This window comes from Ralstonia sp. TCR112 (genome assembly GCF_007997035.1).
GTDB classification, from domain to species: domain Bacteria; phylum Pseudomonadota; class Gammaproteobacteria; order Burkholderiales; family Burkholderiaceae; genus Ralstonia; species Ralstonia edaphi.
The window spans coordinates 55,273-109,740 of sequence record NZ_VOSS01000022.1 but is presented as its reverse complement, the minus strand read 5'-3'; the positions used below and the strand labels follow the sequence as shown (position 1 = coordinate 109,740).

Below are 54,468 nucleotides of genomic sequence, written 5' to 3'. Positions count from 1 at the left end.
TGTAGTCGCCGATGTCCGGCACCTTCACTTCGATCGTGCCGCCACCAGCGGCAGCCGGAGCAGGGGTCGGGGCTTGCGCGGCCGGTGCGGGTGCCGGTGCAGCAGCGGCCGGAGTCGGTGCGGGCGCAGCTTGGGGTGCCGGGGCCGGTGCAGCGGCAGCGCCCTGCTCTTCGAGCAGCAGCACCAGCGAGCCTTCCGACACGGTGTCACCCACCTTGATCTTCACTTCCTTGACGACGCCGCTCTTGGGCGAAGGCACGTCCATGGTCGCCTTGTCCGACTCCAGCGTGACCAGCGAATCTTCGGCGTTGACGGTATCGCCCGCCTTGACCAGCACTTCGATCACCGGGACGTCTTTGTAGTCGCCGATGTCCGGCACCTTGATTTCTACGACTTGACTCATTCTTCTGTCTCCAGAGGGTCTGGCGGCGAGAGCATCCGGCCGTGGACACGCGTTGCCCCGCAGGCTACCGCATCGTGCAGGCAAATGCACGTTGCGGGAAGTCTGTCGGGGCGGTGCCCGGCCGGGACGCAACCCGCGCGCCCGGCGGCTCCGTTATACGGTCATCGGGTTGGGCTTGTTCGGATCGAGGTTGTACTTCTTCAGTGCCTCGGCCACCTTTTCGCGCGGCAGCACGCCTTCGTCGGCGAGCGCCTTGAGCGACGCGACCGTCACCCAGTAGCGATCCACCTCGAAGAAGTGACGCAGCTTCTCACGGGTATCCGAGCGGCCGAAACCGTCGGTGCCCAGCACCACGTAGCGACGCGGCACGAAGGCGCGGATCTGCTCGGCGAACGTACGAACGTAGTCGGTCGATGCGATGACCGGGCCGCGTGCGTTCTTGAGCAGCTTCTCGACGTGCGACTCGCGTTGCGGCTCGGTCGGGTTGAGCAGGTTCCAGCGTGCGGTAGCGTTGCCTTCACGGGCCAGCTCGGTAAAGCTCGGGCAGCCCCACAGGTCGGATTCCACGCCCCAGTCCTTCTTCAACAGATCGGCGGCGGCGATCACTTCACGGAAGATCGTGCCCGAACCCAGCAGTTGCACGCGCGGTGCGTTGCTGTTTTCGACGCCCTTCTTGAACTGGTACATCCCCTTGATGATGTCGGCCTCGACACCCGCCGGCATTTCCGGGTGCTCGTAGTTCTCGTTCATCACCGTCAGGTAGTAGTAGACGTCTTCCTGCTCGACATACATGCGACGCAGGCCGTCTTGCATGATCACCGCCAGTTCGTACTGGAAGGTCGGGTCATACGAGATGCAGTTCGGGATGGCAGCGTGGTACACGTGCGAGTGACCATCTTCGTGCTGCAGGCCTTCGCCGTTCAGCGTGGTCCGGCCTGCGGTGCCGCCTAGCAGGAAGCCGCGCGAACGCATGTCGCCGGCGGCCCAGCAGAGGTCGCCGATACGCTGGATGCCGAACATCGAGTAGTAGATGTAGAACGGGATCATCGCCACGCCATGCGTCGAATACGACGTGGCGGCCGCGATCCAGTCGCACATGGCGCCGGCTTCGTTGATGCCTTCCTGCAGCACCTGACCCGTCTGCGATTCCTTGTAGAACATCAGCTGGTCGTGATCCTGCGGCACGTACTTCTGGCCTTCCTGGTTCCAGATGCCGACCTGGCGGAACAGACCTTCCATGCCGAACGTGCGCGACTCATCCGGCACGATGGGTACAACGTGCTTACCGATGTTCTTGTCCTTCAGCAGGATGTTCAGAATGCGCACGAAGGCCATCGTCGTGGACACCTCGCGGCCTTCACCGGTGGCCTTGAGCAACGCGTCGAACGCAGACAGCGCCGGAACTTGCAGCGGGTCGGCCTTCTGGCGACGGGCCGGCAGGTAGCCGCCGAGGTCCATGCGCGCCTTGCGCATGTATTCGAGTTCCTTCGAGCCCTCTTCAAACTTGACGTACGGAACGTGCTCGAGCTGGTCGTCGGCGACCGGAATATTGAAGCGATCGCGCAGCTTGCGGATGGCATCCACCGGCATCTTCTTCTGCTGGTGGGCGATGTTCATCGCTTCACCGGCTTCGCCCATGCCGTAGCCCTTGATGGTCTTGGCGAGGATGACGGTCGGCTGGCCCTTGTGGTCCGTTGCCGCCTTGAACGCTGCGTAGATCTTGTGCGGATCATGGCCGCCGCGGTTCAGCGCCCAGATGTCGTCGTCGGACCAGTCGGCCACCATGGCCTTGAGTTCGGGCGTGTTGAAGAAGTGCTCGCGCACATAGGCGCCGCTCTTGGACTTGAAGGTCTGGTACTCGCCGTCGACGCATTCCATCATGCGGCTCATCAGCAGGCCCTTGGTGTCGCGGGCAAGCAGCTGATCCCAACGGCTGCCCCAGATGACCTTGATGACGTTCCAGCCGGCGCCGCGGAATTCCGATTCCAGCTCTTGAATGATCTTGCCGTTGCCGCGCACCGGACCATCCAGGCGCTGCAGGTTGCAGTTGATCACGAAGACGAGGTTGTCCAGCTTTTCGCGGCCGGCCATGCCGATCGCGCCCAGCGATTCCGGCTCATCGGTTTCACCATCGCCCAGGAACGCCCAGACCTTGCGGTTTTCCCAGTTCTGGATCAGGCCGCGGCTGGCCAGGTACTTGGTGAAGCGCGCCTGGTAGATCGCCATGATCGGGCCCAGGCCCATCGACACTGTCGGGAATTGCCAGAAATCCGGCATCAGCCACGGGTGCGGGTACGACGAGATGCCCTTGCCGTCGACTTCCTGACGGAAGCTGTCGAGTTGCTCTTCGCTCAGACGGCCCAGCAGGAATGCGCGCGAGTAAACGCCCGGTGCCGAGTGGCCCTGCACGAACACCATATCGCCGCCGTGCTTGTCCGACGGGGCATGCCAGAAATGGTTGTAGCCGACGTCATACAGCGTGGCCGCCGAAGCGAACGACGAGATGTGGCCGCCGACGTTGGTGTCCTTGTTCGCACGCAGCACCATCGCCATGGCATTCCAGCGCGTGTACGAGCGAATGCGGTGCTCGATTTCCTGGTCGCCCGGAATGCGCTCCTGATTCTCGACCGGGATCGTATTGATATAGGGGGTTTCTGCATGCAGCGGAGACGTCACGCCGTTGATGCGCGCGTACTCGATCTGCTTATCGAGGAGGAACGCCGCGCGTTGCGGGCCTTCCGCGCCGATGACGCCTTGCAGCGCCTCCAGCCACTCCTTGGTTTCCTGGGGATCAACGTCGCTGGCGCTCGTGGCACCCAGGACTTGTTCTGGTACGGCCGACATGGCGGTCTCCTTGGTAGCAGTAACGGTAGTTGCGTCTCTTGTGAGGCGCCCACTGGCACGCGCGTTCGCACGCACGCAAGAGGCCACCCCGACTTTTGCGCTGATTCTATGGGCACCCGCAAACGCAGCACAAGCGGAATTTTCAAATTGCGATATGGTTTTTTATAATGCGGAATATTGCCGCAACGCAAAACAAATCACTTTTGACATTGCAGCGCAGCATTTTTTAAGCGAACAAGACACCTCACCAAGCGGTTTCCCCAAGCGACCTGCAAGTTGATTGCCGTTACACTAAGTTTTGCGCAGTTGCACAGATGCCCACTCCTCTACCTCCGCAGAATTCCGGCGTTCGTCCGCCCATCATGCTTGCCCCCTCCCACGCTTCGCAGGACCCGGCCGCCAAGTCCGAGCCGCCAACGCCTGCTGCGCCTGCGCCGATTTCCGTGAACGCATCCGAACTGCCGTCGGACGAAGTCGTCCGGCCGAACATGCCCCGCCGCCTGTGGCTGACGCGCCTGGCCCGGCTATGGACGACCAACTGGTTCATGTTCATCCCGCTGGTAGCGATCGTCCTGTTCGCCGGCGCGATGATTTTCATCCTGTACCAGTTGCACGCCACCGAGGTGCAGCAGCAGCGCGACGCTCTTTACCGCGATGCTGCCTGGGCCGAGCAGAAGGTGCGCCTGTCCCTGCAGAGCAACCAGGACCAGGTTGCCGCCCTGGCGCGCGATATCGGAGCCGCACAGCTCGACCCGAGCGCCTATCGCGATGCCGCCCGCCAGCTCCTGCGTGAGAACCCGGAGCTGGTCTTCATCAACTGGCTGGATGCCACGCGGCGCCCGCGCTGGGCGTTCCCGTCCACCTCCGAATTCACTGCGCGCGTGCGCGAAACGCGCGACCATCCGCTCGAACCTGAAATTCAATCCGCCTACGACGCGGCCCGGGAGACGCAGCGCGCCGTCTATTCACGGCCCATCCAGAACGAACGCGGCGAGAGCTTCATGCTCATGGAAGTCCCGATCGTGCGGGACAACGAATTCCTGGGCACGGTGGGCGCCATGTATTCGGTCACCGGCATCCTCACGCAACTGCTGCCGGGCGAGCTGACAGACCGCTACCGCTTCTCGCTGGTCGACAAGAACAACGTGGTTCGCGCGAGCACGTCGTTGCGGCCGGTGCCCAAGGCCGCCGCGTCGTATGAAGTGCTACTGGATCCGCCTGGCCATTCGTTGTCGCTGCGGGCCGAGGCGTATCCCGCACCGTCCAACCTGCCCAACAACATGCTGATGTGGCTGGTGGCCGGCCTGTCGTGCTTCGTGATCTGGAGCTTGTGGAGCGTGTGGCGCCACACCAGCCGCCGTTCGGAAGCCCAACGCGCGCTCCTGGCAGAGACCTCGTTCCGGCGCGCCATGGAAAACTCCATGGTGATCGGCATGCGTTCGCTCGACCTCAACGGTCGCATCACCTACGTGAACCCGGCGTTCTGCCGCATGATCGGCTGGACGGAGGCCGAACTGGTCGGCCGCATGCCGCCGTTCCCGTATTGGCCGCCCAACGAGATCGGCGAGATGCAGAAGCACATCGAGCTGACCCTGCGCGGCAAGGCCCCCGCCAACGGCATGGAGCTGCGCATGATGCGCCGCGACGGCACGAGTTTCTATGCGCGGATGTACGTCTCGCCGCTGATCGACGCACGCGGCCGGCATACGGGGTGGATGAGTTCCATCACCGACATCACCGAGCCCAAGCGCGCCCGCGAAGACCTGGCCGCCGCGCACGACCGCTTCACTACGGTGCTGGAAAGCCTGGACGCAGCGGTGTCGGTGCTCTCGACCGACAAGGCCGAGTTGCTGTTCGCCAACCGCTATTACCGTCAGCTTTTCGGCTGGGAAGCGTTCGGCCATCTGCAGCTCTCCGGCAACGACGTCAATACCGAAGACGTGTCCAGCGATGCGCTCGACCTGGTCGACGCCTACGCCGGCCTGCCGGCCTCCGAACTGACGCCGCACGCGGCGGACGCACGGGAAATCTACGTGCCGTCGATGCAGAAATGGTTTGAAGTGCGGCGCCGCTACATCCAGTGGGTGGACGGCCACCTCGCGCAGATGCAGATCGCCACCGATATCACCGTGCGCAAGGCCGCTGAAGAGATGACGCGCCAGCACGAAGAACGCCTGCAGTTCACCAGCCGCCTGACGACGATGGGCGAGATGGCCTCGTCGCTGGCCCATGAGCTGAACCAGCCGCTGGCCGCCATCAACAACTACTGCATGGGTGCGGTCGGCCGCCTGAAGTCGGGGCGGAGCACGCCGGAGGAACTGATTCCGGTGCTGGAAAAGACCTCCGCCCAGGCCGTGCGTGCCGGCACGATCATCCAGCGCATTCGCGGTTTCGTGAAACGCAGCCAGCCGCAGCGGCGCGAATCCGACCTGCGCGACATCGTCGCCGACGCCGTCGGCCTGGCCGAGCTGGAGGCCACGCGGCGCGGCATCACCATCCTGACGCGCCTGCCGGGCGACCTGCCGCATCTGTATGTTGATCCGGTGCTGATCGAGCAGGTGCTCGTCAATCTGCTCAAGAACGCCGCCGAAGCCATGGCCGCCCACCCGCGCCTGCGCGCCGCCAGCGTCCTGCGCCTACACGCCAACCTGATCAACGATCCGGAAAATTCCGTGCTGATCGAGGTGATCGACCAGGGCCCGGGCGTGGACGACAGCACCAAGGAGCGGCTGTTCGAGCCGTTCTTCAGTACAAAATCCGATGGCATGGGCATGGGGCTGAATATCTGCCGCTCCATCATAGAATCCCACCTCGGCAGGCTCTGGGTAGAAAACAACGCCGATGGCATCGGCTGTACGTTTAAAATCATCCTGCCGCTGAATCCGCTGTAGATCGTTTTTAAAACATAGAACGTAGACCGAGGACTCCTCCATGAGCACAACGCCCGCCGCAGTTGCGCCGCGCAACGAAACCGTGTTCGTCGTCGATGACGATGAAGCCATGCGTGACTCGTTGACGTGGCTGCTCGAAGGCAACGGCTACACCGTTCGCACGTACCGCAGCGCCGAAGAATTCCTGGTCGACGACAAACGCGGCGAAGGCGTCGGCTGCCTGATCCTCGACGTGCGCATGCAAGGCATGAGCGGCCCCGAGCTGCAAGACCGCCTGCTGGCCGAAAACAGCCGCATGCCGATCGTTTTCGTCACGGGCCACGGCGACGTGCCGATGGCGGTCTCGACCATGAAGAAAGGCGCGGTCGACTTCATCGAAAAGCCCTTCGACGAATCCGAACTGCGCGAACTGGTTGAGCGCATGCTCAGCAAGGCCCGCAGCGAAGACTCGGTCGCCCGCGAGCAAAAGGCCGCCAAGGACCTGCTGGGCCGCCTGACCACGCGCGAGCAGCAAGTCCTGGAGCGCATCGTGGCCGGCCGCCTGAACAAGCAGATCGCCGACGATCTGGGCATTTCCATCAAGACGGTGGAAGCGCACCGCGCCAACATCATGGAAAAGCTCAACGTGAACACCGTGGCGGACCTGCTGCGCCTGGCCCTGTCGCGCAACGCCTGATTCGGCTGCAGGAAAACCCAAGCGATCATCCGGGCGGCCGGAAGGGAGGCGGCGATTTATAATCGCGGTTTGCCCTCTCCCTCCTCCGCCCAGCCATGACCGCCCAACTCATTGACGGCAACGCGCTTGCCAAACAACTCCGCGCCGAGGCCGCACAACGCGCCGCCGCCCTGACCGCGCGCGGCCACCAGCCCGGCCTCGCCGTCATCCTCGTCGGCGAAGACCCGGCCAGCCAGGTCTACGTGCGCAACAAGATCAAGGCATGCGAAGACAACGGCTTCCTGTCCAGCTTCGACCGCTACCCCGCTGACCTGTCCGAAGCCGACCTGCTCGGCCGCATCGACGCACTGAACCGCGACCCGCGCATCCACGGCATCCTGGTCCAACTGCCGCTGCCCAAGCACATCGACAGCCACAAGGTGCTCGAAGCCATCGCGCCCGAGAAGGACGTCGACGGTTTCCACGTGGCCAATGCCGGCGCCTTGATGACCGGCGCCCCGCTGTTCCGCCCGTGCACGCCGTATGGCTGCATGAAGATGCTGGAATCGATCAACTACCCCGTGCGCGGCGCCAATGCGGTGGTGGTCGGCGCTTCGAACATCGTCGGCAAGCCCATGGCGATGCTGCTGCTGCAAGCCGGCGCCACCATCACCATCTGCAACAGCAAGACGCGCGATCTGGCCGCGCACACGCGAGAGGCCGACATCATCGTTGCCGCCGTGGGCCGCCGCAACATCATCACCGCCGACATGGTCAAGCCGGGCGCAGTCGTCATCGACGTGGGCATGAACCGCGACGATGCCGGCAAGCTGTGCGGCGACGTCGACTTTGCCGGCGTCAAGGAAGTTGCCGGCTATATCACGCCGGTGCCGGGTGGCGTCGGCCCGATGACGATCACCATGCTGCTCATCAACACCCTGGAAGCCGCCGAGCGCGCTGCTGAAGGAGCCGCCCTGGCGGCGTAAGCTTCACCCTGATCCAGTTGGAAACGGAAAAAGCGTCCCCACCTGTTGGATCGGACGCTTTTTTTGTCCCCCGAATTTCTCTACCGAGCCCGCCATGACCGACATTTCGCCCAAGGTTGCCACCCCGGCCAACAATCCGCTGCTCGATTTTTCTGGTCTGCCGCGCTTTGCGGACATCCGCCCCGAACACATCACGCCGGCCGTCGACGTGCTGCTCGAGCGCGCCGCATCGGCGGTGGCGCAGGTCAAGGACCCGGCCACGCCCGTCAGCTGGAACACCGTCGTCACCGCACTCGAAGACGCCACCGAACCGCTGGGCCGCGCCTGGGGCATCGTCAGCCACCTGAGCGCCGTCGCCGACACGCCGGAGCTGCGCGAAGCGCATGCCGCCAATCTGCCGCGCGTGACCGAATTCTGGTCGGGCCTGGGTCAGGATCTGGAACTGTTCGAAAAGTACAAGGCGATTGCCAACAGCGCCGAATACGCCACGCTGTCGCCCGCGCGAAAGAAGCTTCTTGAGAACGAACTGCGCGGGTTCCGCCTGGGCGGCGCAGAGCTGCCCGAAGACCAGAAGCCGCGCTTTGCGGCGATTCAGGAACAGCAGGCACAGTTGACCAAGGCCTTCAGCGACCACGTTTTGGACGCGACCAACGCCTACGCGCTCGTCATCGACGACGAAGCGCGCCTGGCCGGCCTGCCCGAAGACGCCAAGCAGGCCGCCCAGGAAGCTGCGCGCCGCGATAATCCCGAGGCGACCGGCTGGAAGTTCTCGCTGCACTTCCCCTCGTATTTCCCGGTGCTGCAGTACGCGGACGACCGCGCGCTACGCCGCACGCTGTACGAAGCCAACGTCACGCGTGCGTCCGAACTGGGCACGCAATACGGCGGCGGCAAGGCCGAGTGGGACAACACTGCCAACATGGCCGAACAGCTCGCGCTGCGCGCCGAAGAAGCGCACATGCTGGGCTATCGCAATTTCGGCGAGGTGTCGCTCGTGCCGAAAATGGCCGATTCGCCTGAAGACGTGCTGCGCTTCCTGGAGGAACTGGCCGACCGCGCCCGTCCGTTCGCCGAGAAGGATTGGGAAGAACTGCAGGCGTTCGCCAAGACCACCCTCGGCATCGACAAGCTCGAACCATGGGACATGGCCTACGCGTCGGAAAAGCTGCGCGAAGCGCGCTACGCGTTTTCCGAGCAGGAGGTGAAGCAGTACTTCCCGGAACCTGCCGTGCTGGACGGCCTGTTCAACGTCGTGCAGACGCTGTTCTCGGTGAAGATTCAGCCGGAGGCGGCCGAGGTATGGCACCCGGACGTCCGATTCTTCCGCGTCGAATCGGCACAGGGCGAGTTGCTGGCGCAGTTCTACATCGACCTGTATGCGCGCGAAGGCAAGCGCGGCGGTGCATGGATGGACGACGCACGCGGTCGCAAGCTGCTGGGCGATGCCGGCGTGCAGACCCCGGTGGCTTACCTCACCTGCAACTTCTCCGGCCCGGTCGGCAACAAGCCGGCGCTGTTCACGCACGACGAGGTCATCACCCTCTTCCACGAATTCGGCCACGGCCTGCACCACATGCTCACGCAGGTGGATGAACTAGGCGTATCGGGCATCAACGGCGTGGAATGGGACGCGGTGGAGCTGCCGTCGCAGTTCATGGAAAACTTCTGCTGGGAATGGGAAGTGCTCTCGCGCATGACGCGCCATGTAAATTCCGGCGAACCGCTGCCGCGCAAGCTGTACGACAGCATGCTGGCCGCGAAGAACTTCCAGAACGGCATGGCGACGCTGCGCCAGATCGTGTTCTCGACGTTCGACATGCACCTGCACACCGACTTCGACCCGAAGGGCGCGACATCGGTGCTGGAGCTGTCGCGCCAGATCAACAATCGCTTCCACGTGGTGCCGCAGGCCGAGCTGTCGCGTTGGCCGAACACGTTCAGCCACATCTTTGCCGGTGGCTATGCGGCGGGCTACTACAGCTACAAGTGGGCCGAAGTGCTGTCGGCAGATGCCTATGCCGCGTTTGAGGAAGCCAGCAAGCTGGGCGGCTCGGTGCTCGATGCGGAAACTGGCGCGCGCTATCGCCGTGAGGTGCTGGCAGTCGGTGGCAGCCGCCCGGCCATTGAATCGTTCACGGCCTTCCGCGGCCGCGCGCCGAGCATCGATGCGCTGCTGCGCCATGGCGGCATGGTGGCGGAAACCGCCTGACGGTCTGCTTGGCCAGGCGTGACAGCGCCGCTTCGTGCCCCCGTGCCGAAGCGGCGTTTTCATTCGAGCCCGCAGCGCTTGATGGCACAATATCGCACCCCTGAACGGCGCCAAATTGTGCGCCGTCGCCATTTGCAAGGACCGAGCCCCCATGCGTGTCGCAACCTGGAACGTTAACTCTTTGAAGGTGCGCCTACCGCACGTGCTGCAATGGCTGGCCGAGCGCGAAGCCGACGCCACGCCCATCGACCTGCTCTGCCTGCAGGAACTCAAGCTGCCCGATGACCGCTATCCGCTCGCCGAGCTCGACGCCGCGGGCTACGCCTCGTTGTTCACCGGTCAGAAGACATACAACGGTGTTGCCATCCTCGCGCGCAAGGCGTCGGTGCCTGAAGGCCGCGATGTGGTGAAGAACATCCCGGGCTTTGACGACGAGCAGCAGCGCATCGTGGCTGCCACGTACGACGTGGACGGTGGCCCGGTGCGCGTGATTTCTGCCTACATTCCGAACGGGCAGGCGCTCGATTCCGACAAGTTCGTCTACAAGCTGCGCTGGCTGGAGGCGCTGCAGGCCTGGCTGACAAGCGAGTTGGCAGCAAACCCGCGCCTCATGCTGCTGGGCGATTTCAACATCGCCCCTGAAGACCGCGATGTGCACGATCCGAAAAAGTGGGAAGGCCAGAACCTCGTGTCGCCGGAAGAGCGGGCAGCGTTTCGAGCGATGCAAAACGCCGGGCTTGTCGATGCCTTCCGCATGTTCGAGCAGGAAGACAAGCTGTTCTCGTGGTGGGACTACCGCATGTTCGGCTTCAAGCGCAACGCCGGGCTGCGGATCGACCACATCATGCTGTCGCCTGAGCTCGCCAAGCTGTGCGAGTCGTGCCATATCGACCGCGTGCCACGCACGTGGGACCAGCCTTCCGACCACACCCCCGTCGTCGCCGCCTTGCGCCGCGCATAAGGAGCGCCTCGCATGGCTTCCGCCTTCAAGCACCGCAATCTGCCGCATTTGCTGCTGCGCGCGCGTGAGACGTTCATGGCACGCTTTCGGCCGATCCTGCGCGAGCACGGCATCACCGAGCAGCAATGGCGCGTGCTGCGTACGCTCAACGATACCGGCGACATGGAGCCCAACCAGCTCGCCGATGCATGCCTGATCCTGAGCCCGAGCCTCACGCGCATGCTGGCGGCGATGGAACAATCCGAGATGATCGTGCGCACGAAGTCGTCGGTGGATCAGCGTCGGCAAGTGATTTCGCTCACGCCCAAGAGCCGCCAGTTCCTGGCGGACGTCGAACCGCAGGTCGATGCCGAATACGCGCGCATCGAGGCGCAGCTGGGTCGTGCGCGGCTGGACGCGCTCTACGCCGCCATCGACGAATCGATCCACGTCATGGAAACGCACACGCCGATGGGGCGCTTCACCGGCGACGAGTAATACCCGTCAATACACGCTGCCGGCAGGCTTCGGCTGAGCTCCGCCCTCTTCCTTAAACGCCTGCGCCAGCTGTTCGGCGCTGCGCGCCAGCAGCGTGACATCCGTCCCTACGGCAACGAAGGTCGCACCGAGCGACAGGTAGTGCTTCGCCTGCGCCTGATCCGCCGACAGAATCCCCGCCGCCTTGCCGGATGCGACGATACGTTGAATGGCGCCATCGATCGCGTTGCGCACTTCCGGATGCCCCGGCGCGCCGAGGTGCCCCATTGAGGCTGCCAGGTCGCCAGGACCAATGAATACGCCGTCTACGCCTTGCACGGCGAGAATCGCATCGAGATGTTCAAGCGATTCCGCGGTTTCGACTTGGACAAGCGTGCACATCTGCGCATCGGCCTGGTGGAGGTAATCGTCCACGCGGTTCCAACGCGATGCGCGAGCCAGCGCACTGCCGACGCCGCGAATACCGTTTGGCGGATAGCGCATCGCCTCCACGGCGGCTCGTGCCTCGTCGGCGTTCTGGACCATCGGCACCAGCAGTGTCTGCGCGCCGATATCCAGCAGGCGCTTGATCTCGACCGGATCGTTCCAAGCAGGCCGCACGATGGGATGCGACGCATAGGGCGCAACGGCCTGCAATTGCGCGAGCGTCGATTGCAGTTGATTCGGCGCGTGCTCGTTGTCGATCAGCAGCCAGTCGAAGCCGGCGCCGGCAACAATCTCGGCCGGGTACGGATGCGTCATTGCAAGCCACAGGCCAATCTGCGGCCGGCGCTCGGCCAGCGCGCGCTTGAAGCTGTTCACCGGAAGTTGCATGGCGAGGCCATCCTTTGAGCGTGAGACGGGTAGACGGGTAGACGGGTAGACGGTTAAACGAAATGGCACGCGATGCTGCCAAGCGGACCGTAGTCGCAATGGAATGTATCACCGGGCCGGGCAGGCACCGGCCGCGTGAACGATCCGCCAAGGATCACCTGCCCGGGCTCCAGCGCAACGCCGTGCGGCGCCAGCTTGTTGGCCAGCCAGACGACACCGTTGGCCGGGTGGTTCAGCACGCCGGCGGCCACGCCCGTCTCTTCGATGACGGCGTTGCGGGAAAAGATGGCGCTCACCCAGCGCAGGTCCACATCACGCATGCGGATGGGACGGCCGCCCATCACGACGCCGGCGTTCGCGGCGTTGTCCGCAATCGTGTCGAACACCTTGCGTGGACGCCCGCTGTCCGGGTCGATCGATTGAGACCGCGCATCGATGATCTCCAGCGCGGGGATCACGTGATCCACCGCGTCGTACACATCGAACAGCGTCACCTCCGGCCCCTCCAAGCGCTTGCCCAGTACGAAGGCGAGTTCCACTTCCACACGCGGCACGATGAAGCGGCTGGCAGGAATCTCGCTCCCGTCGGCGAAGAACATGTCGTCGAGCAGTGCCCCGTAGTCTGGTTCGTCAATCTGCGAAGACTGCTGCATCGCGCGCGACGTCAAGCCGATCTTGTGGCCCTTCAGGCGCCGCCCCCCCGCCAGCTTCATCGCAACCCATTCGCGCTGGATAGCGTAGGCGTCTTCGATCGTGATGTCGGGGTGGTCAAGCGAAACCTGGCGGATTTGCCTGCGGTCGATCTCGGCCTGATGCAGGCGGCGTGCGATGGTCTGGATGGTCGTGGTGTCGAGCATGCGTCAAGCCTTGCGAAAACGCGCGTGGATGTTGTTGTGCTTGTAGCTGCCGCCCTCGTCAAACTCGGTCAGCTCCATCGACAGCGCCAGATAACGGCGCGCGAAGGTCTCGGCGAAATGTGCCTTGATTGCCTCAAACAGCGCGTCGCAGGCGGCTTTCTTGGTCTCAGGCGTACGGCCCGCTGCGATCTTGAGCGTGACATGGACGAAGGCGTCGTCTTCTTTGCCGTCGGCCACGCGGTAGTCGGTCAGCTTGATGGCGCGCGAACGGATCCCGCCGGTCGGAAACACGCCGTTCTGCGCCATCAGCGTCTCGTTCATCGCGCGCAGCAATTCCGGAATGCGGGCGTCGTCTCCCAGATTGTCGGTGTATTCGACGATGACATGCGGCATGTCGCTCTCCTCAAGCTTCAACATGTTCACGTTCGGGCAACGGAAAGACCGCGTTGATCTGGCCCGTGCCGGAGCTGGCGAAATATTCGGTGATGACCTCGACGCCCTTGTCATAGGCATCCCAACCAAGCAGGCCAAGCAGCATGGCCGTGTCGTGCATGCCGCCCTCGCCTTCGCACAGCGATGCGTAGTCGGGCAGCATTGCGCAGAAGGTCTTCCAGTCGCCCTGCTTCCACAGCTCGACCACGCGCAGGTCGACCTGCCTGAAGAACTCACGGCTGATCTGGTGAATGGATTCTTCGGGGCTGCCGTTGTCGTTGAAACGGTGCGAGAGCGATCCGCTGGCGAGGAACGCGACGGTGCTGTCGCTCGCCTCGATGGCTTCGAGCAACGCGGCGCCGAAGCGGCGGCTTTCATCCAGCGTGTGCCACGCGCACCAGCCGGCAATCGACACGACCTTGAAGTTCTGGTCGCTGTTCATGTATCGCATCGGCACCAGCGTGCCGTATTCGAGTTCCAGGCTGTTGATCTCGTGCGCGCGGGTGAACACGCCGCGCTCGGTCGCCGTCTCTGCAATCAATCGGCCCAGCGTCGGGTTGCCGGGATACGCATACCGCATGTCCTTGATGAAATGCGGCAGCTCGTTGCTCGTGTAGACGCCTTCGAAGCGCGCGTTGCAATTGACGTGGTAGCCGGCGTTGACGAGCCAGTGCACGTCGGACACGACGATAGTGTCCACGCCCAGATCGCGGCAGCGCTGTCCGATGATGCGATGGCCCTCGATAGCTGCCTCGCGGCATCCATGATGCTTGCCCGGCAACTCCGACAGGTACATCGACGGCACGTGGGTAATCTTCGCGGCCAAGGCCAGCTTGCCCATGGTGTCTCCTTCCGCCCTTGTTGTGGTGTGTCCGGCGGCGCGTCAAACGCCCCAGCGCGGGATATGGTGGCTGCCCATCGAGATGCAGACGTTCTTGATTTCGGCAAACACCTCCAGACTGTACTCGCCGCCCTCCCGCCCCGTGCCGGACGCTTTGACACCGCCGAAGGGCTGGCGCAGGTCGCGCACATTCTGGCTGTTGACGAACACCATGCCGGCTTCGATGCCGCGCGCCACGCGGTGCACCTTGCCCACATCCTGCGTCCAGATGTACGAGGCCAGACCGTATTCCACGTCATTGGCAAGCCTCAGGCCATCGGCCTCATCCTTGAACGGGATCAGGCAAGCCACGGGGCCAAAGATCTCTTCCTGCGCCACCCGCATGCGGTTGTCGACGTTGGCCAGCACCGTGGGCGCGACGAAGTTGCCGTTCTGCAGATGGCCGGGCAGCCCCGCAGGCTTCTCCGCGCCGCCGGCCAGAATCTTCGCGCCTTCCTGTTCGCCCAGGCGGATGTAGCCCGTGACCTTCTCCCAATGCGCGCGCGTGATCATCGAGCCGACATGGGTTGTCTCATCCGCCGGATCGCCCACCACAAGCCGCTTGGCACGTTCGGCAAACTTGCGTACGAACTCGTCGTAGACGCTCTCTTGCACGAAGATGCGCGAGCCGGCCGTGCAGCGCTCGCCGTTGATCGAGAAGATGGTGAAGAGCGACGCATCCAGCGCGCGATCCAGGTCTGCATCGTCGAAGACCAGCACCGGCGATTTGCCGCCCAGCTCCATCGAGAATTTCTTCAAGCCCGCACGCTCCATGATGCGCTTGCCGGTGGCCGTGCCGCCGGTGAACGACACCACCCGCACATCCGGATGGCGCACCAGCGCGTCGCCCGCCGTCGCGCCATAGCCTTGCACGACGTTCAGCACGCCGGGCGGAATGCCGGCCTCCAGCGCAAGCCGGCCGAGCTGGTCCGCTGTCAGCGGCGACAGCTCCGACATCTTCAGCACCGCCGTATTACCCAGCGCCAAGCACGGTGCGACCTTCCAGGTGGCCGTCATGAACGGCACGTTCCAGGGCGAGATCAACGCGCAAACGCCCACCGGCTGATACAGCGTGTAGTTCAGCATCTGGTCATCGACGGGGTACGTGCGGCCATTGACTTGCGTGCACACCTCGGCGAAGAAATGGAAGTTCTCCGAAGCGCGCGGAATGAGCTGTTTGCTCGTCTGCGCGATGGGCAGGCCGGTGTCCATGGTTTCCAGCGCTGCGAGGTGCGGCACGTTCTGCTCGATCAGCTCGCCCAGTCGGCGCATCAGCTTGGCGCGCTGCTTGGCCGGCGTGTTGGCCCAGGCGGGAAATGCCGCCTTGGCGGCCGCCACCGCCGCGTTGATCTCGGCTTCCCCGCCCGACGCCACCTCAGCGATGGCCTCGCCCGTGGCCGGATTGGTCGTGACGAAACGCTCGACGCTGTCGACCTGACGACCGTCGATCCAATGCTTGACAGGGTCCATGTTGACGCGGCTCATGCGGGCTCCTTGTTCGGTTCTTCGGCAACGATGGTGCTCACCAGCCTGCCGATGCCTTCAATTTCGGTGATGACTTCGTCGCCGGGTTGCGTGTCGGCCAAACCCTCGGGCGTGCCGGTCAGGATCATGTCGCCGGGGCTGAGCGTCATGAAGCTGGAGAACCACGCGATCAACGCGGGGATGTCGAAGATCATGTCGCGCGTGCTGCCTTCTTGCGTGACACGGCCGTTGACGGTCGTGCGCAGCGCGAGGCGCATCGGATCGGGCACATCGTCGCGGTCAACGAGCCATGGCCCGATGGGCGTACACGTATCGCGGCTTTTCACAAGCAGGTTCGGGCGGTAGTAGTTCTCGAGGTAATCGCGGATGGCGTAATCGTTGGCCACCGTATAGCCGGCTACAAATTCGTAGGCATGTTCGCGCGGCACATTGCGCGCGGTCTTGCCAATCACCACGACCAGCTCGCATTCGTAGTGCATGAACGTCACGCCATCCGGGCGGACGGTGTGGGCACGATGTCCGATCAGCGTATTGGGCCCTTTCAGGAACGCAAGCGGCTCCTCGGGCGCCTTGAAGGCCAGCTCCTTGGCGTGGTCGGCGTAGTTCAGGCCCAGCGCGAAAACGGTGCGCGGTTCGACCGGCGGTAACCAGACGACCTCGGTTTCATGCAGGACGCGGCCGTCGGCCAGTCGCAGGTGGGTGTCGTCGCCCGGCATGGCCGTGGCGCGATGGATGGCGCCGTCATAGGCAATACGCGCGTGCTTCATTGCGAGGCCTCCTGCGCGTGGCGAACCAGGGCTGTCGTCAGCGTGCCGATGTGGGCGATGTCGATATCGATGCGGTCACCGGCCCGCGCCAGCGGCGGATTCTCCGGCATGCCGACGAGCAGCACGTCGCCCGCTTCCAGCGTCATGAAGGCCGTCACGTCGGCAAGCAGTTGCGCGATCGGCCGCACCAGCGTCGATGTGTTGGCGCGCTGCTTGATCTCTCCGTTGATGCGCACGGCGATATCGAGTGCATCGGCATCGGGCACATCGTCGCGGTCAACCGTCCAGGGCCCCATCGGGCAGAAACCATCGCGGCACTTGTGGCGGATCGCCGGGCGGTAGTAGCTCGCATGCGGCACGGTCAGGTCATTGACAATGGTGTAGCCGGCGATGAAATCTACGGCATGCCGCGCAAGCACACGCGCGGCAGAATGACCGATCACCACGCCCACGCAAGCACCGACCCAAACGCCGTCGACGTCTGCCGGCAGCACAACATCGTGGTTATGACCAATGCGCGTGTTGGCCGGCTTGAGATACAGGATGGGCGCCTTAGGCGGTGCCTGGTATAGCGGCGCAGATAGCGCGTCGCCCAGCGCATCCAGTTCGCCGCGGTAGTTCAGCAACGCGCCGACGACGGTGCCTTCAAGCGGCGGCAACCAACGCCAAGAACCCGCAGCCTGTGCTGCGGATGCGAACACCCGCTTCACGACTTGACCTTCCGGCAATACCACTCTGCCTCGCAGCATGGTGTCTCCCGCTTTTTCATATAATTAACATGTTAATCATCTGATCGGATTGCGGTCATGTCAAGTCGGCAAACTTCGGCGCAATGAAAAAGCCGGCCACGCGGACCGGCTTTTCAGGCGGCGGACGATGTATCCGCCATGCAGAGGCATCGGGCAGGCCGATGTCTACGGGGGCAATCGATCAGACTCAGGCCACGGCAATATGCGCGCGCTTGACCACGACCGGTTGCGGCAAATCATCCAATCCGTGAGATCGCTGCACGCCGTCTGCAATCAGCACGCGCGCGGCATCCTGGATTCTCTCTTGGCCAGCCTCGAAGGCTGCCTGAAGCGACAACACCTGATCACCTTCCAGGCCTTCCCAAAGCGCCTCACGCGTTGCCACGCAAGTCACCTTTTCACCGTCGACCAAGGCGTCGAACAGCAGGCCCTCGTTGTTGATGTCGTACGCCTCTTTCTTTTCGAACTTGATTTCCATCGTCAAAGCCCTCCGATTGCAATGGACAACAACGCACACGCTGTTGCGTGGAAACTTTGCGGGGGGGCCGGCAAGGTTTCGTCAGACATGTGTCTGGCTGCGAAGATCATTTTAACCACAGCTTGCGATGCACGTGCGAGCGTCATATGCGGCATCGCAGCCGTTGAACGGTGCCTGGCAGCCGCCATCCCAGGCGGCATCAGGCTCCGCGCGCCCCTCGTCGCAGCTATGCTTTTTTGTCAGGGTCGCGCGCTGGACCGCCCGAGCAAAGCGAACGCCACACGCAAGGCGCGTGCCGGACACGCAGCCGCGGTGTGCCTGCTAATGCAACCACAGGGTTCGCGACACGTTGATGTCAGCGCCGCATGCGTTTGAGCCATCGCCAAAAAAGCGTGGTGCTTGCACGCAATACATCGGCGTTGTAATAGTTGCGCGCCGGCTGAGAGAAATCCGCTCAGCCGGCGGCCTGAACGACCGTGTCGCGCCGCGTGGCTGCCATGTCGTCAGGGAATGGACGCGCCTTCCTGATATCAGTGCACCGTCTCGGAAACAGGCGCAGCGCCATGTTCAGACGTGTGCAGCAGCGAACGGCGGCGCGCATAACCGAAGTACACCAGCAAGCCGATCGCGACCCACACCACAAAGGCTACCCACGTGACGGCCTGCAGGTGGCTCATCAGGAACAGACACATGCCGATGGCCAGCAGCGGCACGACCGGCACGCCCGGACAGCGGAAGCCGCGATGCAGGTCCGGACGCGTACGGCGCAGCACCAGCACGGCAACGGCAATCAACGAGAACGCGGCCAGCGTACCGATGTTGATCAGTTCAGCCAGCACGTTCAGCGGCACGAATGCGGCAATCACCGCGAAGACGATGCCGACGACCCACGTGTTCAGGAACGGGGTCGCATAACGCGGATGAATGTGCGACAGACGCTTGGGTAGCAGACCGTCGCGCGACATGGCGAAGATGATGCGGGTCTGGCCGTACGCCATCACCAGGATCACGGTCGTCATGCCGATGATGGCGCCCAGGTCGACAAAGCCCGCCACCCAGCTTTCACCGGCCACTTGCAGCGCCAGTGACACGGGGTGGTCGACGCCCGCAAACTTCGCGAACGGCACGATGCCCGTCATGATGGCCGCCACCAGCACGTACAGAATCGTGCAGACCGCCAGCGAACCGATGATGCCGATCGGCAAATCGCGTTTGGGATTGCGCACCTCTTCCGCCGCAGACGTCACCGCATCGAAGCCGATGAACGCGAAGAACACGATGGCGGCGGCGCCGAACACGCCTTCCATGCCGAACGGCATGAACGGCTGCCAGTTGGCCGGCTGCACATGGCGCACACCCACGGCGATGAACAGCAGCACCACCGTCACCTTGATCGCCACCATGATGTTGTTGGCGCGCGCGGATTCGCGAATGCCGAACGACAGCAGCGTCGTGATCAGCAGCATGATCACCAGCGCCGGCAGGTTGAACAGCGTCTGCACACCCGGAATCGCGCCCGGTGCGGCAGTGAGCGCCACCGGCAGATGCACGCCGAAGCCTGACAGCAGCGACTGGAAATAGCCTGACCAGCCCACCGAAACAGCGGATGTGGCCAGGCCGTATTCGAGCATCAGGTCCCAGCCGATGATCCAGGCGACCAGCTCGCCCATCGTGGCGTAGGCGTACGTATAGATGGAGCCCGACACGGGAATGGTCGAGGCGAATTCGGCGTAGCACAGCGCGGCAAACCCGCAGGCGAGCGCTGCGACGATGAAGGACAGCGTAAGCGCCGGCCCGGCCGTCAGCGCGCCGGTGCCGGTCAGCACGAAGATGCCGGTTCCGATGATGGCGCCGACACCCAGGAAGGTCAGGTCGAGGGGTCCGAGGACTTTCTTCAGGCCGGTGTCACTGTGGCCCGTGCGGATCATGTGATCCACGTTCTTGGTACGAAACAAACTCATTACTGCGTCTCCTGTCTGCGTGCGGCCGAATGTGACGGCATGCACTGTCGCGCACGTGTGGTGCGCGGCGGCGGATTATGCAAAAAAGCGGGCATTTTACCCGCAGGCGATATTCCGCCCTTCTATCGCCGGGATGCAGACAGGAAAATAGGACAATTCTCAACCGATTGCCGCGCCAAGCGGTGCCGTCACTCGGTAGCGACTGGATCTTCGGCAAACAGCGGCTGCTGCCGCGCATGCGCGTCCGACTCATACAGGCGCACGCCCACGCCGAGCAACCGCACGGGAATGCCGCGGCGCTCAAACCCCTGCGCGAGCAACTTGGAGAACACCGCCAAGGACACTTGCGGCGAAATGCACTCCACCGTCGTGCCGCGAAAATCGGCAAAACGCAGCTTGACGTAGGTCTTGTGGATCATGTTGCCGGCGCGAGCACGTTCGACGCGGGCGGCAAGTTGCTCGACGAGAATGGTCAATTCGCGCTGGCAGTCTTCGAGCGTGCGCAGATCGGTGGCGTAGGTTTCTTCCACGCTGACCGACTTGCGAATCTGCGAAGGCTGCACCTGCCGATGATCGATGCCGCGGCAAAGGTCGTGCAGCCGGAAACCGAACACGCCGAAATGCTGCTGCAAGCGGTCGGTGCCCCAGGCGCGCAGGTCGCCGCACGTTTCCGCCCCGAGGCGACGCAGCTTGGCGGCCGTCACCTTGCCCACGCCGAACAGGCGGTCGACGGGCAGTTCGGCAACAAACGCGTCGACCTGCTCCGGCCGCACGACGAACAGGCCATCGGGCTTGTTCCAGTCGCTGGCGATCTTGGCGATGAACTTGTTGGGCGCAACACCCGCCGACACGGTAATGCCGATCTCTTCGCGCACGCGGCGGCGGATGTCTTCAGCGATGCGGGTGCCGCTGCCCGCGAGCATCGGGCTGTCGGTCACGTCCAGATACGCCTCGTCCAGCGAGAGCGGTTCCACCAGCGGCGTGTAGCTGTGATAAATGGCGAAGATCTGACGCGCAACCTGGCGGTACTTCTCCATGGACGGCGGCACGATCAGCAAATCGGGGCAACGCTTGACGGCCTGCGCCATGGGCATCGCCGAATGGATGCCGAACTTGCGCGCTTCGTAATTGCAAGTCGCGACCACGCCGCGCCGCTCCGGCCGGCCACCGACGGCCAGCGGCTTGCCAACGAGGCGCGGATCGTCGCGCATTTCGATGGCAGCGTAGAAACAATCGCAGTCGCAGTGGATGATCTTTCGCACGGCACAAGGCCAGAACTGGCTGCGGGAAGCAGCAGCGGCGTCGGGCTTGCTCGTTCAGGAGGAACGCAAGCGTATCAGCTTCCGCGGGCTGCGCACGCAACGCGGCGCAACAATGCATTTCGCCGATATTGCGGCGCAACATCGGCGGATGAAGGGATCGGGAAAGCGGCTTAGCGGCCGATATCGTGCGCCACGGCGCCGAGTTCGTCGTTCAGGGCGCGCTGCTCGTCCCCGGACAAGCCGCCGCGATGCTGGCTGGCCATGTCGTTGGCTTCCTGGCGGATGCGGCGCAGGCGGTCGCGCAGGCCATCCGCGCGATACGGATCGATGTAGCCCTGCGATTGGCGAACGTCGATACGGTGGAATTCTTCGGCGAGACGGCCCTGCACTTGATCAAAGCGGGCGCGCGGGTCCACAGGCGCAGGCACCGCGACCGGCACCGGCTCACGCACCACCACCGTACGCGTGGGCTGGGGCGGTGCCACGACACAGCCGGCCACGGAGGCCGCCAGTACAGCGCACAGGGTCAGACGCGGAAGAATCGACATGATTGGGCTCGTATTGTCGTTGTAGAAACGCGCAGTCGCGCGAGAACTGGCGCTTATCTTACGAACCGCTTCACGCAAAGCTGTGACGATTGGTAACAGTAGATTACTTCCCCGACAGCTCCGGCGGCTCGACCGGCGGCGGCTCATCGGGCGAAGGCAGATCGGGCGGAATTCCCGGCGGCGAAGGCTCGTCGGGTGGCGGAACGGTATGTGCGGGCAGCACGCAATTGACAGACATGGTTTCCCTCAAGGCAAAACGCATTGACAATCTAGTACGCGATTCCCATGCCAACAAGTCACCCCCCCAGCCCATGCACGACCTGCCCACCGCCCGCTTCCAGGACCGCACACTGATCCGTATCGGCGAGCCTCACGCTGATGGCTCCATGCTGCTGCTCGCGCCCGAAGCCGGCGGCCGACTGGTGCGTTGGCGCCATCGTGGCGAAGACATTCTCTTTTGGCCGGAGCCGGCCGATTGGTCCAATCCAGCGAAGGTCCGCGGCGGCAATCCGCTGCTGTTTCCCTTCATCGGCCGGCATTTCGTCGAAGGTGAAGTCGGTCGCTGGCGCGATGCGCGCGGGCAGCTTCACGCCCTGCCGCAACACGGCTTCGCCCGCGACATGCCGTTCGAGGTGGAAGACGCGAGCGAGGCGCACATCGTCCTGCTGCTGCGCGACAGTCCCGAGACGCGTCAAGGCTATCCGTTCGCCTTCGAGTTTCGCGTGACGTACCGGCTGATTGACGACGGGCTGGAGGCGACCTTCTCGGTCAAGCATCTTGACGAAGGCGACGCGCATGCGCCGATGCCGTTCTACGCGGGTCATCATTTCTACCTGGCGCTGCCGCATGCATTGCGCGGCGCGACCGAACTGTTGATGCCGACGGCACGGCTGTCACGCCAACTGCCCGATGGCAGTCTCGACAGACCCGAGCCAGGCCGCAGGACCTATCAGCTCGACGACCCGGCGCTGCAAGACCGCTATCACCTGCTCGATGACGCCGGTGCTGCAACGCTGGTCATTCCGCCGCACCCGGAAGCACCGCTCGGCCGCCGCATTCGTTTCGAAGTCGACGGCGCGCCGGTGCCCTGGCACGCCATCACCACGTGGACGGAAAACGCCACGTCGGACTTCTACTGTGTCGAACCGTGGATGGGTCTGCCGAATGCGATCCACCACGGCGAAGGCCTGCATCTGCTCGCTCCAGGCGGGACCCGACAGGCAACGTGCCGTCTGCGGATCGCACGGTAGGTGGCGCGGTCAGGTCGTCTCGTAGGCCTGCACCGCATCCATCACGCGCGCCGAATACACCAAGGCCGCCCCGGCATTGAGCGAAATCGCCACGCTCAGCGCATCTGCAATCTCCTCATGCGTTGCCCCATGCTTGATCGCCTCGGCGGTGTGCACGGTGATACAGCCATCGCAACGCGCGGTCACCGCCACGGCCAGCGCAATCAGCTCACGCGTCTTCGCGTCAAGGCTACCCGTCGTGGCAGCCGACAGCGTCTTGTAGCCCTTGACGGTATCCGGCGTGATCCGACCGATCTCGCCAATGCGACCCAGCAATTCCTTCCGATACTCGACCCAGTTCAGCATGATGTGCTCCGGTGGTGTGGCGCTGACCCGATGCCGGCGCCGTTGGAAAGAGTATTGTCTGGATGCGTGATCCGTTGAATACTTGACCAACGCAATTTCTGTCGAAATCGTCTCAATGGACGCGCTCAGTCAATTCATTCAGCTCACACGCCCGCAGGCCAGCCTCGATTTGCGCTGTCTGTTCCAAGGTCCGTTCTCGATCCCGCACGATCCGGAGCCGAATGGCCAGGTACTGTTCCATCTGGTGCTTTCGGGCAGATGCCTCGTCGACACTGGCGGCCGCACGCTCGCGCTGCGCCAAGGCGATTTCATCCTGTTCCCGCGCGGCGAGGCCCACACGATTCACGACCCCGGTGCGGCCGACGTCCCCGTCCGGAAACCGCGCACATCGCACGATGGGATGCTTCCGCTTCGCAAAACCGGTCGGGGCGCGGCTGACGTCGACTTGCTTTGCGGCCGCTTTGTCCACGAGCACGGCTCGACCACGTTGTTGGTCCGTACGCTGCCCGATCCGCTGCACGTGTCATTGAGTGACAGCGCGTCGTATCCCGCGCTGCAGGCGCTCATTGGGCTGATGCGCGACGAAGCCGAAACGCGCGCACCTGGCGCGCTGGCGATCGTCACGTCGCTGAGCCAGGCGTTGCTGACGATGGCACTGCGCGTCTATGGTCAGCGAGAAAACGCGAGCCCCGGCACGTTGACGCTGCTGTCAGACGCGCGCCTCGGCACTTCCGTACAAGCGATGCTCAGCGCGCCCGAACGAGCATGGACCATCGACACCCTCGCCGATCTGGCGGCCATGTCACGCGCCACCTACGCACGACACTTCAAGGCGCGTGCCGACATGACGGTGTGGGACTTTCTCACGCGCGTGCGCATGACGCTCGCCTGCGACGCGTTGGTTCATACGCGGCTCAGCGCGGGCGAGATTGGCGCGCGTGTCGGCTATCAATCCGAGGCGGCGTTCGGCAAGGCGTTCAAGCAGCAACTCGGGATGACGCCGGCACGGTATCGGCGGGCGACGGGTTGATGCTCCGACATCGTTAACGCTTAGCCTTGCGAGGAGCGCGCGTTGTCGCAGCGCTTTCGGCGAAGCGGGGCTCGCGCGCCGGACGCGTTCCCGTCGCGAGCCATTCGCCGTAGAAATCGATCTTGCCGTCGATCAGCGCGAGCGAGCGCGCCCACTCGGCCATCGTTTCCGTCACCTGTGCACGGTGCGCAACCAGCAGCGTGTGCCGAGCCCTCAAGGTGCTGCGACCCTCGCACACCAGGGCCGTGTATTCGCGCATCTGTGCGACGGACATCCCCGTGTTGCGCAGCCGCTCCATCAATTCGAGCCAGTTGACATGCTGCTCGGTGTAGACCCGTCGGCCGGTCGCATCACGCGCAACGCCAGGAATCAAACCCTGCGCCTCGTACCAGCGAATCGTGTGAATGCTGCGGCCCGTACGTTCGGCCAATGCACCGATCAGCAAACGAGCCGGATCGCGCTCAGCCATGGGACTCGACCGAGATGTCGGCCGGATCGCCGAGCGCCCGGTTGACGAGGTCGGTGTCGAAGTACTCGATCAGCTCGTGCATCTTGCCCTCGTGCATGTGGATGACAAAACAGTATTGATTGTTATAGGACATGCCATCGCGCGTCATATTGCGACCTTGCGCTTCCACCACCACGGTATCGCCCTCGGCTGTGAAGTGGTTGGCAACCGTCGTGATGCGCCCAAGCTTCGCGCGCAGCGGAGCGAACAGCTCATCGAGCACCGTCTGCCTGCCTGCATAGCGCCGCGACCACAGCGTCGTACCGGTGCACACCCAGCAGAAATCGTCCGCCATGAGTTCAACAAAAGGCTTCGCGTTGCTGACAGCCAGTTCGGCAAAAGCGGCCTGCAGGATCTGCTTGTTCTCGAGCGCGTTCATGGGAGTCTCCTAGTGTGAACGCTCCGATTACAGGCGCTAGAGCGCACTCTAGCGCAAGGAATTTCTCTACCGCAGCCGGGGACAACACGCCCACATGGCGCTTGATCGAACCGCGAGCGAACCACTAGTCATCGCCGCCATGCCTCTGTTATACTTTCCTGCTTCGGGGCGTAGCGCAGCCTGGTAGCGTACCTGCATGGGGTGCAGGTGGTCGGAGGTTCAAATCCTCTCGCCCCGACCAAACAAAAGCCAGTGTAATCAAGCGATTACACTGGCTTTTCTATTTCTCCGCGCAGCGCAGTTGGGGGGGCGAATATTTGACAGTGTCCAATATTCGGGTCCGTTGATCCGTCGCCCCTACCGCAAATCCGCTAGTCCACACCCGCACCGCGCTCGTCCGGGTCGCGGGTACGCGCCCGTGAATGTCATGGAGAGCGGCCGGCGCGTCGTCAAACCGATGCGCTACCACTGCCGCCCTTCCGGCAAGCCCGCGTTCTACGACGAGAAATATCCCGGCACCGACTGCGCCCGCCGCAACAACCTGTGCAGATTTTGGAAAGGCCAGTACGGCTATACGCATGGCCTAGTCCTGGTCGACGCGTTCTATGAATACGTTGCCCAGCCAGACGGCACCGACGATCCGCCGCTGGAGATTGCCGAGGCCGGGCACGACCGCTGTCCGGTGCCGATCAAGCCGGAGAACATTGATGCGTGGCTGAACCCTGAGCCGCGCAGCCTCGATGCGTCAGACGCGATTCTTGAGGACAAGCTGCGGCCGTATTACACACACCGACAGGCAGCACCTTCTTGCTGTCACCCACCGCTCGCCATTTGATTGTCCGAAGCGTTGTCCGCAGGCCGCTCTTCACCCATCCGCGATGCCAGGTGCGGCCCGCACGAATTTCTTGTCAGTGATCTGCTGAACCAGGAACTCCGCGAGATTACCCCTCGAGAGTTTTGATCCGAGCTTGGTTCTTCCATACCAGCCCACGTCGATTCTTCCGTTCGCCGGGCCGTCTTTAAGGAATGGAATCCGCACCAGCGTCCAATCCAGGTCCGAATTGGCGATCAGTTCGCCCGTTGCTCGGATGTCGTCGTAAGCCTTGCGAACCATCACCTTGAAGAAGAGCACTCCCGCAAGCGAACTGAGGGCAAAGCCATCCTGGGGGGCGCGATAGCTTGCCGTGGATACTTGCAGAAGGCGCCGCACGCCAAATTGCCGCATCGCGGTCATGATGTTGGATAGGCCATGCATGACCGGGCGATCGCCTTGCACCTTGAAACTATTAGGGCCCAAGGCACTGATGACGGCGTCAGCGCCCTGAATGCATTTCGCAATGGCGTCCCGGTCTTGCAGATCACCAACAACGACTTCGACTTTCCCGGCAAGCGCGGCGAGCTTCTTCGCATCGCGCGTATAGACCGACAAGACGTAGCCCTGCTTCAACGCTTCTTCGATGATGTGCAGTCCAGTCGATCCGGTGGCCCCGAACAGGGCAAGTTTCATTTCATTCCTCCCTGACGATCCGAAGGCATGGTCGTGAAGTCGAGGCGAAGCGGGTGGAAAGGCTTTCAGTCCCGCGCGGACTGGATGTGATCAGCAGGATCTTGCTCATGATGGCTCCGGCGTAAGGTATAAAATAGGTACTAGGTAACCACTGAGACCTTGGTTACCTATCCATACAAAGGAGGGTAAGGTTCCAACCTGCCTTCCACAAGAAGGCACACCCATGTCACTGAGGCACACAGATTTGCCCGAAGAACTGCCGGCCCCCACTACGGGGGGCTGTCGAGCCACCCGCGAAATACTGGATCGCGTCGGCGACAAATGGAGCCTCTACATCATTGCCTCGCTGGCCAATGGAACGCTGCGCTTCAACGAGCTGAAGCGCGGCATTGACGGTATCTCTCAGCGCATGCTGACGCTGACGTTGCGCGGAATGGAGCGCGATGGACTGGTTACCCGGACCGTCTATCCAACCATCCCGCCGCGAGTCGATTACGACCTCACCGAACTGGGCCGGACGCTATTAGGGCCCGTGATGACGCTTGTGAATTGGGCAAACGACAACCAATTCGCCATCGCCGAAGCACATCGACGCTTTGACGAAGCGCCCGAACCAGGGATGACTCCAGCCCAAGGCGTCATTCATCGAGCGCGGTGATTGCAGCCGCCGCTAAGCGCTACGGTACGAATGGGATCTGAATTACAGCTGGCCGGAAATCAAAACAGTCCAGCCGGCTCCGCCGCCCTTGGTGCGATCTGTTTTATTGCTGGACCGTGAAGATCCGCTCCAACACGAAACGGCGCGTCCGGTCCGTCGCGCAGCGACAGAACGCAAGCATCGCAACAAATTTCGGATTTGATTGAGGCGGGTGTGTAGGCTATTGCGCGAGGCTGAAACGATGCAGGTCGCCAAGCGAGGACGTATCCGGCTTTGGTCGTTCCCCCATTGGGCGCCCGTACGCATCCGTGTGGCGGTCGCCAAACTCATCTAGCTCGCTTCAGCACAATCTCTCCCGAGCCGCCGGCGGATGCTGCTGGAGTCGTCCATCGCAACTCATCTCCCGACAGGGCAAACGGCCTGCGCTGCTCGACCCCATTCCAGTTTGGGAATGTGCTCGCCTCTATGCGGAAGGTGATGGTTTTGTCCGCTTCGTTCACGACGTACCTGCCGAAGTGAGCGATTGAGCCTTGGGCCACGGCTCGATACTCTTCCGCACTGCCCTTCATGCGATCGTTGGATTCGTACTTCGGCAGGTCGGCGCGCGAGTTCACCAGTGCGTAGTGACCATGACCATCAAAGACGACAAGCCCTTGGGGATTGGGCCCGTACATAGGTGCACGACTGCCATCGGGGCGAACGGTGCCAACTGACACATACGTCCATGCCCCGGCAAGTTGCTCCTCTAGCGTTCTGTGTTCGAGCACAGCGCAAGATTGAAGCGCGAGCGCTAGAAGCACGGAAATCGAAACCGTGGCGAGGGTATGTGGAGGGTCGTTCAAGCTCACGATGTCTTTGCCCGTCATGCCGCGACAGCGGCTCACTTAAGCTGATTCAAGCCTGCGAAACCAACCTTTGCCTAGCTTCGAGAAGAGTAGAAACAGTGCATAGACTTGGAGTCCTGCTTGAACTACTGAGAGCGCAGCAAGCAGGGGCAGCCTTAAGACTTCACCTTGCACAGTTTCTGGTAGCAACAGCGTGCCGGCCCCGAGCAAGACAAGCAATGCAATGCGAGCCCAATTGCTTCCCGACGAGATTTTGAAGATAAGCATTGCCATTACGGCGAACGTGAAAGCGAGAACGACGATAGTGAAATCGACCGGAGCCACGATGGAAATGTACGAAAAATCCAGTAGGACTTTCACCGCGCAGACCGCAAGGGATGTCCACAGCAGATTCACTGCCGTTCGAACAGCTTGTGGCTTTTGAACTTGAGCTTGCGCGTCCATACTGCCCTCCCTGCGAGCTCTCGTAGTAAGCGCATTCCTCGGCTCTACCACGTGGGCGAGAAGGCACCCTCGGCCCCGATCAAGGACAGGAATGCTGCCGCATAAGCGCAGTACTGTTGTCTAGGCGTCATCCACGCATCTCCCTTGGCTCGCTGTCGGCGGACGGGTTCACGGCGAAACTGCACAGAGCAAGCACTGAAGGGGATCGAACCGACGTCTTGAGGCTAATCCATCTCACTGAACATAGCCCCGGAAAGCCGCCACGCCATTGAGCCGTTTTAACTATCGGGTCGCGGAATTTCGGCGATGCAACTGCTCAACAAACACATCTACCAAGCAGACCGCTACACCGGCATGCTCCTGTCCTGGAGCACGATGACGTCAAAGAGCCCGTCGCCGTCTCCGCCGGCAGCTATCGGCACAAGCGCGCCCGCGCGCTGACTGACTTTGCGCGGGCGTCGGTGCAGATTTCGGATTTGGTTGAGGCGGGGGTGTAGGGCGTAGTGGCTCAGGTCGCCGTTCACTCGACGGAGAAACAATGGAACGGCGCCAGTACGAACCCAGCATGCCGCCGAACAACCCGCCGGCAACCGCGCCGATGGCGCGCCCTGCAGCGCCGCCGGCAAGCTCGCCGGCCAACCCGTCTTAACCAAAACAAAAGCCCGCGTAACGGATCACGTTACGCGGGCTTTTTCGTTTCTTTTTTGCTCGCCGTCTGCGCGCTTGTTGCCTGCAATTACGGCTTGTCGGTACGCAGGACTTCCAACACAGCGGACAGCGCGCGCCGCAAGCCCTGCACATCCACCGAACCGGTCACGGCAGCTGCCATCGGGGCCGCAACTTCGATCTCCGGCTGCTCATCAGCTTCGACTTGCGACGCAGCACTTGCGCCATGCCGCAACTCATCCAACCGATTCCGCGCGCCATTGATCGTGAAACCCTGCTCGTACAGCAGCTCGCGAATACGCCGGATCAGCAGCACTTCATGATGCTGGTAGTAGCGCCGATTGCCGCGTCGCTTGACCGGCTTGAGCTGCGTGAACTCCTGCTCCCAATAGCGCAGCACGTGCGGCTTGACGGCGCACAGGTCGCTCACCTCACCAATGGTGAAGTAGCGTTTGGCTGGAATCGGCGGCAGGTTGACCCGCTCCGTGTGTTTATCGGCGGCCATACAGGGCTGAACTACAGGGCTGGCGAAAGAGACGGATTGAACGGACGGCTGAATGAAATCACGCAGCAGAATTAAGCGACGTCGACCGGCAGCGGCTCGACGCGTTCTTCCACGAGCGCCTTGAGTTTCTGGCTCGCGTGGAACGTAACGACGCGACGCGCGGTGATGGGGATGATCTCGCCCGTCTTCGGATTTCGGCCGGGGCGCTGCGGCTTGTCGCGCAACTGAAAGTTGCCAAAGCCGGACAGCTTGACGCTGTCACCCTGCTCGAGCGCCTCGCGAATCACGTCGAAGAACGCTTCGACCATGTCCTTCGACTCACGCTTGTTCAGGCCCACCTGCTCGAACAGCATCTCGGCAAGCTCCGCCTTGGTGAGCGTCGGCACGTCCTGAGCGCGCACGTCACGTGCGTCGCCCAGAGCTGCTGCAGAAGAACCGAGCGAGTCGCCCAAGGATGCCGCCAACGCTGGCGCGTGTTGATCGTTCATAGAATTCGCTTAGCGTATTCGATCCGAATGCGGAGGTTCGTTCGAGCTGTCTCTAGCGCAGTGCGGACGTCTGAAACGTCAGGCGCGCAGGCGCGCGCCGAATGCATCGCCGGCCGCTCGAATCAGTTGCTGTGTGGCGGCCTCGACAATGTCGTCCTGAAGGGTGCTGTCAGTATCTTGCAACGTAATTCTGAAGGCAAGGCTTTTCTCCTGCGCCCCAATGGCAGCCGTGGCGGCCTTCGGACGGAATTCATCGAACAGCACAACGCCTTGCAGATAGCGCTGCCAAGGCGTGCCAACAGCCGTCTTTTCGAAGGTATCGACAAGGTCCTGCACCGCCACGTCTTGGCGCACGACCAGCGCAATGTCGCGCGTCACTGCAGGCACGCGGGGGACTTCGCGGTACTTCGGCAAACCGACGGCCGTGATTGCGTCAAGCTCCACCTCCCACACCACCGGAGCAGTCGGCAAATCGTACTTCTGCAGCCAACGCGGATGCAGCTCACCAATCCAGCCGATGGCACGGCCATTCAGCACTACGCGCGCGGAGCGGCCCGGATGCAGCGCAGGATGCTCAGCGCGTTCGAAACGCGCCTGCAGCGGCCACAGCAGCGATTCGACATCGCCCTTCACATCGAAGAAATCGACCGGACGAGTCTGCACGCCCCACTGCTCTTCCTTCGACGGACCATAGGCAATGCCGCCAGCCATCATCGGCTGTGCGTAGCCGGCGATCGACAGGCCACCGTCGGCGACGCTCGCATCGCGGTGGAACACACGCCCCACTTCGAACATGCGCACGCGCGACGCCTTGCGGTTCAGGTTGTAGCGCACCTTGTCGAGCAAACCGCCGATGAGCGTGCTGCGCATCACCGAGTACTGGCTGGCAATCGGATTCAGCAGCGGAATCGGGTTGGTGTTGCCGGCAAAATCGGCTTCCCATTCGGTCTCGACAAAGGCGAAGTTGACGACCTCGTGGTAATCGCGCGCGGCAACGGCATGACGCACATCGTGCATCGTGCGGCGCGCCTCGTCAGTCGGGCGCATCGCGCTCTCGGCCACGGGCGGCTTGGCCGGAATCTGCTCGAAACCGTAGATGCGGGCGACCTCTTCGATCAGGTCTTCCTCGATTTCCAGGTCGAAGCGGTACGACGGCGGCTCGACGATGAACACATCGCCGTCCACGCTGAACGTCAGGCCGAGCCGCTTGAACACATCCGCCACGACATCGTGCGACAGCGGAATACCAAGCACACGCGCCGCACGTGCAACACGCATGCGCACCGGCTCGCGCTTGGGCAAGTTGACGATCTGATCGTCGATCGGGCCGGCCTGGCCGCCGCAGATTTCGAGGATTAGCGCGCTGATGCGCTCGATGTGTTCAACGGTCGTCGCATAGTCAACGCCGCGCTCGAAGCGATGGCCGGCATCGGTCGAGAAGTTGTAGCGGCGTGCGCGGCCCTGGATGGCTTCCGGCCACCAGAATGCGGCTTCGACGTAGATGTTCTGCGTATCGAGCGTGACGGCGGTCTTGTCACCGCCCATGATGCCGGCGAAGCTTTCAATGGCTTGCTCGTCCGAAATCACGCCGACCTTTTCGTCGACAGTGATGGTGTCGCCGTTGAGCAGCTTCAGCTGTTCGCCAGCCTTGCCCCAGCGCACCGTCAGGCCGCCGTGGATCTTGTCCAGGTCGAACACGTGCGACGGACGACCCAGCTCCAGCATCACGTAATTCGAAATATCGACCAGCGCCGACACGCTGCGCATGCCCGCGCGCTCGATGCGCGACACCATCCAGGCCGGCGTCTTCGCGTGCGCATTCACGCCGCGGATGATGCGGCCCGAAAAACGACCGCACAGGTCCGGCGCCTGCACCTTGACCGGCAGCTTGTCAGCCAGCGTCACCGCCACGGGCGCCATCGACGGCACCGTGATGGGCGCGCCCGTCAGCGCGGACACCTCACGCGCCACGCCATGGATCGACAGGCAGTCGGCCTTGTTGGGCGTGAGCTTGATGACGAAGATCTGGTCGTCCAGATCGAGCACCTTGCGGATGTCCTCGCCCACCGGCGTGTCTTCCGGCAGGATCAGCAGACCGCCGTGGTCTTCCGACAGCTTCAGCTCGCGCGCCGAACACAGCATGCCGTAGCTCTCCACGCCACGCAGTTTGCCGATCTTGATCTTGAACGGCTTGCCGTCCTCGCCCGGCGGCAGCTCCGCGCCGACCAGCGCGCACGGCACCTTGATGCCTACCGACACGTTCGGCGCGCCGCAGACGATCTGCAGCAATTCGCCCGTGCCCGCATCGACCTTGCACACGTTGAGACGATCGGCGTCCGGGTGTTTGTTCACCTCGACCACATGCCCGACGACGATCTGCGAGAACGGCGGCGCGACGGGGTCGACCTCTTCCACCTCGAGGCCAGCCATCGTCAGGCGATGGGAGAGCTCATCCGTGGTGATCGACGGATTGACGAAACTGCGAAGCCAGGATTCCGGAAATTGCATGGCGCGACAGGAAAGAGAATTCGATTAACGGGGGCGATGAAGTACCAGTGCGAGCGCTCGGCCGCTTACGCGAACTGGCGCAGGAAACGCACATCGCCCTCGAAGAACAGGCGCAGGTCGTTGATGCCGTAGCGCAGCATCGTCAAGCGCTCCAGGCCGGAGCCGAACGCGAAGCCGATGTAGCGCTCGGGGTCCAGGCCCATGTTGCGCACCACGGTCGGGTGCACCTGGCCGGAGCCGGAAATCTCCAGCCATTTACCGTTGCCGAATGCCATGTCGATCTCGGCCGACGGCTCGGTGAACGGGAAATACGACGGGCGGAAGCGCACCTGGATGTCGTCGCGCTCGAAGAAGTTGCGCAGGAAATCGGTATAGACGCCCTTCAGGTCGGCAAAGCTGATGTTGTCCGCAATCCAGAGGCCTTCGACCTGATGGAACATCGGCGAGTGCGTTGCATCGCTGTCAACGCGGTACGTGCGTCCCGGAGCGATGACCTTGATCGGCGGAATGCGGTCGAGATGCTTGTACTTCTCAACGTGCATGCGGGCATAGCGCACCTGCATCGGACTGGTGTGCGTGCGCAGCAGCAGGAGCTTGTCTTCGCTGTCGCGACCGTCGATGTAGAACGTGTCCTGCATCGAGCGCGCCGGGTGGTTGTCCGGGTTGTTCAGCGCCGTGAAGTTCATCCAGTCGGATTCGATTTCAGGGCCGTCGGCCACATCGAAACCGATGGAGCCGAAAATCTTGGCGACGCGCTCCCAGGTGTTCATCACCGGGTGCAGACTGCCTTCGGCCACATCCCGGCCCGGCAGCGTTACGTCGATCGCCTCGGCTGCAAGGCGGGCGTTCATCAGCGCATCGGCCAGTGCCTGGCGGCGGGCGTTCAGCGCCTCCTCAACACGGCTCTTGGCTTGGTTGATGCGCGCGCCTTCGGACTTGCGTGTCTCCGGATCGAGCTTGCCCAAGCCTTTGAGCAAGTCGGTCAGCACGCCGGACTTACCGAGAAAGCGGGCTTTCTCGTTTTCCAGCGAGGCGTTGTCCTCCACGGAGGCAAACGCGTTTTGGGCATCGACGACGACTTGATCCAGATCCAGTGACATGGGAAGGCGAGCGAAAAAATTCGGGTGATTCGGGTCCGCGAAATGCGCGGAATAAAAAACGGGGCTCGGTGAGAGCCCCGTCAGGGTGATCAGCCGGCAAAGTCACTGGGCAATTCCAGCAGCCTGCCCGGCCAATCCAATTCAGGCGACGTTGGCTTTCACCTGGTTCACGATGGCAGCAAAAGCCACCTTGTCGTGAATGGCCATGTCCGACAGCACCTTGCGGTCCAGCTCGATGGACGCCTTCTTCAGGCCGTTCATGAACTTGCTGTAGGTCAGACCATGCTCGCGTGCGCCAGCGTTGATACGTGCAATCCAGAGCGCGCGGAACACACGCTTCTTGTTGCGACGATCGCGGTAGGCGTACTGACCAGCACGCATGACCGCCTGCTTGGCGATGCGATAGACGTTATTGCGGCGGCCGCGGTAACCCTTGGCTGCGCTGATAACCTTCTTATGACGGGCCCGCGCTGTGACCCCACGTTTTACTCGAGGCATGAAATGCTCCTTTCGTAGTTAGTTAGGGTTAGGCGTACGGCATCATTGCGCGAACGGACTTCAGGTTCGTCTCATGGACGCCCTCGGTACCGCGCAGGTGACGCTTGTTCTTGGTGGTCTTCTTGGTCAGGATGTGACGCTTGAAGGCTTGGCCACGTTTGATCGTGCCACCAGGACGGGCAGTAAAGCGCTTGGAAGCGCTTTTCTTCGTCTTCATCTTCGGCATGGAACAACTCCGTTTTTGACATGAGGCCAGGTGGACGGCTGCCGCCGACACTTGCAAGACCCGGGCTCACTTGTTGTATCGCGGCAGGCTTTGACACCTGCCGCGTCTTCCGACGTTTCCGTCTGGAACCTGCTCAGCGCAGCCGGAATCGCCCGGCCGCCGCTGCATTACTTTTTCTTCTTGGGCGCCAACATCATCACTGCCTGGCGGCCTTCCATCTTCGGCATCTGCTCAACCTGACCGAATTCCTCCAGGTCAGCCTTGATACGCTCCAGCACGCGCATACCGAGCTCCTGGTGCGCCATTTCGCGACCTCGGAAACGCAAGGTAACCTTCACCCGGTCACCATCCTCTAGGAAGCGCGTAGCGTTTCGCAGCTTGACGCCGTAGTCGTTGTCGTCGGTAGCCGGGCGGAATTTGACTTCCTTCACCTGGATAACCTTCTGCTTCAACTTGGCCTCGTGGGCCTTCTTCTGCTCCTGATACTTGAACTTGCCATAGTCCATCAGGCGGCAGACGGGCGGCTGCGCAGTCGGCGCGATCTCGACCAAGTCGACGTCTTTCTCTTCTGCCAGACGCAGTGCGTCAAACAGCTTGACGATGCCGAGCGCTTCTCCCTCAACCCCGGTCAGCCGGATTTCCGGTGCGCTGATCTCGCGGTTGATGCGGTGAGATTTCTCAGTAGCGATGTTGATGTCCTCAAAGAATCAAAAAAACAGGCCGTGCCCAGCTCATGACTTGTTGGCGAGATCGTTCTGCAGTCGCTCAACGAACGCCGACAACGGCATGGAGCCTAGATCGACGTTGCCACGGGCACGCACGGCCACCTGATTTTCATCCCGTTCCTTGTCGCCAACCACAACCTGATATGGGACCTTCTGCACGGAATGCTCGCGGATTTTATACCCAATCTTCTCATTCCGCAAATCAACGACCGCCCTAAATCCTTGTTTTTGCAGGGATTGCGCAACGGATTGTGCGTATTCGGCATGCGAATCGGTGATGCTGAGCACCGCGACCTGCACCGGGGAAAGCCACGTGGGCAACGCTCCAGCGTACTGCTCGATCAAGATACCGATAAAGCGCTCGAGGCTGCCAACGATGGCTCGGTGCAGCATGATCGGGCGATGGCGCGCGCCGTCTTCACCGACAAACTCTGCGTCAAGGCGCTCCGGCAGGTTCGGGTCGACCTGCATCGTGCCACACTGCCATTGCCGTCCAAGTGCGTCTTTAAGCACATACTCGATCTTGGGACCGTAGAACGCCCCCTCACCCGGCAGGTACTCGAACTCGCAACCCGATGCACGCAAGCCCTCGGCCAACGCAGCCTCGGCGCGGTCCCAGCTTTCTTCCGTGCCGATGCGCTTGTCCGGACGCGTCGACAGCTTGTAGAGAATCTCGGTAAAACCGAAATCCTTGTAGACCTTCTGCAGCAACGTCGTAAACGCCGTCACCTCGGCCTGGATCATGTCTTCCGTGCAGAAGATGTGGCCGTCGTCCTGCGTGAAGCCGCGCACGCGCATGATGCCGTGCAGGCCGCCCGACGGCTCGTTGCGGTGGCACGCACCGAATTCGCCGAAGCGAAGCGGCAGGTCGCGGTAGCTCTTGATGCCTTGCTTGTAGATGAGGATGTGGCCGGGGCAGTTCATCGGCTTCAGCGCGTATTCGCGCTTTTCCGATTCCGTGATGAACATGTTCTCGCGGTACTTGTCCCAGTGGCCGGTCTTCTCCCACAGCGTCTTGTCGAGAATCTGCGGCCCCTTCACTTCCTGGTAGCCGTTCTCGCGATAGACGCGGCGCATGTATTGCTCGACTTCCTGCCACAGCGTCCAGCCCTTGGGGTGCCAGAACACCGTGCCAGGCGAGTACTCGTCGATGTGGAACAGGTCGAGTTCACGACCGAGCTTGCGGTGATCACGCTTCTCGGCCTCTTCCAGCATGCGCAGGTAGGCTTCCTGATCTTCCTTTTTGGCCCAGGCCGTGCCGTAGATGCGCTGAAGCATCTCGTTGTTGTGGTCGCCGCGCCAATACGCGCCCGCCACCTTCATGAGCTTGAACACTTTCAGCTTGCCCGTGGAGGGCACGTGCGGACCGCGGCACAGGTCAACGAAGTTGCCTTCGCGGTACAGGCCGATCTCCTGATCCTGCGGGATGGAGGCAATGATCTCCGCCTTGTATTTCTCGCCCATGCCTTCGAACAGCTTGACGGCCTCATCGCGATTCCAGACTTCACGCGTGACCTTCTCGTCCTTCTTGGCCAGCTCGGTCATCTTCTTTTCGATGGCAACGAGGTCTTCGGGCGTGAAGGGGCGCTTGTAGGCGAAGTCGTAGTAGAAACCGTTCTCGATGACCGGACCGATGGTGACCTGCGCGTCCGGATACAGCTCCTTGACGGCGTAGGCCAGCAAGTGGGCCGTGGAGTGACGGATCACGTCGACGCCGTCGGCATCCTTGTCGGTGATGATGGCGAGCTTCGCATCGCGATCGATCGTGTAGCTCGTGTCGACCATCTGGCCGTCCACGCGGCCAGCCAGGGCTGCCTTGGCAAGGCCCGCACCGATGCTTTGCGCCACTTCTGCGACCGTCACCGGGCCGGGAAACTCTCGCCGGGAACCATCCGGCAACGTGATTGCGATCATGCTTGCTCCTGTGGAGTCACCGTTGCGCATCTCAGGTTTCAGCGATGCACAGCGGTCGTTATTCTGTCGTGCGCCGCGCCAAGTTCAGCGCAGCAGGTTGTCGAATCGAATGCTTCGAAGCGCTTTCAGCTTGATCGCCACGCGTGACACGAAACTGCGGACGAAAAAAAACGCGGCCAAGGCCGCGTTTTCATTTGCGCTATCCACCGCTTGGGCAGACCGCAAAGGGCGAAAAACGCACCTTGACTACCGTCGCTCCGAAGCGGTTGTAGTTCGCGGTGCCTGAATCATATTTCGCCCTGTGTTCAGTTGTACGGGACAAACCCGGGAATTACGAGGATGACGGCTTGGACACCCTACCCGACGCGTCCTGCTAAATGCGTTGGTAGGCTCGATTGGACTCGAACCAACGACCCCCACCATGTCAAGGTGGTGCTCTAACCAGCTGAGCTACGAGCCTGCCGAAGACCAAGACTATACCGTCACTTCCTTCGGGCTGTCAATACCCCTTGCACTTCTTCGATCAAAGTCAGCGCGCGCTGCAGTTGCGTCGCCTCTGACACCTCCGCAGTGAACTGCATTTTCGCGACACCTTTGCTCGACAGCGTGCGCACGCCGGTCACGTTGATCTTCTCGCGCGAGAGGATTTCCGAGATGTCGCGTAACAAGCCCTGCCGGTCCAGCGCTTCGACCTGGATGTCGATCGGATAGACCGAATCGCTGCGTTGGCCCCATTCCGTCTGGATCACACGGCCCGGGGCGCGGGCGGCCAGTTGCTGGAACGTCGCGCAACTCTGACGGTGGATCGAGACACCACGGCCACGCGTGACAAAGCCGACGATGGGGTCCGGCGGTGCAGGCTTGCAGCAACGCGACATCTGCGTGAGGAGCGAGTCGACGCCCACCACGAGCACACCACTCTTGGCGCCACGGGCCACGCTGGTGGCGCGGCTTTTCTTGGTGATGGCGGCTTCGTCGTCGACGGGTGCCGGCGGCGGCGCCCCATCCGAGCGCAGGACCGCCTCGATACGGCGCAGGCTCAGCTCGTCCTTGGCGACGACAGCGTACAGATCGTCCGGCGTCTTGTAGCCGAGCTTGGCGGCCAGCTCTTCCAGGTTGACGGCGGTCTTGCCTTCGCGCTGCAGCGTCTTGTCGATGAGCGCGCGGCCCTGGGCGAGCGTCTCTTCCAGCTCCATCGCGTTGAACCATGCGCGCACCTTCGTGCGGGCACGCGGACTGACCAGATAGTGCAGCTCGGTGTTGAGCCAATCGCGCGACGGGCCGCCCTGCTTGACCGTAACGATCTCGACCGTCTGGCCGTTCTTGAGCGGCGTGTTCAGCGGCACCATCGTGCCATCGACGCGTGCGCCGCGGCAGCGGTGACCGAGATCACTGTGCAGGTAATAAGCGAAGTCGACCGGCGTCGCGCCTTGCGGCAACGCGATCACGCGCGCCTGCGGCGTCAGCACGTAGATGTGGTCATCCAGCTCGGTGTGCTTGAGCTGCTCCCACGGGGAATCCTCGTGCGCGACGGTGTGCTCGGCGTCATCTTTCCAGGCGAGCAATTGGCGCAGCCAGGCGATCTTCTCGTCGTAGCGTTCGCTGGCGGAGAACTGCCCGGCGTAGCCCTTGCTGCCGGCCTCTTTGTAGCGCCAGTGCGCCGCCACGCCGTACTCGGCAAAATGGTGCATCTCACGCGTGCGGATCTGCACTTCGAGCGCGCGGCCGTCGTCGCCGATCACCACCGTGTGCAGCGACATGTAGCCATTGGCCTTCGGACGCGAGATGTAGTCGTCGAATTCCTTCGGGATCGGCTGCCACATGTGGTGCACGAAACCGAGCACCGTGTAGCAATCCTTGATGTCATCGACGATGACACGGAAGGCGCGCACGTCGTACAGATCGGCAAAGTCGAGTTCCTTGCCGCGCATCTTCTTCCAGATGCTGTAGATGTGCTTGGGCCGCCCGCTGACCTCAGCCTGAATGCCGGCATCGTGCAACGTCTTTTGGAGTTGCTCGATGGCCTGGCCGATAAACTTCTCGCGCTCGATGCGCTTTTCGTCCAGCAGGCGGGCGATGCGCTTGTAGGTATCGGGATCCTCAAAGCGGAAGCCGAGGTCTTCAAGCTCCCACTTCAGCTGCCAGATGCCCAGGCGGTTTGCGAGCGGCGCGTAGATATCCAGCGTCTCGCGCGCCATGCCCTCCGGCGCCGAGCGCTTCGTCTGCGCCAGCCAGCGCAGCGACTGCAACCGCGACGCCAGCCGGATCAGCACCACGCGAATGTCCTGCGCGAACGCGAGCAACATCTTGCGCAACGCCTCGACTTGCGCGCGGCGTGCTTCGGCTTCGTTCTTGCGCGTGATGCTGGCGTCGGTCGGACTGACGAGGCCGGCAATGGCCCCAATGCGCAGCAGTTGCCGCACATCGTGCACGAGCTTGACGACCTCGGCGCCGAACGCGGGCTCGAGCGCCTTTTCGTTGTCCATCGCGAGCGTGGGCAACAGAAACAGCGCGGCGGCCTGCAACGACGGCGTATCGACGCGCAGCCCTTCAAGAATGGCGATCGTGCCGCGCGCGTGCGACTCCAGCGGCTCGCCGGTCAGCGTGACGCTGTCGGCGGCATTCGCCACGAGGTATTCGATCGCCCGAGCGACCTGCTCTGCCGTCGATCCGGGCCCTTCGGCCGGCCGTTCGGTCTTGTTCTCCATGATGCGTCCTGCTTACGTCTCGCCTGTTGGGCGACGGGCTCAGCTTTTCTGTGCGGCCGTCACGACGATTTCGATGCGGTACTTCGGATTGGCCAGCGCGGCTTCAACGGTGGCGCGCGGCGGCGAGTTCCTGGAATCGGCGGCGACCCACTGGTCCCACACCTTGTTCATCTCGCCAATCTCGCTGATGTCTTTGAGGAAGATCTGGCACATCAGGATGCGCGTCTTGTCGCTGTCGTTCGCGGCCAGCACGCGATCGATGATGGCGAGCACTTCGGCCGTCTGCTCGGCAATGCCGGCGTCCAGCGTGGTCTCGGGCACCTGGCCGGCCACGTAGACGACGCCGTTGTAGACGGCCGCGTCGGAATAGCGATGTTCGACGTTGTAGCGCTTCAGTTCAGTGCTCATCTTGCAAATCGAATGGGGTCGGACAAACGGTCATTGACCGAGGAAGAACTTGCGGGCAATCGCCACCTGATCCGGCTGGATGAAGGTCGGCGCGTGGCCCACATCGGGAATTTCCACCGTGTTCACATGTTGGCCGCGCTGCATCATGGCTTCGACGGTCTCGCGCGTCAGCAAATCGGAATGCGCGCCGCGCACCACCAGCACTTCGCCGGGAATCGCCTCGAACAGTTTCCAGAGCGTCGCCTCGCCGGCAGCGATCATTTCGGGCGTGGTGTTCTTGAAGGGCTCCGCCAGGCGCGGATCGTAATGCAGGATCCACTCGCCGCCCTGCGGCTTCAGGATCGCCGTATTCAACTCACGCCATTGCTCCGGCGTGTGCGGGCCGAATGAAGCACTGATCGTCTTGAGGTACGCCAGCCCTTCATCGAACGTCTTGAAGCGGACGTTCAAACCGAGGTAGGCGCCGATGCGCGTCAACGACGATTCCGTCACGCGCGGGCCCACATCGTTGAGCAGCAGCTTGCGGATCGGCGATTTCGGCAAGCCTGCCAGGCCAATGCCGATCAGGCCACCCATCGAGGTACCGAACCAGTCGACGGACTCGGCGTTCAGGCGCGCGAGCAACGTCACCATGTCGGACGCGTACTGCGGCAGCACATAGCCCTTCGGGTCGGCCAGCCAATCGGAGCGCCCGCGGCCCACCACATCGGGGCAGATGACGCGATAGTCGTTGCACAGCGCCTGCGCCAGCACGTCGAAATCACGCCCGGTGCGCGAGAGGCCATGCACGCAAACGAGCACGCGCGGATTCTGCGAGTCGCCCCACTCGTGATACGCCATCCGGTGCAAGCCGGACGGACTCAGGCACTGCACGAAGGCAAGGCGCGGCGAAACTGGCATGAACAACTCCTACACGTGAATGACGGAGACAGCGAAGCCTGATTGTACGCGGCCCCGCAGGCATGCGGCGGCGCAGCAGACATCCGCGGCGGTCCAAAACAAAAAAGCCTCGCCGGAGCGAGGCTTTTCCGAAAGGCGACTCAGCTTACTGCGCGACCCAGCCACCATCCATGTTCCACGCCACGCCACGCACCTGTTCAGCCGCATCGCTGCACAGGAACACCGCCAGCGCACCAAGCTGGTCGGGCGTGACAAACTCGCCAGAGGGCTGCTTTTCCATCAGCAGATCCTTCTTGGCTTCGAGCGCGGACAGGCCGTCCTTCTCGGCGCGCGCATCGATCTGCTTCTGCACCAGCGGCGTCAGCACCCAGCCCGGGCAGATCGCGTTGGACGTGATGCCCGTCTGCGCCGTCTCCAGCGCCACCGACTTGGTAAAGCCGACGATACCGTGCTTGGCCGCCACGTACGCCGATTTCTGCGCCGATGCCACCAGCCCATGCGCCGAAGCGATGTTGATGATGCGGCCCCAGTTCTTGCGCTTCATGCCCGGCACGGCAAGCCGCGTCGTGTGGAAAGCCGAGGTGAGGTTGATGGCGATGATGGCGTCCCAGCGCTCGGGCGGGAAATCCTCCACGTTGGCCACGTATTGGATGCCGGCGTTGTTGACGAGGATGTCCACGCCGCCGAATTCTGCATCGGCATAGGCGAACATCGCTTCGATCTCGGCCGGCTTGCTCATGTCGGCGCCGTGGTATCCGATGCGGATGGCATTCTTGCCTGCGGCCGCGATCTGCGCCTTGGACGCTTCCACGTCGCCAAAGCCGTTCATGATGATGTTGGCACCCTGCGCGGCCAGCGAGCAGGCGATACCCAGGCCGATCCCGCTGGTCGAGCCCGTGACGAGGGCGGTTTTTCCTTGCAGCATGCGTGTCTCCGGATGTCGACGATTACAGCAGGTTGACGCCAGTCTTGGCCTGGACCTCTTCGCGGGAAACGCCCGGCGCGGTTTCGATCAGCTTCAGGCCCTGCTCGGTCACGTCGATCACGCCGAGGTCCGTAATGATGCGATCCACCACACCCACGCCCGTCAGCGGCAATGTGCACTTGGGCAGGATCTTCAGGTCTTCGGTGCCGTCCTTCTTTTTTGCGGTGTGCTCCATCAGCACGATCACGCGCTTGACGCCGGCCACGAGGTCCATCGCGCCGCCCATGCCCTTGACCATCTTGCCGGGGATCATCCAGTTGGCGAGGTCGCCCGTCTCGCTTACCTGCATCGCACCCAAAATCGACAGGTTGATCTTGCCGCCGCGAATCATCGCAAAGCTCTGGTCGCTGCCGAAGATGGCGCTGCCGGGCAGCGTGGTCACGGTCTGCTTGCCTGCGTTGATCAGGTCGGCGTCGACTTCGTCTTCCGTGGGGAACGGGCCGATACCGAGCATGCCGTTTTCGCTTTGCAGCCAGACTTCCTTGTCGCCGGTATGGTTGGCAACCAGCGTCGGGATGCCGATGCCGAGGTTGACGTAGAAACCGTCTTGCAACTCCTGGGCAGCGCGCGCCGCCATTTGGTCTTGTGTCCAGGCCATGTCGGTCTCCTTAGTTGGCTGCTCGGATGGTGCGCTTTTCGATGCGCTTCTCGGGCGTGGCATTCAGCACGATGCGGTGCACATAGATGCCGGGCAGATGGATGTCGTCCGGCGCAAGCTCGCCCACTTCAACGATCTCTTCGACCTCGACAATGCAGATCTTGCCGGCGGTGGCCGCAGCCGGGTTGAAGTTGCGCGCGGTCAGGTTGAAACGCAGGTTGCCGGACTTGTCGGCCACCTGCGCCTTCACCAGCGCCACATCGGGCACCAGCGAGCGCTCCATGACGTACGTCTCGCCGTCAAACTCGCGCAGCTCCTTGCCTTCGGCGACGAGCGTGCCGACGCCCGTCTTGGTGAAGAACGCCGGGATGCCGGCGCCGCCAGCGCGCAGCTTTTCGGCCAGCGTGCCTTGCGGCGTGAATTCCAACTCGAGTTCACCGGCCAGATACTGGCGCTCGAACTCCTTGTTTTCGCCCACGTAGGACGAAATCATCTTTTTGATCTGGCGCGTCTCCAGCAGCAGGCCCAGGCCGAAACCGTCGACGCCGGCGTTGTTGGAAATGCAAGTGAGATTCTTGACGCCCGAATCGCGCAGCGCGGCAATCAGCGCTTCCGGAATGCCGCACAGGCCGAAGCCGCCTACGGCGATGGTCTGGCCGTCCTTGACGACGCCCGCAAGCGCCTCGCTGGCGCTGGCGAAGATTTTGTTCATGCGTGCTCCTTCCTTGGTGGTCCAACAAATCCGGCAGGGTTTTGACCGATCACACAGTTGGGGTTTGTGCGATGCAGCGCCGGAAAATAGTAACGATACAATCTGCCGAGAATACGCAAGCGTCGCGCGACGCAGCAATACGTACGAATACATATGCCCGCCCTCGACTATCAGACCGCATTCCAGCTTGCCCCTGTCGGCATGGTGATGTCCCGCGAGCGGTGATGCTCGACGTCAACGACGAAGCCGCTCGCATCTTCGGCCACGCGCGCACCACCATGATCGGTCAGTCGTTTGAACTGCTCTATCCGACGCACGATGAATACGAGCGCACCGGCGCACGCATCATTCCCGTCATGAACGCACGCGGCAGCTACTCCGACGAACGCATCATGAAACGCGCCAACGGCGAACTGTTCTGGTGCCACGTCACGGGCCGGGCACTGGATCGCGCGAAACCGCTCGGCGAAGGTATCTGGACGTTCGAAGACCTGTCAGCGCATCGCCCCGTCACGGCAGCGCTCACACCGCGCGAACGCGACATCGCCGCGCAACTGGTCGAGGGCAAGACCAGCAAGCAGATCGGCAAACAGCTGGAAATCAGCCCGCGCACGGTCGAAATCTACCGCGCGCGGCTGATGAAGAAGTACGCCGCCAACACCTCGCTCGAACTTGTTCAGCGGCTGATGGGGCACTAAGCCAGCGGCGCCTTACACCATGCCGTCGTCGGCGTTGATGACGGCACCGTTGATGAAGTCGGACTGATCCGACGCCAGCAGTAGAATCAGCCCATCGAGGTCTTCCGGCTTGCCGACACGCTTGCGCGGCAGCATCTGCACAAGCTTCTGGCCGGGTTCGGTTTCCCAGTGATGATGATTGATTTCGGTATCGATATAGCCCGGGCAGATCGCGTTCGTATTGATGCCGTAACGGCCCCACTCCAGCGCCATGGCCTTGGTCATGTGCACCACGGCCGCCTTGCTCATGCAATACACGCCAATCTGCGACAGTACCTTCAGTCCCGCCACCGACGCGATGTTGACGATGCGCGATTGCGGCAGCGGCGAGCCGTTCTTCTCGGCGCCCTTGGCCCGCGCAATCATGCGCTTGGCGGTTTCCTGCGCAACGAAGAATGCGCCGCGCGTGTTGGTATCGAACACGAAATCGAAATCATCGGGCGTGACGTCCACCATGCGCTGCGTGGTCGAAACCCCCGAGTTGTTGACGAGGATGTCGATGGTGCCAGCCTCGGTTTCAGCGTGTGCGACGGCCGCGCGAATGCTGTCGGGATCCGTCACGTCCAGGCGGACCACGTGGGCGCTGCCGCCTTTGGATTCGATGTCGGCGCGCAGTTCCTTCAGACGCTCGACACGGCGCGAGGCCAGCACGACTTTCGCGCCGGCGGCCGCCAGCGTGTGGGCGAAACGGGCGCCCAGGCCGCTCGACGCGCCCGTGATCAGCGCGACCTTGCCTTCCAGATTGATCGACAAACCCATGATGCGTGATCCCCGTGTGTTGGTTTGGCATGCACCGGTGCCGCTCGGAGGCAACACCGGCATGTGATTTGAGCGCAGCTTAGCAAAAAATCGAACGATCGTTCAGAAATTTCCCTTGCCGCATCCGGGCGCGTCCCGGACAATGCGGAAAATTCTAATGCAGCAATCCGTCATACCAATAAGCAAACGCCCCTAACTGTCCCCAAAGCAGCGAAGAGACACTTATGAACCAGCAGCAGCTCCTCGAACAATACGGCCCGCGAGAGTCCATGGAGTATGACGTCGTGATCGTCGGCGGTGGCCCCGCCGGCCTGGCGACAGCGATTCGCATCAAACAACTGGCTGCCGAGACGGGCAAGGACGTGTCCGTCGTCGTGCTGGAAAAGGGTTCCGAGCCGGGTGCGCACATCCTTTCGGGCGCGGTGATGGACCCACGCGCCATCAACGAACTCCTTCCCAACTGGAAAGCCGACGGCGCCCCGCTCAACCAGGCGGTCACGGGCGACGACGTGCTTTTCCTGAGCGAGACCGGCTCCAAGCGTACGCCCGACTGGCTCGTGCCGCGCAACTTCCACAATGACGGCTGCTACGTGGTCTCGCTGTCGAACGTGGTGAAGTGGATGGCCACGCAGGCCGAGGCGCTGGGCGTGGAAATTTTCCCGGGCTTTGCCGCAGCCGAAGTGCTGTATGACGACAAGGGCGCCGTGCGCGGCGTTGCCACCGGCAACATGGGCATCGGCAAGGACGGCGAGCCCACCGAGAACTTCCAACTCGGCATGGAGCTCCTCGGCAAGTACACCATCTTCGCGGAAGGCGCGCGCGGCCATCTGGGCCGCCAATTGCTGGAGAAATTCAAGCTCAACGCCGGCAAAGACCCGCAGACCTTCGCCATCGGCATCAAGGAACTCTGGGAAATCGACCCGGCCAAGGCCAAGCCAGGCCTCGTGGTGCACACCGCTGGCTGGCCGATGGAAGACGACACCTTCGGCGGCGGCTTCCTGTATCACCTGGAAGACAACAAGGTCACGCTCGGCTTCGTGATCGGGCTGGACTACAAGAACCCGTGGATGAGCCCCTTCGAAGAGATGCAGCGCTGGAAGGCTCACCCGGCCATCCGCGCGCACATCGAAGGCGGCAAGCGCATCGGCTACGGCGCGCGCGCCATCAACAACGGCACGCCGCAAGCGCTGCCGAAAACGGTGTTCCCGGGTGGTGCACTGGTCGGTTGCGATGCTGGCTACCTGAACGCGGCGCGCATCAAGGGCAGCCACGCGGCCATCAAGAGCGGCATGATGTGCGGTGAAGCCGTGTTCGAAGCCGTGACGGCCGGCCGTTCCTCTGACGAGCTGTCCGCCTACCCCGCCGCCTTCGAACAGAGCTGGCTGAAGGAAGAGCTGGACCAGTCGCGCAATTTCAAGCTGTGGTTCAAGAAGAGCCCGACGCTGGGCAAGATCATGACCGGCATCGAACAGTGGCTGCTGCCCAAGATTGGCGTGAGCAACCCGCCCTGGACGCTGCACGGCACGAAGTCGGACAACCAGTCGCTCAAGCCGGCATCGGAATGCCCGAAGATCGAGTATCCGAAGCCGGACGGCAAGATCACGTTCGACCGCCTGTCGTCGGTGTTCATTTCGAACACGAACCACGAAGAGAATCAGCCGGCGCACCTGACGCTGAAGGATCCGACCGTTCCGACGCGCATCAACCTGGCCCAGTTTGCCGGCCCCGAGCAGCGCTACTGCCCCGCAGGCGTGTACGAATTCGTCAAGAACGACGAAGGCACCGAGCGCCTGCAGATCAACGCGCAGAACTGCGTGCACTGCAAGACCTGCGACATCAAGGACCCGACGCAGAACATCGTGTGGGTCACGCCGGAAGGCGGTGGCGGACCGAACTACGTCGGCATGTAAGCAGCGGGCGACCGCCCAACAAAAAAGACGGCTTCAAGCCGTCTTTTTTGTTGCCTGAGCGAATCGATTCAGGGAGCTTTTGCCGAAATCGCCGGCGTCTCGACCGACACGTCGCCGCATTGCGCACGATGGCGCAGCGCATGGTCAATCAGCACGAGTGCCAGCAGCGCCTCGGCGATCGGCGTAGCACGAATGCCGACGCACGGGTCATGGCGTCCGAACGTTTCTACCACCGCCGGATCACCCGCCTTGTCGATCGAACGGCGCGGCGTACGGATGCTCGACGTCGGCTTGATCGCCAGCGACACCGAGATGTCCTGGCCCGTCGAAATCCCGCCCAGGATGCCGCCCGCGTTGTTGCCGACGAAGCCCTCCGGCGTCAGTTCGTCGCCATGCTCGGAGCCGCGCTGGCTGACCGCGTGGAAGCCTGCGCCGATCTCAACGCCCTTCACCGCATTCAGGCCCATCATGGCGTGGGCGATGTCGGCGTCCAGGCGGTCGAACAGCGGCTCCCCCCAACCGACGGGCACGCCCGTGGCCACCACTTCAATGCGCGCGCCGACGGAATCGCCGTCCTTGCGCAGTGCATCCATGTAGGTTTCCAGCTCGGGAACGATCTCGGCATTCGGCGCGAAGAACGGGTTGTTCGGCACTTCGTTCCAGTCCATGAACGGGATGTGGATATCGCCGAGTTGCGACATGAAGCCGTGGATTTCAACGCCGAACTTCTCGCGCAGCCACTTCTTGGCGACGGCGCCTGCAGCCACCGTCGGCGCCGTCAAGCGTGCGGAAGAACGGCCGCCGCCGCGCGGATCGCGGATGCCGTATTTGTGCCAGTAGGTGTAATCGGCGTGGCCGGGACGGAAGGTCTCGGCGATGTTGCTGTAATCCTTGCTGCGCTGGTCGGTATTGCGGATCAGCAGGCAGATCGGGGTGCCCGTCGTCTTGCCTTCGTACACGCCGGAGAGGATCTCGACGAGGTCCTCCTCCTTGCGCTGCGTAACGTGGCGCGAGGTGCCGGGCTTGCGGCGGTCCAGATCGGGCTGAATGTCTTCTGCCGACAGCGTCATGCCGGGCGGGCAGCCGTCGATGACAGCGCCAATGGCCGGGCCATGCGACTCGCCGAAGGTGGTGACGGAAAACAGCAGGCCCAGGGTATTGCCAGACATGATCGTGCTCAGGAAGGCGCCGCGACGGCCGCGGCGCGAAACATCAGGAAAACGCTATTGTAAGGCCGATCTATCGGTCCTTTGGTCAGCCGCCGATACCCAGCAGCTCGACCTCGAAGTTCAGCGTCGAATTGGGCGGAATGGTGCCCGGAACGCCGCGCTCGCCGTAAGCGGTGGCCGCCGGGCAGGTCAGCTTGGCCTTGCCGCCCACCTGCATCTTTTGTACGCCTTCGGTCCAGCACGGAATCACGCGATTGAGCGGAAACGAAATCGGCTGGCCGCGCTTGTAGGAGCTGTCGAATTCCTTGCCGTCAGTCAGTGTGCCGCGGTAGTGCACCTTGACCGTGTCGCTGGCCTTGGGCGACGGGCCGGTGCCCTTGGTCAGCGTCTGGACGATCACACCGGAGGGCAGCGTCTCGGAAGCCGGCGATGCGGCTTGCGCGCTAACGGCAGCCAGGGCAAGCAACGAAGCACACAGCAGCGGGGAAACGTGTTTCATGGCAGGTAACGGGAGAGTTGGAGGTCAGAAAAATGCATGAAGGCCGATTGCGGGCCGACCGGCAGTGTATCGAAGTCCGGAGGCCCGCCACGCGCTAGAGCCGCTCGCCGCGCAGCGCCAGCACGGCGGCCTGCATCGTTTCCGGCGACACGGCGTGCGCCGGCACGGGCGTGCCGATGCACAGCTCCAGCTTGTTGAGGAAGCCGCGACGGAACGGGCGCGACATCGCCGCCCCGCCCTTGCGCGAGAAAAAGCTGCCCCAGAGGCCACGTAGCGCCATCGGCACCACCGGTACGGGCGTGCGTTCGATGATGCGGCGCATGCCGTCCTTGAACGGGTTCATCTCGCCCGTGGCAGTGATCTTGCCTTCGGGGAAGATGCAGACGACCTCGCCTTCTGCCAGCGCGGCGGCAATCGTGTCGTAGGCGCGCTTGAGCATCTCCGGGTCTTCATGCATCGGCGCAATCGGAATCGCCTTGACCGTGCGGAAGAACCACGAGAGCAGCGGCACCTTGAAGATGCGGTGATCCATCACAAAACGCACGGGGCGGCGCACGAACGCACCCACCACCACGGCATCGACAAAGCTGACGTGGTTGCAGACCAGCAGGCATGGGCCTTCATCGGGAATCTGCTCCGAGCCCTCCACCTTCACGCGGTAAACGGTATGGATCAACAGCCACATCACGAACCGGATCAGGAATTCGGGCACCAGCGTGTAGATGTAGATCGCCACCACGGCGTTGAGGATGCCGGTGACCAGAAACAGCTGCGGGATCGTGAACCCGGCACGCGTGAGCACCATCGCCAGCACGGCAGAAGCAATCATGAACAGCGCGTTCAGGATGTTGTTGGCGGCAATGATGCGCGCGCGGTGCGTCGGCTCGCAGCGGCTCTGGATCAACGCGTACAACGGCACGCTGTAGAAACCGCCGAACATCGCCAGCAGGAACAGATCGGCCAGCACGCGCCAATGGCGGTGGTTTTGCAGGAAGCCTGAAATGCCCGTCAGCACGTCGTGCGCGACCAATGCCTCGACATGCGAAGCAAAGTACAGGTCGACCGCAAACACCGTCATGCCGATCGAGCCAAACGGCACCAGGCCGATCTCCACCGTGCGGCCCGAGAGCTTTTCGCAGAGCACCGAGCCCAAGCCGATGCCGACCGAAAACACGGCCAGCAGCAGCGTCACGACATTCTGATCGCCGCCGAGCACGTTGCGCGCGAAGGCAAAGAACGACGTCAGGAACGTCGCCCCCACAAACCACAGCCATGAGATGCCCAGCAGGCTCAGGAAGACCGCGCGCTGGTTGCTCGCCAGCTTCAGGTTCCGCCAGGTCTCGGAAATGGGGTTCCAGTTGATGCGCAGGTCCGGCTGCGACGCCGGCGACACCGGCACACCACGCGCCGTCAGCCACCCGGCCACGGCAATGACAATGCACGCAATACCGGTGAACAGCGGGCCGATCAGCTCGCCGTTGCGGGTGTAATTGGCCAGTTCGCCGCCGCCAATGGTGCCGATCAGGATGGCAACGAAGGTGCCCATTTCCACCAGCCCGTTACCGCCGACCAGCTCCGCCGACTGCAGGTGCTGCGGCAGATAGGCGTACTTCACAGGCCCAAACAGCGTCGAGTGCACGCCCATCAAGAACGTGCACAGGTACAGCAGTTCAACATGGCGCAGCGCGAAACCCGCACAGCCGATCGCCATGATGGCGATTTCCAACGTCTTCACCAGACGGATCAGCCGCGCCTTGTCCATGCGGTCGGCAATCTGCCCGCTGGTGGCAGACAGCAGCACAAACGGCGCGATGAAGATCGCAGAAATCAGGAATGCCGCTGAAGCCGGGTCCGCATTGCCGAACAACGCAGCGTGGTAGGTGACCAACGACGAAAACGCCACCTTAAAGACGTTGTCGTTCATCGCGCCCAGAAACTGGGTCCAGAAGAACGGTGCAAAGCGACGCTGCTTCAGCAGGGAAAACTGGCTCGATTGGCTCATCGGCAGGCGGTTTCGGGGTTCAACAAAAAACCCGCTCGCAACGGCGGGCGGGTTTCAGGAGTGCGGTAAGGAGATCGCGCAGATCAGTCTTCGTTGGCCTTTTCTTCGGGCCAGTCGCGAATGTACGCCTTGAGCATCTTGTTCTCGAAACTTTGGTCTTCCAGCACGGCCTTGGCCACGTCGTAGAAGGAAATCACGCCCATCAGCGTGCGGCTGTCGAGCACCGGCAGGTAGCGCACATGGTGCTCCAGCATGATGCGGCGCACTTCGTTGACTTCGGTTTCAGGCGTGCAGGTGACGGGATGATCGTCCATCACCTTGCGGATGGTCGTGCCGTCGCCCACGGAACCGTGGTTTTTGGCGACGACCTTGATGATTTCCCGGAAGGTCAGCATGCCGACCAGCTCACCGTACTCCATGACCACAAGCGAGCCGATGTCTTTTTCCGCCATCGTCTGCACGGCCACCTGGAGCTTCGTTTCAGGCGCCACGGTGTAGAGCGTGTTGCCCTTCACGTGGAGAATGTCGCTGACTTTCATATTGCGTCTCCCAGAGTTCGGGGTGCCGGTCTGCCGGGGGAGCGACCGCGCGCGGGTTGTGGTTATGGTTGTGCTTCGATCCTAGCCCAAACCGGATCGCTTCGACAAGCATGCAGCGCAGAAAAAACCTGTCAGAAACCGCGCCGGCTCGGCGTTTGCCCGGAATGCGCTGCAACAGGCAGCAGTGCTAGCATGCCCGGTCCAAACCTGTTCCCGCGCCCTTTCCGGGTGCCTGAATCCATGTCCAAAGCCCGCTTCGACACGCTGGCCCTGCATGCCGGCGCCGCGCCCGACCCGGCCACCGGCGCGCGCGCCACGCCCATTCACCTGAGCACGTCCTTTGTGTTCCGCGACAGCGAACATGCGGCGTCATTGTTCAATATGGAACGCGCGGGCCACGTCTACTCGCGCATCTCCAACCCGACCGTCGCCGTGTTCGAAGAGCGCATGGCGGCGCTGGAAAACGGCGTAGGGTCCATCGCCACCGCTTCGGGGCAGGCGGCGCTGCATCTGGCCATCGTCACGCTGATGGGTGCCGGCTCGCACATCGTCGCCTCTTCGGCGCTGTATGGCGGCTCGCACAACCTGCTGCACTACACGCTGCGCCGCTTCGGTATCGAGACGACCTTCGTCAAGCCCGGCGACATCGATGGCTGGCGCGCTGCCATCCGCCCGAACACCCGGCTGCTGTTTGGCGAGACGCTCGGCAACCCGGGGCTGGATGTGCTGGACATTCCGACCATCGCTTCGATTGCGCATGACGCAGGCGTGCCGCTGCTGGTCGATTCGACCTTCACCACGCCTTGGCTGCTGCAGCCGTTCGCGCACGGCGCAGATCTCGTCTATCACTCGGCCACCAAGTTCCTGGGCGGGCATGGCACGACCATCGGCGGCGTGCTTGTCGACGGCGGCACGTTCGACTACGTCGCCGCCGGCAAGCACCCCGAGCTGACGGAGCCGTACGCCGGTTTCCACGACATGGTGTTTGCCGAGGAGAGCACCGTCGCGCCCTTCCTGTTGCGCGCTCGCCGCGAAGGCCTGCGCGACTTTGGTGCCTGCATGAACCCGATGGCCGCATGGCAACTGCTGCAAGGCATCGAGACCCTGCCGCTGCGCATGGCGCGGCACGTGGACAACGCCCGCCGCGTCGTCGCCTTCCTGGCAAGCCATCCGATGGTGGCGTCGGTCGCCTATCCGGAGCTGGAATCGCACCCCGATCACGCGTTGGCCAGGCGCCTGCTGCCGCGGGGTTGCGGTGCCGTGTTCAGCTTTGATCTGCGCGGCGATCGGCGCGCCGGCCAGCAGTTCATTGAATCGCTCGGCCTGTTCTCGCACCTTGCCAACGTGGGCGATGCACGCTCGCTGGTCATCCACCCCGCATCGACGACGCACTTCCGTATGGACGCCGACGCGCTGGCTGCAGCCGGCATCAGCGAAGGCACGATCCGCCTTTCCATCGGCCTGGAAGACGCCGACGACCTGATCGACGATCTCAAACGCGGCCTGAAAGCCGCCGAGCGCGCGATGTCCGCCGCGCCCGGCAAAGCCGCCAACACAACCGGAGCCCGCTGATGGAATGGACCGTACAAGGCGAGCGCGCCTACGCCTACGCCTACACCGGCGGCAAGCCGTTCAACGCCGAATTGCCGTGCGTCGTATTTGTGCATGGCGCGCAGAATGACCACTCCGTCTGGGGCCTGCAGACGCGCTGGTTTGCGCACCACGGTTTCAGCGTGCTGGCGGTCGATTTGCCCGGGCACGGCCGCAGCGCCGGCGCCCCGCTGCAGACGGTGGAAGCCATGGCCGATTGGGTGATGGCGCTGGTGCACACAGCGGGCGTCACGCAGCCGGTGATTGTGGTCGGGCACAGCATGGGTTCGCTGATTGCACTGGAGTGCGCGTCGAGGTACGCGAATCGCGTTCGCCGCATCGCGCTGGTCGCGACGGCCTGGCCGATGAAGGTGTCGGATGCGCTGCTCGACGCCGCGCTCAACAACACACCGGCCGCCATCGACATGGTGAATGCCTGGTCGCATTCCAGTCTGGCGAACAAGCCGTCATCGCCGGGCCCGGGCTTCTGGATGCACGGTGGCAGCCAGCGGTTGATGGAGCGTGTCGCGCGCGGTACCGACGCACCCGTCTTCCACACAGACTTTGCCGCCTGCAACGCCTATGCGCGCGGCGCCGAAGCCATGGCCGCGGTGAAGTGCCCGTCACTCGTGATCGTCGGTGAGAAAGACCAGATGACCCCAGCGAAAGCGGGCCGTCAGGTCGCGGCCGGACTGGCCGGCAGCCGCGTCGTGGGCCTGCCGGGCGGGCACGCGATCATGGGAGAATGCCCCGACGGCACACTCGACGTGCTGATTGCGTTTGCGCGCGAACGAGACCCGGTCGCCGCATAAGTCGCCTCCTGGAGACGCATCATGGCCACCACCGACACCCGCCACTTCAGCAACTTCGCCGAGTTCTATCCGTACTACTTGAGCGAGCACCAGGACCGCACCTGCCGACGCCTGCATTTTGCCGGCTCGACGGTGGCGCTGGCATGCCTGCTTCTGCTGGTCTTCACGGGCAACCTGTGGTGGTTGCTGGGGGCGGCCGTGAGCGGTTACGCGTTCGCGTGGGTCGGGCACTTCGGGTTCGAGAAGAACCGGCCCGCCACCTTCCGCCACCCCTTCTACAGCCTGATGGGCGACTGGGTGATGTACCGCGACATCTGGACGGGCAAGATACCGTTCTGAAACATCAGGCGCTGGCGTTGGCAGCGGCGGGCATTGCAGAAGCCGGCACCGGTGCCGCAGCAGCCTGCACGGCCGCCGCCACGCCGCGCTCGCCAGTCGTGAAAATGCTCTCGAGCGTGGCATCGAGCGAGGGATTCTGCAACTGGCTAACCAGCGCGTGCGTGTCACCCAGATGGCGAGCCAGCGCGGTGCGCGGCAAGCGCGGCAAATTCAGCACCAGCTTTTCATAAAGCGGCCGCAGCGTGGTCGTGTGCGCATCGCACAGCAACGCCCAGTGAGCCTCACCGCGATCCTGCTGCAGCTTGCCGATCAGGTGCAGCGCCTTCAGCTTGGTCAGCAGGTCGACGAGGTAATCGGCTTCCAATTGCAGGCGCCGGCCGATATCGCGTTCGGCCACCGTACGCGGCGCCTGTTCGCGTGCGCGATACAGCAGCAACAGGACACCGAGCGCATCAAAGAACTCGCTGCCCGGAAATGTACGCCGCTGCCAATAGCCCTGGCGGATGATCGGCAGCGTCGACGCGATGGTCGCGCCAAGCAGGGTCAC

Annotated in this window: 53 protein-coding genes, 2 tRNA genes and 2 pseudogenes (1 of these 57 only partly in view); 16 read left to right on the top strand and 41 right to left on the bottom strand. The window is 62.9% G+C overall.

Features of this window, described 5'->3' with window-relative positions; genetic code table 11:
- A partial coding sequence (locus FUT88_RS08225) for a biotin/lipoyl-containing protein (protein ID WP_325205664.1) occupies positions 1 to 403 on the bottom strand: 403 nt, incomplete at its 3' end.
- A 153-nt stretch (positions 404 to 556) separates the two neighbouring features.
- On the bottom strand, positions 557 to 3,247 hold the full coding sequence (gene aceE / locus FUT88_RS08220) for a pyruvate dehydrogenase (acetyl-transferring), homodimeric type (protein ID WP_147214552.1): 2,691 nt from the start codon (positions 3,245 to 3,247) through the stop codon (positions 557 to 559).
- Positions 3,248 to 3,609: 362 nt separating this feature from the next.
- Here aceE and FUT88_RS08210 point away from each other — a divergent pair, with 362 nt between their 5' ends.
- From FUT88_RS08210 to hpaR, 6 genes are all read left to right on the top strand, one after another.
- Entirely contained in the window at positions 3,610 to 6,138 is a 2,529-nt protein-coding gene (locus FUT88_RS08210) for a PAS domain-containing sensor histidine kinase (RefSeq protein ID WP_147214550.1), read from the top strand.
- A gap of 40 nt (positions 6,139 to 6,178) precedes the next feature.
- Entirely contained in the window at positions 6,179 to 6,814 is a 636-nt protein-coding gene (locus tag FUT88_RS08205; protein ID WP_024975528.1) for a response regulator transcription factor, read from the top strand.
- Positions 6,815 to 6,909: 95 nt separating this feature from the next.
- Positions 6,910 to 7,779 carry a bifunctional methylenetetrahydrofolate dehydrogenase/methenyltetrahydrofolate cyclohydrolase FolD gene (gene folD, locus FUT88_RS08200; RefSeq protein WP_009240794.1) on the top strand — a complete coding sequence of 290 codons (870 nt, stop codon included), beginning with the start codon at positions 6,910 to 6,912 and terminating at the stop codon, positions 7,777 to 7,779.
- Positions 7,780 to 7,873: 94 nt separating this feature from the next.
- Positions 7,874 to 9,988, top strand: a complete 2,115-nt coding sequence (locus FUT88_RS08195) for a M3 family metallopeptidase (RefSeq protein WP_147214549.1) — start codon at positions 7,874 to 7,876, stop codon at positions 9,986 to 9,988.
- Between the two features lie 151 nt (positions 9,989 to 10,139).
- The gene (gene xth / locus FUT88_RS08190; protein ID WP_147214548.1) at positions 10,140 to 10,949 is read left to right on the top strand and encodes an exodeoxyribonuclease III; all 810 of its coding nucleotides are present in this window, start codon (positions 10,140 to 10,142) and stop codon (positions 10,947 to 10,949) included.
- A gap of 12 nt (positions 10,950 to 10,961) precedes the next feature.
- Positions 10,962 to 11,426: a homoprotocatechuate degradation operon regulator HpaR gene (gene hpaR / locus FUT88_RS08185; protein WP_147214547.1), complete on the top strand. Its 465-nt coding sequence runs from the start codon at positions 10,962 to 10,964 to the stop codon at positions 11,424 to 11,426.
- 6 nt (positions 11,427 to 11,432) lie between these two features.
- Here the strand turns inward: hpaR and hpaI are convergent, their stop codons facing one another.
- The 12 genes from hpaI to FUT88_RS26595 all read right to left on the bottom strand — a co-directional run bounded on the left by hpaI (position 11,433) and on the right by FUT88_RS26595 (position 21,896).
- Complete coding sequence (gene hpaI, locus FUT88_RS08180) at positions 11,433 to 12,239, bottom strand: 4-hydroxy-2-oxoheptanedioate aldolase (RefSeq protein WP_147214546.1); 807 nt, start codon at positions 12,237 to 12,239, stop codon at positions 11,433 to 11,435.
- A gap of 53 nt (positions 12,240 to 12,292) precedes the next feature.
- Entirely contained in the window at positions 12,293 to 13,096 is an 804-nt protein-coding gene (hpaH, locus tag FUT88_RS08175; protein WP_147214545.1) for a 2-oxo-hept-4-ene-1,7-dioate hydratase, read from the bottom strand.
- A 3-nt stretch (positions 13,097 to 13,099) separates the two neighbouring features.
- Positions 13,100 to 13,489, bottom strand: a complete 390-nt coding sequence (locus tag FUT88_RS08170) for a 5-carboxymethyl-2-hydroxymuconate Delta-isomerase (protein ID WP_147214544.1) — start codon at positions 13,487 to 13,489, stop codon at positions 13,100 to 13,102.
- A 10-nt stretch (positions 13,490 to 13,499) separates the two neighbouring features.
- Positions 13,500 to 14,369: a 3,4-dihydroxyphenylacetate 2,3-dioxygenase gene (gene hpaD / locus FUT88_RS08165; protein ID WP_147214543.1), complete on the bottom strand. Its 870-nt coding sequence runs from the start codon at positions 14,367 to 14,369 to the stop codon at positions 13,500 to 13,502.
- 42 nt (positions 14,370 to 14,411) lie between these two features.
- Positions 14,412 to 15,893, bottom strand: a complete 1,482-nt coding sequence (hpaE, locus tag FUT88_RS08160) for a 5-carboxymethyl-2-hydroxymuconate semialdehyde dehydrogenase (protein ID WP_147214542.1) — start codon at positions 15,891 to 15,893, stop codon at positions 14,412 to 14,414.
- On the bottom strand, positions 15,890 to 16,660 hold the full coding sequence (locus FUT88_RS08155) for a fumarylacetoacetate hydrolase family protein (protein WP_147214541.1): 771 nt from the start codon (positions 16,658 to 16,660) through the stop codon (positions 15,890 to 15,892). The genes hpaE and FUT88_RS08155 overlap by 4 nt, the downstream gene beginning before the upstream one ends.
- The gene (locus tag FUT88_RS08150; RefSeq protein WP_147214540.1) at positions 16,657 to 17,409 is read right to left on the bottom strand and encodes a fumarylacetoacetate hydrolase family protein; all 753 of its coding nucleotides are present in this window, start codon (positions 17,407 to 17,409) and stop codon (positions 16,657 to 16,659) included. Before FUT88_RS08150 ends, FUT88_RS08155 begins: the two co-directional genes overlap by 4 nt.
- A 187-nt stretch (positions 17,410 to 17,596) precedes the next feature.
- On the bottom strand, positions 17,597 to 17,887 hold the full coding sequence (locus FUT88_RS08145) for a DUF1488 family protein (protein ID WP_092970102.1): 291 nt from the start codon (positions 17,885 to 17,887) through the stop codon (positions 17,597 to 17,599).
- 530 nt (positions 17,888 to 18,417) lie between these two features.
- Entirely contained in the window at positions 18,418 to 19,848 is a 1,431-nt protein-coding gene (locus tag FUT88_RS08140; RefSeq protein WP_147214539.1) for an amino acid permease, read from the bottom strand.
- A 188-nt stretch (positions 19,849 to 20,036) separates the two neighbouring features.
- Entirely contained in the window at positions 20,037 to 21,110 is a 1,074-nt protein-coding gene (gene dinB, locus FUT88_RS08135) for a DNA polymerase IV (RefSeq protein ID WP_147214538.1), read from the bottom strand.
- A gap of 170 nt (positions 21,111 to 21,280) precedes the next feature.
- Positions 21,281 to 21,658 carry a hypothetical protein gene (locus FUT88_RS08130; RefSeq protein ID WP_147214537.1) on the bottom strand — a complete coding sequence of 126 codons (378 nt, stop codon included), beginning with the start codon at positions 21,656 to 21,658 and terminating at the stop codon, positions 21,281 to 21,283.
- 103 nt (positions 21,659 to 21,761) lie between these two features.
- Positions 21,762 to 21,896 carry a hypothetical protein gene (locus tag FUT88_RS26595; RefSeq protein ID WP_261797073.1) on the bottom strand — a complete coding sequence of 45 codons (135 nt, stop codon included), beginning with the start codon at positions 21,894 to 21,896 and terminating at the stop codon, positions 21,762 to 21,764.
- A gap of 73 nt (positions 21,897 to 21,969) precedes the next feature.
- Between FUT88_RS26595 and FUT88_RS08125 the strand changes: the two genes are divergently transcribed.
- Positions 21,970 to 22,908, top strand: coding sequence for an aldose epimerase (locus FUT88_RS08125; protein WP_147214536.1), 939 nt, complete (start codon positions 21,970 to 21,972; stop codon positions 22,906 to 22,908).
- Positions 22,909 to 22,917: 9 nt separating this feature from the next.
- On the opposite strand, the gene FUT88_RS08120 is transcribed toward FUT88_RS08125, so the two are convergent.
- Positions 22,918 to 23,253, bottom strand: a complete 336-nt coding sequence (locus tag FUT88_RS08120) for a carboxymuconolactone decarboxylase family protein (protein ID WP_147214535.1) — start codon at positions 23,251 to 23,253, stop codon at positions 22,918 to 22,920.
- A gap of 115 nt (positions 23,254 to 23,368) precedes the next feature.
- Here FUT88_RS08120 and FUT88_RS08115 point away from each other — a divergent pair, with 115 nt between their 5' ends.
- A complete protein-coding gene (locus FUT88_RS08115) occupies positions 23,369 to 24,283 on the top strand; it encodes a cupin domain-containing protein (protein ID WP_147214534.1) in 915 nt (304 codons plus the stop codon).
- A gap of 13 nt (positions 24,284 to 24,296) precedes the next feature.
- Here the strand turns inward: FUT88_RS08115 and FUT88_RS08110 are convergent, their stop codons facing one another.
- Both FUT88_RS08110 and FUT88_RS08105 read right to left on the bottom strand, forming a co-directional pair.
- Positions 24,297 to 24,752 (bottom strand): MerR family transcriptional regulator, encoded by a 456-nt coding sequence (locus FUT88_RS08110; RefSeq protein WP_147214533.1) that lies wholly within the window; start codon positions 24,750 to 24,752, stop codon positions 24,297 to 24,299.
- Entirely contained in the window at positions 24,745 to 25,170 is a 426-nt protein-coding gene (locus tag FUT88_RS08105; protein WP_147214532.1) for a nuclear transport factor 2 family protein, read from the bottom strand. Before FUT88_RS08105 ends, FUT88_RS08110 begins: the two co-directional genes overlap by 8 nt.
- A 164-nt stretch (positions 25,171 to 25,334) precedes the next feature.
- On the opposite strand from FUT88_RS08105, the gene FUT88_RS08100 reads away from it, so the two are divergent.
- Positions 25,335 to 25,411: transfer RNA gene (locus FUT88_RS08100), tRNA-Pro, on the top strand.
- A gap of 135 nt (positions 25,412 to 25,546) precedes the next feature.
- Positions 25,547 to 26,005, top strand: a pseudogene (locus FUT88_RS08095) (hypothetical protein); the annotation flags it as partial.
- 30 nt (positions 26,006 to 26,035) lie between these two features.
- On the opposite strand, the gene FUT88_RS08090 reads toward FUT88_RS08095, so the two are convergent.
- Positions 26,036 to 26,677 (bottom strand): NAD(P)-dependent oxidoreductase, encoded by a 642-nt coding sequence (locus FUT88_RS08090; RefSeq protein ID WP_147214531.1) that lies wholly within the window; start codon positions 26,675 to 26,677, stop codon positions 26,036 to 26,038.
- A 223-nt stretch (positions 26,678 to 26,900) separates the two neighbouring features.
- Here FUT88_RS08090 and FUT88_RS08080 point away from each other — a divergent pair, with 223 nt between their 5' ends.
- Positions 26,901 to 27,335, top strand: a complete 435-nt coding sequence (locus FUT88_RS08080; RefSeq protein WP_147214530.1) for a winged helix-turn-helix transcriptional regulator — start codon at positions 26,901 to 26,903, stop codon at positions 27,333 to 27,335.
- A 326-nt stretch (positions 27,336 to 27,661) separates the two neighbouring features.
- On the opposite strand, the gene FUT88_RS08075 is transcribed toward FUT88_RS08080, so the two are convergent.
- From FUT88_RS08075 to FUT88_RS07990, 17 genes are all read right to left on the bottom strand, one after another.
- Positions 27,662 to 28,201, bottom strand: coding sequence for a lipocalin-like domain-containing protein (locus FUT88_RS08075; RefSeq protein ID WP_147214529.1), 540 nt, complete (start codon positions 28,199 to 28,201; stop codon positions 27,662 to 27,664).
- A gap of 18 nt (positions 28,202 to 28,219) precedes the next feature.
- The gene (locus tag FUT88_RS08070; protein WP_147214528.1) at positions 28,220 to 28,624 is read right to left on the bottom strand and encodes a hypothetical protein; all 405 of its coding nucleotides are present in this window, start codon (positions 28,622 to 28,624) and stop codon (positions 28,220 to 28,222) included.
- A gap of 736 nt (positions 28,625 to 29,360) precedes the next feature.
- Positions 29,361 to 29,795 carry a MerR family transcriptional regulator gene (locus FUT88_RS08060; protein ID WP_147214527.1) on the bottom strand — a complete coding sequence of 145 codons (435 nt, stop codon included), beginning with the start codon at positions 29,793 to 29,795 and terminating at the stop codon, positions 29,361 to 29,363.
- Positions 29,796 to 29,866: 71 nt separating this feature from the next.
- Positions 29,867 to 30,283, bottom strand: a complete 417-nt coding sequence (locus FUT88_RS08055; RefSeq protein WP_147214526.1) for an integration host factor subunit alpha — start codon at positions 30,281 to 30,283, stop codon at positions 29,867 to 29,869.
- Between the two features lie 78 nt (positions 30,284 to 30,361).
- Positions 30,362 to 32,791: a phenylalanine--tRNA ligase subunit beta gene (pheT, locus tag FUT88_RS08050; protein WP_147214525.1), complete on the bottom strand. Its 2,430-nt coding sequence runs from the start codon at positions 32,789 to 32,791 to the stop codon at positions 30,362 to 30,364.
- 65 nt (positions 32,792 to 32,856) lie between these two features.
- Positions 32,857 to 33,891 carry a phenylalanine--tRNA ligase subunit alpha gene (gene pheS / locus FUT88_RS08045; RefSeq protein WP_027681227.1) on the bottom strand — a complete coding sequence of 345 codons (1,035 nt, stop codon included), beginning with the start codon at positions 33,889 to 33,891 and terminating at the stop codon, positions 32,857 to 32,859.
- A gap of 141 nt (positions 33,892 to 34,032) precedes the next feature.
- Complete coding sequence (gene rplT / locus FUT88_RS08040) at positions 34,033 to 34,389, bottom strand: 50S ribosomal protein L20 (RefSeq protein ID WP_012762124.1); 357 nt, start codon at positions 34,387 to 34,389, stop codon at positions 34,033 to 34,035.
- A 28-nt stretch (positions 34,390 to 34,417) separates the two neighbouring features.
- Entirely contained in the window at positions 34,418 to 34,615 is a 198-nt protein-coding gene (gene rpmI / locus FUT88_RS08035; protein ID WP_004636003.1) for a 50S ribosomal protein L35, read from the bottom strand.
- Between the two features lie 167 nt (positions 34,616 to 34,782).
- Entirely contained in the window at positions 34,783 to 35,304 is a 522-nt protein-coding gene (infC, locus tag FUT88_RS08030) for a translation initiation factor IF-3 (protein WP_180815287.1), read from the bottom strand.
- A 42-nt stretch (positions 35,305 to 35,346) separates the two neighbouring features.
- Positions 35,347 to 37,254 carry a threonine--tRNA ligase gene (thrS, locus tag FUT88_RS08025; protein ID WP_147214524.1) on the bottom strand — a complete coding sequence of 636 codons (1,908 nt, stop codon included), beginning with the start codon at positions 37,252 to 37,254 and terminating at the stop codon, positions 35,347 to 35,349.
- A 383-nt stretch (positions 37,255 to 37,637) separates the two neighbouring features.
- A tRNA-Val gene (locus FUT88_RS08020) sits at positions 37,638 to 37,714 on the bottom strand.
- 22 nt (positions 37,715 to 37,736) lie between these two features.
- Positions 37,737 to 39,962 (bottom strand): RelA/SpoT family protein, encoded by a 2,226-nt coding sequence (locus FUT88_RS08015; protein ID WP_147214523.1) that lies wholly within the window; start codon positions 39,960 to 39,962, stop codon positions 37,737 to 37,739.
- Between the two features lie 39 nt (positions 39,963 to 40,001).
- A complete protein-coding gene (locus tag FUT88_RS08010; protein ID WP_147214522.1) occupies positions 40,002 to 40,370 on the bottom strand; it encodes a RidA family protein in 369 nt (122 codons plus the stop codon).
- A gap of 30 nt (positions 40,371 to 40,400) precedes the next feature.
- Positions 40,401 to 41,270 (bottom strand): alpha/beta fold hydrolase, encoded by an 870-nt coding sequence (locus FUT88_RS08005; RefSeq protein WP_147214521.1) that lies wholly within the window; start codon positions 41,268 to 41,270, stop codon positions 40,401 to 40,403.
- Positions 41,271 to 41,415: 145 nt separating this feature from the next.
- Positions 41,416 to 42,195, bottom strand: coding sequence for a 3-hydroxybutyrate dehydrogenase (locus FUT88_RS08000; protein WP_147214520.1), 780 nt, complete (start codon positions 42,193 to 42,195; stop codon positions 41,416 to 41,418).
- 22 nt (positions 42,196 to 42,217) lie between these two features.
- Positions 42,218 to 42,853, bottom strand: a complete 636-nt coding sequence (locus FUT88_RS07995; protein WP_147214519.1) for a CoA transferase subunit B — start codon at positions 42,851 to 42,853, stop codon at positions 42,218 to 42,220.
- Positions 42,854 to 42,863: 10 nt separating this feature from the next.
- Complete coding sequence (locus FUT88_RS07990; RefSeq protein ID WP_009240847.1) at positions 42,864 to 43,565, bottom strand: CoA transferase subunit A; 702 nt, start codon at positions 43,563 to 43,565, stop codon at positions 42,864 to 42,866.
- A 153-nt stretch (positions 43,566 to 43,718) separates the two neighbouring features.
- Between FUT88_RS07990 and FUT88_RS07985 the strand changes: the two are divergent.
- Positions 43,719 to 44,263: pseudogene (locus tag FUT88_RS07985) on the top strand (LuxR C-terminal-related transcriptional regulator).
- A 12-nt stretch (positions 44,264 to 44,275) separates the two neighbouring features.
- On the opposite strand, the gene FUT88_RS07980 reads toward FUT88_RS07985, so the two are convergent.
- Entirely contained in the window at positions 44,276 to 45,061 is a 786-nt protein-coding gene (locus tag FUT88_RS07980; RefSeq protein ID WP_027681220.1) for an SDR family oxidoreductase, read from the bottom strand.
- 224 nt (positions 45,062 to 45,285) lie between these two features.
- Between FUT88_RS07980 and FUT88_RS07975 the strand changes: the two genes are divergently transcribed.
- The gene (locus FUT88_RS07975; RefSeq protein ID WP_147214518.1) at positions 45,286 to 46,971 is read left to right on the top strand and encodes an electron transfer flavoprotein-ubiquinone oxidoreductase; all 1,686 of its coding nucleotides are present in this window, start codon (positions 45,286 to 45,288) and stop codon (positions 46,969 to 46,971) included.
- Positions 46,972 to 47,039: 68 nt separating this feature from the next.
- Here FUT88_RS07975 and aroC read toward each other — a convergent pair whose 3' ends face one another.
- From aroC to FUT88_RS07955, 4 genes are all read right to left on the bottom strand, one after another.
- A complete protein-coding gene (gene aroC / locus FUT88_RS07970) occupies positions 47,040 to 48,140 on the bottom strand; it encodes a chorismate synthase (RefSeq protein WP_147214517.1) in 1,101 nt (366 codons plus the stop codon).
- Positions 48,141 to 48,225: 85 nt separating this feature from the next.
- A complete protein-coding gene (locus tag FUT88_RS07965) occupies positions 48,226 to 48,639 on the bottom strand; it encodes an FKBP-type peptidyl-prolyl cis-trans isomerase (protein WP_027681217.1) in 414 nt (137 codons plus the stop codon).
- A gap of 94 nt (positions 48,640 to 48,733) precedes the next feature.
- On the bottom strand, positions 48,734 to 50,641 hold the full coding sequence (locus FUT88_RS07960) for an MFS transporter (protein ID WP_147214516.1): 1,908 nt from the start codon (positions 50,639 to 50,641) through the stop codon (positions 48,734 to 48,736).
- An 83-nt stretch (positions 50,642 to 50,724) separates the two neighbouring features.
- Positions 50,725 to 51,180, bottom strand: coding sequence for a CBS domain-containing protein (locus FUT88_RS07955; protein ID WP_009240853.1), 456 nt, complete (start codon positions 51,178 to 51,180; stop codon positions 50,725 to 50,727).
- A gap of 240 nt (positions 51,181 to 51,420) precedes the next feature.
- On the opposite strand from FUT88_RS07955, the gene FUT88_RS07950 reads away from it, so the two are divergent.
- From FUT88_RS07950 to FUT88_RS07940, 3 genes are read left to right on the top strand one after another with little or no spacing between them, the layout of a single operon-like run.
- The gene (locus tag FUT88_RS07950) at positions 51,421 to 52,752 is read left to right on the top strand and encodes an O-acetylhomoserine aminocarboxypropyltransferase (RefSeq protein WP_147214515.1); all 1,332 of its coding nucleotides are present in this window, start codon (positions 51,421 to 51,423) and stop codon (positions 52,750 to 52,752) included.
- Positions 52,752 to 53,582 carry an alpha/beta fold hydrolase gene (locus FUT88_RS07945; RefSeq protein WP_147214514.1) on the top strand — a complete coding sequence of 277 codons (831 nt, stop codon included), beginning with the start codon at positions 52,752 to 52,754 and terminating at the stop codon, positions 53,580 to 53,582. Before FUT88_RS07950 ends, FUT88_RS07945 begins: the two co-directional genes overlap by 1 nt.
- A gap of 21 nt (positions 53,583 to 53,603) precedes the next feature.
- Positions 53,604 to 53,921, top strand: a complete 318-nt coding sequence (locus FUT88_RS07940; protein WP_147214513.1) for an Mpo1-like protein — start codon at positions 53,604 to 53,606, stop codon at positions 53,919 to 53,921.
- Between the two features lie 4 nt (positions 53,922 to 53,925).
- On the opposite strand, the gene FUT88_RS07935 is transcribed toward FUT88_RS07940, so the two are convergent.
- On the bottom strand, positions 53,926 to 54,468 hold the 3' portion of the coding sequence (locus FUT88_RS07935) for a YihY family inner membrane protein (protein WP_147214512.1). 789 nt of this gene lie beyond the right edge of the window; 543 of the gene's 1,332 nt are visible here — the last part of the coding sequence; its start codon lies beyond the right edge, outside the window; its stop codon occupies positions 53,926 to 53,928.

What these genes read in the sequence shown, in the direction of transcription:
- FUT88_RS07995 (WP_147214519.1), bottom strand. Translation starts at nt 42,853, where the DNA reads ATGGCCTGGACACAAGACCAAATGGCGGCGCGCGCTGCCCAGGAGTTG.
- FUT88_RS08010 (WP_147214522.1), bottom strand. Translation starts at nt 40,370, where the DNA reads ATGAGCACTGAACTGAAGCGCTACAACGTCGAACATCGCTATTCCGAC.
- hpaI (WP_147214546.1), bottom strand. Translation starts at nt 12,239, where the DNA reads ATGCAACTTCCGGTGAACAGCTTCAAGCGCGCGCTGGCCGAGCGCCGG.
- FUT88_RS07950 (WP_147214515.1), top strand. Translation starts at nt 51,421, where the DNA reads ATGTCCAAAGCCCGCTTCGACACGCTGGCCCTGCATGCCGGCGCCGCG.
- FUT88_RS07945 (WP_147214514.1), top strand. Translation starts at nt 52,752, where the DNA reads ATGGAATGGACCGTACAAGGCGAGCGCGCCTACGCCTACGCCTACACC.
- FUT88_RS08150 (WP_147214540.1), bottom strand. Translation starts at nt 17,409, where the DNA reads ATGCTGCGAGGCAGAGTGGTATTGCCGGAAGGTCAAGTCGTGAAGCGG.
- FUT88_RS07965 (WP_027681217.1), bottom strand. Translation starts at nt 48,639, where the DNA reads ATGAAACACGTTTCCCCGCTGCTGTGTGCTTCGTTGCTTGCCCTGGCT.
- FUT88_RS08005 (WP_147214521.1), bottom strand. Translation starts at nt 41,270, where the DNA reads ATGCCAGTTTCGCCGCGCCTTGCCTTCGTGCAGTGCCTGAGTCCGTCC.
- FUT88_RS08145 (WP_092970102.1), bottom strand. Translation starts at nt 17,887, where the DNA reads ATGGAAATCAAGTTCGAAAAGAAAGAGGCGTACGACATCAACAACGAG.
- aroC (WP_147214517.1), bottom strand. Translation starts at nt 48,140, where the DNA reads ATGTCTGGCAATACCCTGGGCCTGCTGTTTTCCGTCACCACCTTCGGC.
- FUT88_RS08070 (WP_147214528.1), bottom strand. Translation starts at nt 28,624, where the DNA reads ATGGACGCGCAAGCTCAAGTTCAAAAGCCACAAGCTGTTCGAACGGCA.
- pheT (WP_147214525.1), bottom strand. Translation starts at nt 32,791, where the DNA reads ATGCAATTTCCGGAATCCTGGCTTCGCAGTTTCGTCAATCCGTCGATC.
- FUT88_RS08140 (WP_147214539.1), bottom strand. Translation starts at nt 19,848, where the DNA reads ATGAGTTTGTTTCGTACCAAGAACGTGGATCACATGATCCGCACGGGC.
- rpmI (WP_004636003.1), bottom strand. Translation starts at nt 34,615, where the DNA reads ATGCCGAAGATGAAGACGAAGAAAAGCGCTTCCAAGCGCTTTACTGCC.
- FUT88_RS07940 (WP_147214513.1), top strand. Translation starts at nt 53,604, where the DNA reads ATGGCCACCACCGACACCCGCCACTTCAGCAACTTCGCCGAGTTCTAT.
- FUT88_RS07980 (WP_027681220.1), bottom strand. Translation starts at nt 45,061, where the DNA reads ATGGGTTTGTCGATCAATCTGGAAGGCAAGGTCGCGCTGATCACGGGC.
- FUT88_RS07955 (WP_009240853.1), bottom strand. Translation starts at nt 51,180, where the DNA reads ATGAAAGTCAGCGACATTCTCCACGTGAAGGGCAACACGCTCTACACC.
- FUT88_RS08105 (WP_147214532.1), bottom strand. Translation starts at nt 25,170, where the DNA reads ATGAACGCGCTCGAGAACAAGCAGATCCTGCAGGCCGCTTTTGCCGAA.
- FUT88_RS08075 (WP_147214529.1), bottom strand. Translation starts at nt 28,201, where the DNA reads ATGACGGGCAAAGACATCGTGAGCTTGAACGACCCTCCACATACCCTC.
- FUT88_RS08205 (WP_024975528.1), top strand. Translation starts at nt 6,179, where the DNA reads ATGAGCACAACGCCCGCCGCAGTTGCGCCGCGCAACGAAACCGTGTTC.
- FUT88_RS08120 (WP_147214535.1), bottom strand. Translation starts at nt 23,253, where the DNA reads ATGCTGAACTGGGTCGAGTATCGGAAGGAATTGCTGGGTCGCATTGGC.
- pheS (WP_027681227.1), bottom strand. Translation starts at nt 33,891, where the DNA reads ATGTCACTGGATCTGGATCAAGTCGTCGTCGATGCCCAAAACGCGTTT.
- FUT88_RS08155 (WP_147214541.1), bottom strand. Translation starts at nt 16,660, where the DNA reads ATGAAGCACGCGCGTATTGCCTATGACGGCGCCATCCATCGCGCCACG.
- hpaH (WP_147214545.1), bottom strand. Translation starts at nt 13,096, where the DNA reads ATGCTCGACACCACGACCATCCAGACCATCGCACGCCGCCTGCATCAG.
- xth (WP_147214548.1), top strand. Translation starts at nt 10,140, where the DNA reads ATGCGTGTCGCAACCTGGAACGTTAACTCTTTGAAGGTGCGCCTACCG.
- FUT88_RS08090 (WP_147214531.1), bottom strand. Translation starts at nt 26,677, where the DNA reads ATGAAACTTGCCCTGTTCGGGGCCACCGGATCGACTGGACTGCACATC.
- FUT88_RS08015 (WP_147214523.1), bottom strand. Translation starts at nt 39,962, where the DNA reads ATGGAGAACAAGACCGAACGGCCGGCCGAAGGGCCCGGATCGACGGCA.
- FUT88_RS08000 (WP_147214520.1), bottom strand. Translation starts at nt 42,195, where the DNA reads ATGCTGCAAGGAAAAACCGCCCTCGTCACGGGCTCGACCAGCGGGATC.
- FUT88_RS08110 (WP_147214533.1), bottom strand. Translation starts at nt 24,752, where the DNA reads ATGGCTGAGCGCGATCCGGCTCGTTTGCTGATCGGTGCATTGGCCGAA.
- FUT88_RS08130 (WP_147214537.1), bottom strand. Translation starts at nt 21,658, where the DNA reads ATGTCGATTCTTCCGCGTCTGACCCTGTGCGCTGTACTGGCGGCCTCC.
- FUT88_RS08115 (WP_147214534.1), top strand. Translation starts at nt 23,369, where the DNA reads ATGGACGCGCTCAGTCAATTCATTCAGCTCACACGCCCGCAGGCCAGC.
- FUT88_RS07990 (WP_009240847.1), bottom strand. Translation starts at nt 43,565, where the DNA reads ATGAACAAAATCTTCGCCAGCGCCAGCGAGGCGCTTGCGGGCGTCGTC.
- rplT (WP_012762124.1), bottom strand. Translation starts at nt 34,389, where the DNA reads ATGCCTCGAGTAAAACGTGGGGTCACAGCGCGGGCCCGTCATAAGAAG.
- FUT88_RS07975 (WP_147214518.1), top strand. Translation starts at nt 45,286, where the DNA reads ATGAACCAGCAGCAGCTCCTCGAACAATACGGCCCGCGAGAGTCCATG.
- hpaE (WP_147214542.1), bottom strand. Translation starts at nt 15,893, where the DNA reads ATGAGCCGCGTCAACATGGACCCTGTCAAGCATTGGATCGACGGTCGT.
- thrS (WP_147214524.1), bottom strand. Translation starts at nt 37,254, where the DNA reads ATGATCGCAATCACGTTGCCGGATGGTTCCCGGCGAGAGTTTCCCGGC.
- FUT88_RS08125 (WP_147214536.1), top strand. Translation starts at nt 21,970, where the DNA reads ATGCACGACCTGCCCACCGCCCGCTTCCAGGACCGCACACTGATCCGT.
- FUT88_RS08170 (WP_147214544.1), bottom strand. Translation starts at nt 13,489, where the DNA reads ATGCCGCATGTCATCGTCGAATACACCGACAATCTGGGAGACGACGCC.
- FUT88_RS08060 (WP_147214527.1), bottom strand. Translation starts at nt 29,795, where the DNA reads ATGGCCGCCGATAAACACACGGAGCGGGTCAACCTGCCGCCGATTCCA.
- hpaR (WP_147214547.1), top strand. Translation starts at nt 10,962, where the DNA reads ATGGCTTCCGCCTTCAAGCACCGCAATCTGCCGCATTTGCTGCTGCGC.
- FUT88_RS08055 (WP_147214526.1), bottom strand. Translation starts at nt 30,283, where the DNA reads ATGAACGATCAACACGCGCCAGCGTTGGCGGCATCCTTGGGCGACTCG.
- FUT88_RS26595 (WP_261797073.1), bottom strand. Translation starts at nt 21,896, where the DNA reads ATGTCTGTCAATTGCGTGCTGCCCGCACATACCGTTCCGCCACCCGAC.
- aceE (WP_147214552.1), bottom strand. Translation starts at nt 3,247, where the DNA reads ATGTCGGCCGTACCAGAACAAGTCCTGGGTGCCACGAGCGCCAGCGAC.
- FUT88_RS08210 (WP_147214550.1), top strand. Translation starts at nt 3,610, where the DNA reads ATGCTTGCCCCCTCCCACGCTTCGCAGGACCCGGCCGCCAAGTCCGAG.
- FUT88_RS07960 (WP_147214516.1), bottom strand. Translation starts at nt 50,641, where the DNA reads ATGAGCCAATCGAGCCAGTTTTCCCTGCTGAAGCAGCGTCGCTTTGCA.
- folD (WP_009240794.1), top strand. Translation starts at nt 6,910, where the DNA reads ATGACCGCCCAACTCATTGACGGCAACGCGCTTGCCAAACAACTCCGC.
- FUT88_RS08195 (WP_147214549.1), top strand. Translation starts at nt 7,874, where the DNA reads ATGACCGACATTTCGCCCAAGGTTGCCACCCCGGCCAACAATCCGCTG.
- FUT88_RS08080 (WP_147214530.1), top strand. Translation starts at nt 26,901, where the DNA reads ATGTCACTGAGGCACACAGATTTGCCCGAAGAACTGCCGGCCCCCACT.
- hpaD (WP_147214543.1), bottom strand. Translation starts at nt 14,369, where the DNA reads ATGGGCAAGCTGGCCTTGGCCGCGAAGATTACCCACGTGCCGTCGATG.